45 protein-coding genes and 3 pseudogenes are annotated in these 57,671 nt (G+C 67.6%); 25 read left to right on the top strand and 23 right to left on the bottom strand.

Features of this window, described 5'->3' with window-relative positions:
* The coding region (locus tag ACWCPW_RS14140; RefSeq protein ID WP_449761788.1) for a B12-binding domain-containing radical SAM protein at positions 1–1,096 on the bottom strand (1,096 nt) is incomplete at its 3' end.
* A 1,668-nt stretch (positions 1,097–2,764) separates the two neighbouring features.
* On the opposite strand from ACWCPW_RS14140, the gene ACWCPW_RS14145 reads away from it, so the two are divergent.
* Together ACWCPW_RS14145 and ACWCPW_RS14150 are read left to right on the top strand one after the other, a co-directional pair.
* Positions 2,765–4,216 (top strand): DUF2079 domain-containing protein, encoded by a 1,452-nt coding sequence (locus tag ACWCPW_RS14145; protein ID WP_449761789.1) that lies wholly within the window; start codon positions 2,765–2,767, stop codon positions 4,214–4,216.
* Between the two features lie 106 nt (positions 4,217–4,322).
* A complete protein-coding gene (locus tag ACWCPW_RS14150; protein ID WP_449761790.1) occupies positions 4,323–5,105 on the top strand; it encodes a hypothetical protein in 783 nt (260 codons plus the stop codon).
* Here the strand turns inward: ACWCPW_RS14150 and ACWCPW_RS14155 are convergent.
* Positions 5,050–6,288 carry an IS110 family transposase gene (locus ACWCPW_RS14155; RefSeq protein WP_449761992.1) on the bottom strand — a complete coding sequence of 413 codons (1,239 nt, stop codon included), beginning with the start codon at positions 6,286–6,288 and terminating at the stop codon, positions 5,050–5,052. The genes ACWCPW_RS14150 and ACWCPW_RS14155 overlap by 56 nt on opposite strands.
* A 978-nt stretch (positions 6,289–7,266) precedes the next feature.
* Between ACWCPW_RS14155 and ACWCPW_RS14160 the strand changes: the two genes are divergently transcribed.
* The 3 genes from ACWCPW_RS14160 to ACWCPW_RS14170 all read left to right on the top strand — a co-directional run bounded on the left by ACWCPW_RS14160 (position 7,267) and on the right by ACWCPW_RS14170 (position 9,024).
* Positions 7,267–7,545: a transposase gene (locus tag ACWCPW_RS14160; protein WP_449761791.1), complete on the top strand. Its 279-nt coding sequence runs from the start codon at positions 7,267–7,269 to the stop codon at positions 7,543–7,545.
* On the top strand, positions 7,542–8,216 hold the full coding sequence (locus ACWCPW_RS14165; RefSeq protein WP_449761792.1) for an IS3 family transposase: 675 nt from the start codon (positions 7,542–7,544) through the stop codon (positions 8,214–8,216). The genes ACWCPW_RS14160 and ACWCPW_RS14165 overlap by 4 nt, the downstream gene beginning before the upstream one ends.
* A gap of 235 nt (positions 8,217–8,451) precedes the next feature.
* Positions 8,452–9,024: an IS110 family transposase gene (locus ACWCPW_RS14170; RefSeq protein ID WP_449761793.1), complete on the top strand. Its 573-nt coding sequence runs from the start codon at positions 8,452–8,454 to the stop codon at positions 9,022–9,024.
* A gap of 289 nt (positions 9,025–9,313) precedes the next feature.
* Here the strand turns inward: ACWCPW_RS14170 and ACWCPW_RS14175 are convergent, their stop codons facing one another.
* Positions 9,314–9,448, bottom strand: coding sequence for a hypothetical protein (locus ACWCPW_RS14175; protein ID WP_449761794.1), 135 nt, complete (start codon positions 9,446–9,448; stop codon positions 9,314–9,316).
* A gap of 640 nt (positions 9,449–10,088) precedes the next feature.
* Between ACWCPW_RS14175 and ACWCPW_RS14180 the strand changes: the two genes are divergently transcribed.
* On the top strand, positions 10,089–10,652 hold the full coding sequence (locus ACWCPW_RS14180; RefSeq protein WP_449761795.1) for a HEAT repeat domain-containing protein: 564 nt from the start codon (positions 10,089–10,091) through the stop codon (positions 10,650–10,652).
* A 216-nt stretch (positions 10,653–10,868) separates the two neighbouring features.
* A complete protein-coding gene (locus ACWCPW_RS14185) occupies positions 10,869–11,918 on the top strand; it encodes an IS4 family transposase (protein ID WP_449761796.1) in 1,050 nt (349 codons plus the stop codon).
* A gap of 475 nt (positions 11,919–12,393) precedes the next feature.
* Here the strand turns inward: ACWCPW_RS14185 and ACWCPW_RS14190 are convergent, their stop codons facing one another.
* Positions 12,394–12,801, bottom strand: a complete 408-nt coding sequence (locus tag ACWCPW_RS14190; RefSeq protein ID WP_449762001.1) for a hypothetical protein — start codon at positions 12,799–12,801, stop codon at positions 12,394–12,396.
* Here ACWCPW_RS14190 and ACWCPW_RS14195 point away from each other — a divergent pair.
* Positions 12,746–12,916 (top strand): IS3 family transposase, encoded by a 171-nt coding sequence (locus tag ACWCPW_RS14195; RefSeq protein WP_449761797.1) that lies wholly within the window; start codon positions 12,746–12,748, stop codon positions 12,914–12,916. The genes ACWCPW_RS14190 and ACWCPW_RS14195 overlap by 56 nt on opposite strands.
* A gap of 689 nt (positions 12,917–13,605) precedes the next feature.
* A complete protein-coding gene (locus ACWCPW_RS14200; RefSeq protein WP_449761798.1) occupies positions 13,606–14,118 on the top strand; it encodes a hypothetical protein in 513 nt (170 codons plus the stop codon).
* A 107-nt stretch (positions 14,119–14,225) separates the two neighbouring features.
* On the opposite strand, the gene ACWCPW_RS14205 is transcribed toward ACWCPW_RS14200, so the two are convergent.
* Positions 14,226–15,164 (bottom strand): LysR family transcriptional regulator, encoded by a 939-nt coding sequence (locus ACWCPW_RS14205; RefSeq protein ID WP_449761799.1) that lies wholly within the window; start codon positions 15,162–15,164, stop codon positions 14,226–14,228.
* Between the two features lie 1,197 nt (positions 15,165–16,361).
* Here ACWCPW_RS14205 and ACWCPW_RS14210 point away from each other — a divergent pair.
* From ACWCPW_RS14210 to ACWCPW_RS14235, 6 genes are all read left to right on the top strand, one after another.
* Complete coding sequence (locus ACWCPW_RS14210) at positions 16,362–16,850, top strand: alpha/beta fold hydrolase (protein ID WP_449761993.1); 489 nt, start codon at positions 16,362–16,364, stop codon at positions 16,848–16,850.
* A gap of 208 nt (positions 16,851–17,058) precedes the next feature.
* The gene (locus ACWCPW_RS14215) at positions 17,059–17,403 is read left to right on the top strand and encodes a hypothetical protein (RefSeq protein ID WP_449761800.1); all 345 of its coding nucleotides are present in this window, start codon (positions 17,059–17,061) and stop codon (positions 17,401–17,403) included.
* Between the two features lie 359 nt (positions 17,404–17,762).
* Positions 17,763–19,613: an FtsX-like permease family protein gene (locus ACWCPW_RS14220; RefSeq protein ID WP_449761801.1), complete on the top strand. Its 1,851-nt coding sequence runs from the start codon at positions 17,763–17,765 to the stop codon at positions 19,611–19,613.
* A gap of 912 nt (positions 19,614–20,525) precedes the next feature.
* Positions 20,526–20,729, top strand: coding sequence for a hypothetical protein (locus ACWCPW_RS14225; RefSeq protein ID WP_449761802.1), 204 nt, complete (start codon positions 20,526–20,528; stop codon positions 20,727–20,729).
* Between the two features lie 195 nt (positions 20,730–20,924).
* Positions 20,925–21,512: an ArsR/SmtB family transcription factor gene (locus ACWCPW_RS14230; protein ID WP_449761803.1), complete on the top strand. Its 588-nt coding sequence runs from the start codon at positions 20,925–20,927 to the stop codon at positions 21,510–21,512.
* 65 nt (positions 21,513–21,577) lie between these two features.
* Complete coding sequence (locus tag ACWCPW_RS14235) at positions 21,578–22,840, top strand: aspartyl protease family protein (protein WP_449761804.1); 1,263 nt, start codon at positions 21,578–21,580, stop codon at positions 22,838–22,840.
* 75 nt (positions 22,841–22,915) lie between these two features.
* Here ACWCPW_RS14235 and ACWCPW_RS14240 read toward each other — a convergent pair.
* Positions 22,916–23,149: pseudogene (locus ACWCPW_RS14240) on the bottom strand (IS701 family transposase); the annotation flags it as partial.
* 396 nt (positions 23,150–23,545) lie between these two features.
* On the bottom strand, positions 23,546–25,018 hold the full coding sequence (locus ACWCPW_RS14245) for a serine/threonine-protein kinase (protein WP_449761805.1): 1,473 nt from the start codon (positions 25,016–25,018) through the stop codon (positions 23,546–23,548).
* 763 nt (positions 25,019–25,781) lie between these two features.
* On the opposite strand from ACWCPW_RS14245, the pseudogene ACWCPW_RS14250 reads away from it, so the two are divergent.
* Positions 25,782–26,162, top strand: a pseudogene (locus tag ACWCPW_RS14250) (IS701 family transposase); the annotation flags it as partial.
* 187 nt (positions 26,163–26,349) lie between these two features.
* Here ACWCPW_RS14250 and ACWCPW_RS14255 read toward each other — a convergent pair.
* Together ACWCPW_RS14255 and ACWCPW_RS14260 are read right to left on the bottom strand one after the other, a co-directional pair.
* Positions 26,350–27,243: an FkbM family methyltransferase gene (locus ACWCPW_RS14255; RefSeq protein WP_449761806.1), complete on the bottom strand. Its 894-nt coding sequence runs from the start codon at positions 27,241–27,243 to the stop codon at positions 26,350–26,352.
* 585 nt (positions 27,244–27,828) lie between these two features.
* The gene (locus ACWCPW_RS14260) at positions 27,829–28,908 is read right to left on the bottom strand and encodes a DUF5937 family protein (RefSeq protein WP_449761807.1); all 1,080 of its coding nucleotides are present in this window, start codon (positions 28,906–28,908) and stop codon (positions 27,829–27,831) included.
* 98 nt (positions 28,909–29,006) lie between these two features.
* Between ACWCPW_RS14260 and ACWCPW_RS14265 the strand changes: the two genes are divergently transcribed.
* Complete coding sequence (locus tag ACWCPW_RS14265; protein ID WP_449761808.1) at positions 29,007–30,305, top strand: MFS transporter; 1,299 nt, start codon at positions 29,007–29,009, stop codon at positions 30,303–30,305.
* 67 nt (positions 30,306–30,372) lie between these two features.
* Here the strand turns inward: ACWCPW_RS14265 and ACWCPW_RS14270 are convergent, their stop codons facing one another.
* From ACWCPW_RS14270 to ACWCPW_RS14305, 8 genes are all read right to left on the bottom strand, one after another.
* Positions 30,373–30,942 (bottom strand): class I SAM-dependent methyltransferase, encoded by a 570-nt coding sequence (locus ACWCPW_RS14270; protein ID WP_449761809.1) that lies wholly within the window; start codon positions 30,940–30,942, stop codon positions 30,373–30,375.
* 116 nt (positions 30,943–31,058) lie between these two features.
* Entirely contained in the window at positions 31,059–32,213 is a 1,155-nt protein-coding gene (locus tag ACWCPW_RS14275) for a cytochrome P450 (RefSeq protein ID WP_449761810.1), read from the bottom strand.
* A gap of 365 nt (positions 32,214–32,578) precedes the next feature.
* Entirely contained in the window at positions 32,579–33,907 is a 1,329-nt protein-coding gene (locus tag ACWCPW_RS14280) for an aspartyl/asparaginyl beta-hydroxylase domain-containing protein (RefSeq protein ID WP_449761811.1), read from the bottom strand.
* Positions 33,908–34,300: 393 nt separating this feature from the next.
* The gene (locus tag ACWCPW_RS14285) at positions 34,301–34,855 is read right to left on the bottom strand and encodes a GTP-binding protein (protein WP_449761812.1); all 555 of its coding nucleotides are present in this window, start codon (positions 34,853–34,855) and stop codon (positions 34,301–34,303) included.
* Between the two features lie 28 nt (positions 34,856–34,883).
* Positions 34,884–35,258, bottom strand: a complete 375-nt coding sequence (locus ACWCPW_RS14290) for a DUF742 domain-containing protein (RefSeq protein WP_449761813.1) — start codon at positions 35,256–35,258, stop codon at positions 34,884–34,886.
* Positions 35,259–35,269: 11 nt separating this feature from the next.
* The gene (locus ACWCPW_RS14295) at positions 35,270–35,695 is read right to left on the bottom strand and encodes a roadblock/LC7 domain-containing protein (RefSeq protein WP_449761814.1); all 426 of its coding nucleotides are present in this window, start codon (positions 35,693–35,695) and stop codon (positions 35,270–35,272) included.
* Positions 35,692–38,208 (bottom strand): nitrate- and nitrite sensing domain-containing protein, encoded by a 2,517-nt coding sequence (locus ACWCPW_RS14300; protein ID WP_449761815.1) that lies wholly within the window; start codon positions 38,206–38,208, stop codon positions 35,692–35,694. Before ACWCPW_RS14300 ends, ACWCPW_RS14295 begins: the two co-directional genes overlap by 4 nt.
* Positions 38,209–38,386: 178 nt before the next feature.
* On the bottom strand, positions 38,387–39,496 hold the full coding sequence (locus ACWCPW_RS14305; RefSeq protein WP_449761816.1) for a helix-turn-helix domain-containing protein: 1,110 nt from the start codon (positions 39,494–39,496) through the stop codon (positions 38,387–38,389).
* 336 nt (positions 39,497–39,832) lie between these two features.
* Between ACWCPW_RS14305 and ACWCPW_RS14310 the strand changes: the two genes are divergently transcribed.
* The 3 genes from ACWCPW_RS14310 (at position 39,833) to ACWCPW_RS14320 (ending at position 42,823) form a co-directional block, all read left to right on the top strand.
* A complete protein-coding gene (locus tag ACWCPW_RS14310; RefSeq protein WP_449761817.1) occupies positions 39,833–41,239 on the top strand; it encodes an FAD-dependent oxidoreductase in 1,407 nt (468 codons plus the stop codon).
* A 976-nt stretch (positions 41,240–42,215) separates the two neighbouring features.
* On the top strand, positions 42,216–42,566 hold the full coding sequence (locus ACWCPW_RS14315) for a hypothetical protein (protein WP_449761818.1): 351 nt from the start codon (positions 42,216–42,218) through the stop codon (positions 42,564–42,566).
* The gene (locus tag ACWCPW_RS14320; protein ID WP_449761819.1) at positions 42,563–42,823 is read left to right on the top strand and encodes a hypothetical protein; all 261 of its coding nucleotides are present in this window, start codon (positions 42,563–42,565) and stop codon (positions 42,821–42,823) included. Before ACWCPW_RS14315 ends, ACWCPW_RS14320 begins: the two co-directional genes overlap by 4 nt.
* A gap of 8 nt (positions 42,824–42,831) precedes the next feature.
* Here ACWCPW_RS14320 and ACWCPW_RS14325 read toward each other — a convergent pair.
* Positions 42,832–43,161: pseudogene (locus ACWCPW_RS14325) on the bottom strand (transposase); the annotation flags it as partial.
* A gap of 330 nt (positions 43,162–43,491) precedes the next feature.
* Positions 43,492–43,746, bottom strand: a complete 255-nt coding sequence (locus ACWCPW_RS14330; protein ID WP_449761820.1) for a hypothetical protein — start codon at positions 43,744–43,746, stop codon at positions 43,492–43,494.
* 86 nt (positions 43,747–43,832) lie between these two features.
* Here ACWCPW_RS14330 and ACWCPW_RS14335 point away from each other — a divergent pair, with 86 nt between their 5' ends.
* Complete coding sequence (locus ACWCPW_RS14335; protein ID WP_449761821.1) at positions 43,833–44,231, top strand: hypothetical protein; 399 nt, start codon at positions 43,833–43,835, stop codon at positions 44,229–44,231.
* A gap of 95 nt (positions 44,232–44,326) precedes the next feature.
* Here ACWCPW_RS14335 and ACWCPW_RS14340 read toward each other — a convergent pair whose 3' ends face one another.
* From ACWCPW_RS14340 to ACWCPW_RS14355, 4 genes are all read right to left on the bottom strand, one after another.
* Entirely contained in the window at positions 44,327–45,634 is a 1,308-nt protein-coding gene (locus ACWCPW_RS14340; protein ID WP_449761822.1) for a JmjC domain-containing protein, read from the bottom strand.
* Position 45,635: 1 nt separating this feature from the next.
* Positions 45,636–46,538 (bottom strand): hypothetical protein, encoded by a 903-nt coding sequence (locus ACWCPW_RS14345; RefSeq protein WP_449761823.1) that lies wholly within the window; start codon positions 46,536–46,538, stop codon positions 45,636–45,638.
* Between the two features lie 254 nt (positions 46,539–46,792).
* Complete coding sequence (locus tag ACWCPW_RS14350; RefSeq protein WP_449761824.1) at positions 46,793–48,964, bottom strand: DUF4135 domain-containing protein; 2,172 nt, start codon at positions 48,962–48,964, stop codon at positions 46,793–46,795.
* 735 nt (positions 48,965–49,699) lie between these two features.
* The gene (locus ACWCPW_RS14355) at positions 49,700–50,341 is read right to left on the bottom strand and encodes a transposase (protein WP_449761825.1); all 642 of its coding nucleotides are present in this window, start codon (positions 50,339–50,341) and stop codon (positions 49,700–49,702) included.
* A 550-nt stretch (positions 50,342–50,891) separates the two neighbouring features.
* Here ACWCPW_RS14355 and ACWCPW_RS14360 point away from each other — a divergent pair.
* From ACWCPW_RS14360 to ACWCPW_RS14375, 4 genes are all read left to right on the top strand, one after another.
* Entirely contained in the window at positions 50,892–51,242 is a 351-nt protein-coding gene (locus ACWCPW_RS14360; protein WP_449761826.1) for a hypothetical protein, read from the top strand.
* A gap of 563 nt (positions 51,243–51,805) precedes the next feature.
* Entirely contained in the window at positions 51,806–52,861 is a 1,056-nt protein-coding gene (locus tag ACWCPW_RS14365) for a hypothetical protein (protein ID WP_449761827.1), read from the top strand.
* Between the two features lie 16 nt (positions 52,862–52,877).
* Positions 52,878–54,812, top strand: coding sequence for a glycosyltransferase (locus ACWCPW_RS14370; protein ID WP_449761828.1), 1,935 nt, complete (start codon positions 52,878–52,880; stop codon positions 54,810–54,812).
* A gap of 1,085 nt (positions 54,813–55,897) precedes the next feature.
* Positions 55,898–57,160 (top strand): hypothetical protein, encoded by a 1,263-nt coding sequence (locus ACWCPW_RS14375; protein WP_449761829.1) that lies wholly within the window; start codon positions 55,898–55,900, stop codon positions 57,158–57,160.
* Positions 57,161–57,671 lie beyond the last annotated feature (511 nt).

A 57,671-nucleotide genomic window follows, 5' to 3' on the forward strand; every position in this document is an offset into this window, starting at 1 on the left:
GTGGTGGATTTGCCGACGCCGCCGGGTCCGTCCACGGTGAGGAGGAATCCGCGCGCGGCCATCGGGTGGCCGCCGAGGCGAGGGTGCGGGCGTGTTGGCGGCGGGTGAGATCGGCGAGGGTGCGGCGGATGTCGGGGAGTGGGGTTTGGGAGAATTGGATGCCGACGGAGAAGTTGAACTCGTCGCGTTGCCGCATTCCCTCGTGGGCGCTGTCGGCGGTCAGGTCCACGTCGTCGTACGTCTGCATGCGCCTGGGGTCGTGGCCGGCTCGGACGAGTCGTTCCCACACGGGTGAGCCGGGGTGGGGGCGGAATTCGAACACCGAGGCGCGGAAGGAGCCGGGCAGGCGGTCGGACAGCTGCCACAGGCGTTCGATGTGGGTGACGGTGGCGGTGAGGTCGGCGGTGTCCTCCCCCGGGTATCCCAGGATGAAGTAGCCCTTGACGTGGATGCCGCGTTCCATCAGGCGGCGTGCCACCGTGAGGGTCATGGCGGTGGTGATGCGTTTGTCCATCATCGTCAGGATCCGGTCGGAGCCGGATTCGATGCCGAGGGCGACTTCGCGCAGGCCGTTGTCGGCGAGGGTGTCGAGCATCGTGTCGTCGAGGCGGTGCAGGACGTTGATGCGGCCGGTGGCGTCCCAGACGTAGCGTTCGCCGGTCCGGTGCGCGGTGAAGGCGTCCATGGATGTCCGGATGATCCGCTCGGCTCCCAGGAAGAGGTCGTCGACGAACCGGTACGCGGTGGTGCCGTGGCGCGCGTAAAGGTGGTCGAGTTCGGTGAGGATGTTGGCCGGGGTACGGGCGCGGATCCTGAGTTCGGGGTCCATGGAGACCGCGGCGCCGCAGAAGCCGCAGTCATAGGGGCAGCCGCGCGAGCCGACGATGTTCGCCTCCATCCGTCCGTCGGCGGCGACGTACGGGTCCTGGGGAAGGAACGCGCGTTCGACCATGGGTAGTTCGTCGATGTCAGGGGAGATCCAGGGGCTCGGGTCGCCCTGGTGGATCCCGATCGCGGTGGTGCCCAGGAGCTTGTCGCGCCACATCACCTGCGGGAGCGCCGCGCGGCGGGTGTGGTCGTCCAGGAGTCCGGCCACGCGGGTTTCTCCCTCGCCCGGGATCAGCGCGGTCAGCCGCTCGACCGGTCGGCGGGCGCGAGGGTGCCGCGGGTGTGCGGTTCGTGGAACCACAAGGCACAGCAAACCGTTTCGATGCCGCCGGCGCCCACGAGTTCACCCACACGATCCGCCACCGCCACCGACCGGGCAACCGCAGCGAAAGCCGGCGACACCTGATGGACGTCGACCAGGCGCAGCGCCGGCCCCGGCTCACCAGGCCGCTGGGGGGCGTTGCGGAGTCGCGAATCCGACCCGGCCCGCGAGGAGATCCAGGCCCCGGTCGACGCCATACGCGCCGGGGAATTGGACCACTTGATCTGACAACCGACATACGGCCCTTGCCCGGTGGGGCAGCCTGGACGACAATCGCGGCTGCCTCGCGCGGGTATGGCACTGGGCGGCAATCGGCCGCCACCAAGCGCGTCACGCGAGAGTGCCGGTCGGCAAGTCCCGCACTCGCTGCCGTTGGAGTCAACAACGCAACCACCACATCGCAGGTCGGTTTGCTTGAAGGACTGCCTGCATAATTCCGCCGATCAGGACCAGTGATGCGAAGCACCCGCTGTCGGCCATGAGCGCCCCGTGATGCGCCACGGCGCATGGAAAGCGATCGCCCACACGGCTGGCGCACCCCTCGAACAGGCCGTCCACGCGACGGGCGGCATGGTCACGCACTCGTCCGAAGCAGCGTTCGTCCCCTGCGCCCGTATGCGATGAACTCGACGCCTGCCAGGACCGATCACCGCTCTACGGACGTCCTTCTCAAACTCGAACAGACCTTGGTGGTCACCGGACCATCTCCGTGCCGCCATTTTCGCTCGACCGGTACGAACTGAGGAGCTACGAAGGTTCCGGACACTGCTCGTTGCCAAGGCGTCCGAGATGTCCGACGGCACCTACGGACACCGCCGCCTCCACGCCCAGTTGTTGCGCTGGAGCGCCCCGGCCGGCCCGGAGCTGGTGCGGCAGATCATGCGTGAGCTGGGCTCATGGCAGGGACTGGCTTTCGAGGGTCGCCCGTCGGCTCAAACGGCGAGCACCAGCGCGGATTCTACGAGTGGAGTACCGGGAATCCAGAACGGGTTGACAACGCCTCCACTTCTTCGAATTCTTCACGCCGCAGCCCCGCTCGGGGAGGGGTTTCACACAGCCCTTTCCTGCGGCCTTCGGAACCGACAGTCCTCCACTCCACAACGGGCCACCCACCCCGGGCTCACCACGACGGGTTTTTCCTGGCGCTGGAAATCCTCGCGAACGATGATGGACGAGTGGTCCGGACGTGGCAGGGCGTCAGCGTGGGGTCGGCGCTGCGTTGTCGAGGTGTCGCAACCCGTTCAGGTCGCCACGGTCGGGAGAGGTCCATGGTGCTGTCGGAATCATGCGGTGGAAGTTTCGCCGCTGAGGTGATCCCACAGCGCGATGGGACCGACCACCTTGAGACTTCCGCCGCGAGCCCGCGAGTTCAACGCACGACTCGATAGTAGGTGGTCAACCCGAGATAGGAAGTTCGTCTTGCCCCAGGAAGGCCCGGCCCATCCGGCGTTGTCCCATGAGCCGTCGAGCGGACCGACTTGGACGCCTGACCGCGCCTCTGCCCCCGTCCCGGGCATGTCGCCTGGGAGAGTGACCTCGGGTTCGGCCCCGCTCGTGGATGCGAAGCCCGAACCGTTCGACTCGTCCGATTCCACGGATGCCGTCAGCCGGTCACGGCCCATCGCCACCCAGCCCTACATTCTGGCCGCCCTGGCGTTCGTGATCTACGCGACCCACTCGCTGTTACGGCAACGACGCATGGCGACCCACGGCTACGATCTCGGAATCTTCGAGCAAGTCGTGCGCTCCTACGCGCACTTCGACCCGCCCGTCTCCGAGATCCGGGGGCTGGGGTTCAACACACTCGGCGAACACTTCCACCCGATTCTCGTCCTACTCGCCCCCGTCTACCGCGTTTTCCCCTCGGCGAACACCCTCCTATTGGCCCAAGCCGCGCTCCTCGCGGTCTCCGTCGTGCCGATCACCCGCGCGGCAAGCCGGGTCCTAGGCTCCCTCGGCGGCGGGGCGGTGGGTGGCGCCTACGCCATTTCCTGGGGTATCCAGTCCGCCGTCGACTTCGATTTTCACGAGGTCTGCTTCGCCGTGCCGCTGCTGGCCTTCGGGCTGGAGCGATTCCTCCTGGGCAGATACCGAGCAACCTTGCTGTGGTGGCTGCCGCTGCTGTTGGTCAAGGAAGACCTCGGGCTGACGATCGCCGCCGCAACGATCCCCCTCGCCGCCGCGCGGCAACGCAAGATGGCGGCGGTCCACCTCTGCCTCGGGCTCGCGGGCTTCATCGCCACGATCTTCGCGATCCTGCCATCCCTCAACCCCCACGGGACGTTCGCCTTCTGGGGCTCCTACGACGGGAGCACCGAGAACAACACGAGCAACAACGGCACCCCATTGGGCGACGTGCCGATCCGGCAACTGATCGTGGACCTGCCCAAGGAGATGATCCTGCCCAGGGAGAAATGGCTGACACTGTTCACCCTGCTGGTACCCACCGGATTCATCGCGCTGCGCTCCCCGCTGATCGCCATGCTGGTCCCCACCCTGCTGTGGCGTTTCACGTCCGACAACTCCCTGTACTGGGAAACCCGCTTCCACTACAGTGCCGTCCTGATGCCGATCGTCTTCGCCGCCTTCCTCGACGGCGTACGTCGGCTGCGCGACGCCCGGACCGACTGGCTGCGCCGCTACGCGGCCAAGGCCGCCATCGTGCCGCTGATCGCATGCCTCGCCCTGGCCCGGGACTTCCCCCTCGTCGACCTGTTCCGCGCCGACAGCTGGCACGTACCCGACCGTGTCCTGGCCGCCCGACGCATCCTCGACACCGTCCCCGACGGCGCGCAGGTCACCGTGACCGAGCACTTCGGCCCCCAACTCACCTCGCGAACCCGCGTGACCGAGTTCCCCAACGTCCTACCCGGCCCCGGATACGCGGTCATCGAGTTCTGGGACGGATACGCCGACTGGGGCAAACACGCCGTCGAAAGCCTGACGGCCGAAGGCTTCGAGCAGATCGTGGAAGCGGAAGGAACAGTCCTCCTCAAACGCTCGTGAGAACTGCCCTGTCGGGCGCGTAATCGGGAACCCAGGTGGAGGGAGGCCCGAAGCGGGCCCTCTGTCCGTTCGTGTGACGGCAGACGTGCGTCAGGCGAGGTAGCGGGTGCCGGCAGTCCCCCGCTGCTGCCCGAGCGACGCGTTCGAGAGAACGGACGACCTCCTCGAGCTTGCCGGGGCGGACGGCGGCGAGTTCGTCAATGGAGTCGACGATCAGCAGATCCAGGCTGCCGCAAGTCCGCATCCGGTGGCATCGCACGCGGATCGCGTCCACGTCCGGTCGGGACATGGTGGCGATGGTCAGCGGGGCCTTGGTGATTCGGGGCATGGCGTCGTGAGCGCCTGGCAGTCGGGGTCAGGTCCTCAACTCCTGCCGCCGGCCTCATGCGGCCAGATCCCGGGGCCCGGCCCGGCAGCAGATACGCGCCTGCTGGACCGAGATCCGCACCCCCGTGAGCGGGGCCTGACCATCACCGCGATCAGCGCGCAGACCGGGTTGGACCGCAAGACCGTCCGCCGCTTACTCAACAGCTCTGCCGAGAAGGAGCTTTCGCCCATGAAGCCACCTCCTCCGCCGCACGTTCGGAAGAAGGTGGTCCGGTGGATTGTCGGCCGACCCGAGCGGCAGAGCGAAGCCGCCCGCCGGCGACTGAAGGAACTGTGCGAGCGCTGCCCTCACTTCGCGGAGATCAACCGACTCGCTCGCAGCTTCGCGACGCTTCTGCGGAAACGGCACGGCCACCGGCTTCCCGAATGGCTCGCCCAGACGGACGGCTCCGAGATCAAGGAACTGCGCACGTTCGCCCAGGGTCTGCGCAAAGACCTCGACGCCGTCACAGCCGGCTTGACGCTCCCCTGGAACTCGGGGGCGGTGCCACGGCCTCGTTGAACGGGACGCGCTGAGACAGGCAGTGGTGGAGGCAGCCGATCATCCGGTTGAAGAGGTTCCTCTGGGCGGCCGTGTGTCGGTCTCCTGCCTCACGTCGGCGGTCGTAGTGGGCCCGCGCTCCGTCCGAGTGGGCCATTGCTGAGAAGGCCCACATGTAACCGACGCCGGCCAGTCTCTGGTTCTTGACCCTGCGGGCCGCAACGGACACGCTCTTGCCGGAGGCCCTGGTGACGGGGGCCGATCCCGCGTACGCCTTCAGACCTCTGGCGTCGGCGAATCGGGTCCGGTCGTCGCCGATCTCGGCCGGAACGCGAGCCCCGCTGAGAGGGCCCAGTCCGGGGAAACTGGTGATGATCTCGGCATCGGCATGGGTCTCGAACGCCTGCACTGTTGCTTCGGCGAGATCGTCGGCACTGGCGCACGCGGCCTCCAACTGCCGAAGCAGCGCGAGAGCCTGCCGTCCCATGGCCTCCTCGACCAGGGGGAGATGGCGCATCTGCGGAACGCGGAGCGCGCCGTGCAGGCGCTCGACCTCCCTGTCGATGGTGTTCTTGCGGCCGGCCTTCTTCAGCAGGGCCCGCAACTGGGTCCGGGTGAGCTTGGCCGCCTGGCGTGGGGTGGGCGCCGCAGCCAGGAGAGCCCGGGCTATGGGGTGATAGATGCCCTCGCGCCGGTGGCCGACGGTCGCCAGATAGCTGGGGAAGTACTCGCGCAGGTGGGAGGTGAGCTTGTTGCCGGCCTGTGTTCGATCCCAGACGGCATCCTGTTGGGCACGTGCAAGGACCGCGACGACCTGGGCCGGTTCGGAGTCGACGGGAAGCGTGCGGTGGGCCGCGGCATCGGTGCGGAGGATGTTCGCCGGCACCATGGCGTCCAAGTGGTCGGACTTCTTGCGAGAGACGGTGTGTCGGTCCCGGTACCGGGCGGCGGCCATCGGATTGATGGCGTAGACGGGGCGGCCCGTCGCCCGCAGGCAGGCAACCAGGAGACCGCGGGAGGTCTCGATGGCCACCGGGATGGGGTCCTGCGGGCTGTCGCCGTGCTCGGCGAGCATTCGAAGCAACTGGTCGAGCCCCTCCGCAGTGTCGTCGATGCGAGCCCGGGCCAGCAGCGATCCTGTGTCGTCGAGGACGGCTATGTCGTGATGGTCGCTGGGCCAGTCGATGCCGCAGAACGCTCTCACTCGCCTCACGCTTTCTCATCAAACTTGTGTTGTGGCTGGTCACAGCCGTGCAGGGCATGCGTCTCTCTAATGGAAGGGCTCGGTGGCCCGACATCCGATTAGCCGTTCATGACCCCAGCGACCTGCGGGGCCCTCGGTCTTGACCGGAGTTGGTGGCTCCCGAGCACGTAAGAGGTAGTCCCCGCAGGGGGCTTGGACCACGATCATCATCGGTGGTCAAGTGGTCGCTCTCGACGCCGGCTGCGAGCGTCAGCACACGTCAGTTTCCTTGAGGACTCAAAGGCCCGGATCAACGGAGGACATTGCGATGCCGGGCGAGCACGGCCATCACGTGTTCGAACACCACATCGGGCGTGACGCCCTCGGCATGGACCACAGGTCCCCCGGGCCGGGGACGCGCCGTGCGGGCCGTGGTACTCGACCATGCGACGCAACCGCTCGACATCGGCGGCCAACTCCGCAACCCCCGGGAGCGCGGGCCGTCTGCCTCGCAGCCGCCGGGCAAGGGTCTCGGCACTCGAGGTCAGGTGAACGGTGACACACGGCGTCCGCAACTCCTGCCGGTGATCGACCAGAAGCCGCTCGACACCGCACACCGACCGCCCGAACTCGTCGGCGTGAGCCGTGCACACGCTGCGGACGTAGCCGTCGACCACGAACACCGGAGCATTCACAGGCCGATCGCACATCTCCGACACCAGGCGAAGCCCACGCACCCGATCCTCAAAGCCGGACCGCCAATCACGAGAAACCGCGCCCTGGCCCCGGACCGGTGCGACGTCGCCGCCGGCCCCGCCACAACCCAACGCCTCACGCACCAAGGCCGCGATCGTCGTCTTGCCCACGCCACGCGGACCCTCGATCGCCACCATCCGCGCAACTGAGCTGCTCTGAGTTTGGTGGAGTCCTTCAAGCCGGGTTACGGTGCCCGGCGTAAAGGAGCGCCACAAGCTATGCCGGCACCACGCAAATACCCCGATGAGCTGCGCGAACGGGCAGTCCGGGAGGTCCGCACGTCCGGCCGTCCGCGTCGCACGGGACCTGGGCATCCACAAGGAGGCCCTGCGCAACCGGGTCCGCCGAGCCGAGGCCGACGCCGGCGAACGCGACGACCGGCCGACCACCGCCGAGGCGGAGGAATTGAGGCAACTCCGCGCGGAGAACGCGGAGTTGCGGCGGGCGAATGAGATCCTGCAAGCCGCGTCCGTGTTCTTTGCGCAGGAGATCGACCGTCCCCGGACGAGGCCGAGCAGGTGATCGACCACCTGCGTGACAAAGGTCTCGGGGTCGATCCGGTATGCCGGGTGCTCGACCTGTCGCCGTCCACGTACTTCGCGCGCAAGAAGCGCCCGAAGTCCGCGCGGCGGCTGCGCGACGAGCAGCTCATGGGATTGATCGAGGGTGAGCACGCCGACTCCGGCGGAACCTACGGAGCCCGCCGGATCACCCGCGCCCTGGCCCGCAAGGGTCACGTCGTGGCCCGCTGCACGGTCGAGCGTCTGATGGCCGAACTCGGTATCGAAGGCGTCATCCGCGGCCGGCACCGCCGCACCACGGTCCCCGAGCCGGCCGCGCCTCGTCCGCCGGACCTGGTCGACCGGCGGTTCACCGCGGACGGCCCGGACCGACTGTGGGTCGCCGACCTGACTTATGTGCGGACGTGGTCCGGTTGGGCGTATGCCGCGTTCGTCCTGGACGTGTACTCGCGGATGATCGTCGGTTGGCAGATCGCCGAGCATCTGCGTACCGAACTCCCGCTGGACGCCTTGGAGATGGCGCTGTGGCGCCGCCGCATCAAGAAGGACTCCGGGCTGGTCCACCACAGCGATCGTGGGTCGCAAATACGTATCGATTCGGTACACCGAACGGCTCACGGACGTCGGTGCGGCCGCGTCGGTCGGCTCGGTGGCGGACTCGTACGACTGTGAGGATGGGGTCACCGTCGCAGGGGCGGCCTGACTGTTCGTTACGACTGACCCTTCGGGTGTCCTTGCTGTTGATCTGTCGGTCGTCTCTGCGGCGGGCTCGATGCGGGTCGTCGGCCGCGCAGGCAGTGACCGAATAGGAGCCTGTTGCCCCCAGGCACTCGTCACAGTCCTGTCCTCCCGCCCGGCCGACGGTCTCGTGCCGACCCCCGCTCCCGGGAGAGAGGAACCGACAGTCGTGACCAGCATCCTGCAGGCCGATCCGATCGGGAAAGTCGTCGTCGGAGTCGACACCCACAAGTACGTGCACACCGCCGTCGCCGTGGACGTCGTCGGCGGGGTCCAGGGCACGACCAGCGTGTCCGCCGACCGCGGCGCCCATGAACAACTCGACGCCTGGGCACGCCAGTTCGGCCAGGCTCTGGCCTTCGGTGTGGAGGGCACCGGCTCCTACGGGGCCGGACTGGCCTCCCATCTGCGCAGGCAAGGCCACAAGCTGGTCGAGGTCAACCGGCCCGACCGGCGCATGCGCCGCCAGCGCGGCAAGTCCGACCCCATCGACGCAGAGAACGCCGCCCGCGCGGTACCGGCCGGCACCGCCACCGCGACTCCCAAGAGCGGCGAGGGAACGGTCGAGATGATCCGTCACCTCAAGATCGCCCGCGGCGGCGCGGTCAAGGCCCGCACCCAGGCCATGGTCACTCTCAAGGCCCTGATCGTCACGGTCCCTGACGAACTGCGCCAGCAACTACAGGGGTTGCCGAAGATGGCCCTCATCGACCGATGCGCCGGCCTGCGGCCGGGCCCGTGACCAGCCCTGCAGCCTCCGCGAAGCACTCCATACGCGCCATGGCCCGCCGCTGGAAAGGCCTCCACGACGAGGTCCAGGAACACGACGCTCTGCTGGGCGAGCTCACCAAGGCCCATGCGCCCGACCTGGTCGATGCCTTCGGTATCGGCGCGGACCGCATGACCGCGACTGGTGGGCCTCCACCCGGCTGTGTGTCCGGGAGCGCGAGTTCGGCCAGGGCGCGGTCGTAGCGATCTCGGTCGCGTCGGGCGTGCGCGGGTCGGGGGATCTCCATGACACGGCCCGCGCGTTACTCCTGGTGCACGGCGCGGTAGAGCGTCGCCGGCGACGACAGGGTGTCCGTGGCCGACGAAGGCGGGACCTGGTCCGGGTGTTCCCGCATCCAGCCGTGCAGGGCCTTCACGTTCGGGCCCAGGTCCGACACGCGCCCACAACGCGTCCATGAGTGTGAAGGAGTGCCGCCGCGTGGCCGATTCCACCCGTCCGGACTACCGCGCCAAACAAGTGCCGACGTCTGCGCTCGCTTGGAGGGTTCGGGGATGGAGCCGGGGTTGAGTCCGTGCGGCGGGCCGTGGGTTGGAGAGTAGAGCCACCGTTGCTCGCGCAGGCGTGGATGCCGCTCCTGACGCAATCTTCCTATCCGTGATCGGCGATGTGGCTTCACAGTTCCATGGTGCCTTCCGAACACACCAGTCATGCGATGTCGCCGGCATACGTGTTCGTCCGCGGCCGGTGGTGCCGCGTCGTGATCCTCGCAGACCCGCGGAAGCACCTGGGTCTCCGAAATCGGGAGATCAGCGCCCACCGGCCCATGACATGCCTGTCGAGAAGCGTTCTCGGAACGTCATGAGCCAGGATCCTCCCGGGCAACGAGCCGTGTCACCACCAATGCCGTCCGGGAGTCGGCTGCCGAGGCCGCCCGTCGGAGACTGCCGTCGTTCCCGGATGAGCCACACCGCTACCTCATCCTGCGGCCCGCAGCATACTCATTACGCCACCATCCCGAGCCGCGGTACGGGCAACTGGTTGCTACGAGAGGATGCGCGATGGGTACCCCACCGACCATGATCCGATTGGTACTTGCCCGGAAGGTCAACCGTCGCAAAGTCTTGGCAACGGCCGAGGTTCTCGAGTTCACGCTCGTGGAGGAATTCCCTGCCAACCACCCGCAGCCTTATGAACTCGTCTTCACGACGCCGTGGTCCGGTGTCTCGGTGCACTATCAGGAAGACACGCTGCTTGGCGTGCCGTATTTGACGGTTCTCGGCGCGGAACCGACCAAAACGGGGGACCTCATCGCCAAGTTCCTGCCACTCGACACTATCGAGCGGCTCGTCCTGCGTGCCTATGGTGCGGTTACCAGTGAAGAGAAGACGGATGTAGTTTCACGGATCGCCGCAGCGGGCGGGCCCGAACCTCACAGTGGCGCCTACCTGGTCTTCCAGGCGTGCTTCGCCGATCCCGACCCTTGGGTGCGCGACGCCGCAGCCTTCGCTACGGCCTACCTCGGATGGCCGGTTTTCCGTGAATCGCTCGAACGGCTGGCCGCGCAGGATCCCGCGCCGGAAGTACAGGAGAGCGCGGTTCGCGCCCTGAAGGCTCTGGAGCGTCACTACTGGCGAGAATGAAGATCTCTAGAAGGAATCAATTAATCGAGGCGTGTGGGCTCGGCTCGTCGCCGGCTTGGACGACTCGGTGCCGTTCTTTCCGTCGGCGAGGGCCCTGCGTCTGGCGCGAGGCCGTCTGGGGACGGAACCGATGGCAGAGTTGTTCCGCCGGATCTGCGGCACGGTCTCCGGGACCACCACACGCGGGGTGTGGTGGCACGGGTTGCGGGTGGTCGCATGGGACGGCACCGGTATCGACGTCGCGGCCGGCGCGGCCAACACCAGGTTCCACGGGCTTCCCACCGGTGGACGGGGCCGTCCGGCTACCCTCAGGTGCGGCTCGTGGCCATGGTGGAGTGCGGCACTCGCGCGCTCATGGACGCGGTGTGGGCTCCCAGGGCCACCGGCGAGACCGTCCTGGCCACGCGATTGGTCCGCAGCCTCAGGGCCGGGATGCTCCCCTTGGCCGACCGCGGCTTCGACGGCTACGAGTTGTGGGGCGAGGCCCTCGGCGGCGGTGCGGATCTGCTGTGGCGGGTGAACGGCAGACGTCTGCTCACGCCGTTGTGCGAGTTCCCGGACGGCTCGTACACGGCGCTGTTGCCCGAACGTGGCGACCAACGCCGCCGAAATACCTGCCGCAGCCGCGGCAAGACGCTCCCGGGAGAGCCGATCGGCCACCGGGTACGGGTCGTCGAGTACGACGTCACCGTGTCGACCGGCGACGGCGACATGCGCACCGAACACATCCGGCTCGTCACGACGCTCCGCGACGCGCGCCAGTACCCTGCCGACGAACTCGCCGAGTTGTACCACCGCAGGTGGGAGATCGGGACCGCCTATTTCAGCCTGAAGGTGTCCCTGCGGGGCGCACGCACCGTGCTGCGATCACACGTCCCGGAGGGCGTCGACCAGGAACTCTACGGATTCCTGATCGTCTATCAGATGCTGCGCGGCACCATGCATCTCACCGCCCCGGCGGCCGACATCGCCCCGGATCGGCTGTCCTTCACGGTCGCTCTTCGTGAGGCTCGGGACAGTCTGATCAAGGCCACGATCACACCGAAGGCACACACGGACGGGCGACTGCATCAATCCTTGCTCCGAGAAGTGCTCCCACGTCGTCGGGCCCGGGTCAGCCCACGCGCCGTCAAGCGTCCTGTGTCCGCCTTTGCCCAAAGACAACTGCCCGCGCTGCGGGCCAAAGGACGAGCCTCTCTGCAGGCCACCTACAAGATCGTGGGCCGAATCTCCGGCAACAACTTGACAAGCACCGAAGATCCTTAACTCCCCGGCATTGACCTGCAACACCCCAGCCCACACCAACACCCACACACCAACAACCACCCCCGGAATCACACGTGCGCGGAGCCGCGGAGTGCAGGCAGCGGTCGGCGAGGTCGAGGAGGGTGGCCGTGGCCGGCGGAGGGGTGGGCGCGACGTCGAAGGAGAAGGCCGCCCGGGTTGCTGTGGCCTCTGGCCCGCTCCTTGGAGGCCGTGAGCTGTTCCAGCGCGACGAGCAAGTCGCCCAGGACGGCTTCCAGCCGTCACAGCCGGGCGGCATGTTGGCCTCGGCGCGGTTCGGCCAGGGGGCGAGCACATCGACTGCGTCGTCTCAACTGGTATGTGCGCGCGTGGTGTTCCGACCCGGGTGACATGCGCCTTCATGATCACCGGGCCGGAATGGGCAGGGGCGATCCATGGGCGCGGGACCGGGTGGGTGAACGCGGCGGTGGCATGGACCCGGTCGAACTGCGGCGGTTCACATCCGGGGTCCTGGCGCGCGGAGCGCGAAGAGGTACAGTCCCCCGATGCCGGCAGCTGCGACGACGTCGTTCGTGGGGGACCAGGCGCACGAAGCCAACGGGCCGTCGACCCGGATCGAAGCCACGGGGTAGTCAGTGCCGGTTCGCCATACGGTGAGGACGCCGTCCGTGCCGGTTGCGCTGAACATCGAGCCGTCCCGTGAGAATGCGATCCCGGAGGTGAGCCTCGTCGTGGGGAGGGAGTAGTGGTTCCTCTGCTCCGGGTCCGTTTCGTTCAGGGCGAACACCTTGATCCGCTGCGCTCGGGTGGCGGCTGCCAAAAGGCTTCCCTCCCGCGAGATCGCGACGGTGTCCCAGCCTCGGGTCCTGTCCTTGAACCATTCCATCGCGATCTTCGAATACATCGAAGGGTTCTACAACCAGCGCCGACGACACTCAGCCCTGGACTACATGACCCCGGTACAGTTCGAAACCGACACCCACCCGCCGAAGCTGATCTCCTCACCCCCGAGTCCGTGAAACCGGGGCAACATCACTGTGCCCGTTAAACCGGGGCAACATCACGGTGTCCGTCAAAGCGGAGCAAGCTCAGGCCGCCGGGTCGACGGCGAGCGGGGTCTTCCACCACAGGGGGTGCTCCGGCCGAGTGTGGGCGAGGGCGCGCGAGGGACCTCGACACCCGTGCGGCGTTGGTGTCGTCACAGGCTTGGACCACGGTCGTTCCATCGGTCCAGATCTCCACGCGCAGTCCTCTGGGTTGTTTCACTCCGACGTGCGCCAGGCTAGCGACCCGGGCGGACAGCCTCACCGCCGAAGATGCAACCGGCGGATCTCCAGGCCCGACTCCCGATCGAGGCCCCCCGGGTGGCCTGCTCGCAACTCGCCTTCCGGCCCCGTCGATGACCGCACAGGATCTGTGTCACTTCCTCGATGGGACCAATGACGGGGGGAAGTGCGCCGCCGACTCGGTCCGTCGTCGAACCAGACCACGAGTCGGACGTTGTCATCTCGACGTTGTGAGGCGAGCGCTTCCATGACCGCCCAGACCGGCATCCATAACAAAAGCGGAGGCAGGAAATGATCGACAGATCGGTTGAACTTGCCTGGAGATCAGAATTATTCACACACCTATGAAATAACGGTCGTCGCTGCGGAAAGTGGACAATAAATTTGCGGTCCCGCAAAACTACGCACTAGCCTCCTCGGCCATGAGCACCCACCTTCACAATCCGGATGTCCGACAGGACCCGCGCTCCTCGGGCGGACGTCGCCCACACGGTAAGGTTTCGTATTTTGGTATCGGCGCCTCGGTGCTCGTACTGCTCGGCTCGTTCCTGCCGTGGGTGGAGGCGTCACTGGAGGGTTCCACCGAGACCATCAAGGGAACCGACGGAGACGGCAAATGGACGATGATCGCCGCCGCCGTCGCGATTCTGTTTTTCATCGTCGGCGTCGCGGCCCGAAAGCCGATCATCAGTGGCATTGCGGCAATTCCGTCGCTGATCGCGGTAGTTCTCGGAGCATGGAACATCGCCGACCCCGAGCGGCTCGCGAGGGTGTCCGTCGAGAATGAGAGCGGCGGAATCTCGTCCGCCGAACTGGACGAACTCCTCAAGAATTTCGATTTTTCCGCGATGGGGGGCCTGTGGGTCGTCGTTGTCGGCGCTATTCTCGGTGTCCTCTTCGGGGTCCTGGCCGCGGCCAAGGCAAGGCAGCGATAACCGATTTCGTCGGTCGGCCGCAGGAAACGGCGCCGCCCACCGATCGGTGGGCGGCGCCTCGGGCGTCGCGAGCGGACCGGTTGCCGTGGATGCGTCGGCGGGTGACGCTACCGGGCCAGCGCGGCCCACAACATCGAAAGCGGATGGCTGCTGTCCCGCGCGGCGTCGTCGCGCCGCCGAAACGCTCCGGCCAGGATCTGCATCCGCACGGGCGTGTCGTTGACGACGGGAAGCACGCGCAGACCGCCGCCCGTCGCCATTCGACCGTCTCGGACCATCTCGCCGATCCCGTGCGTGACCAGCATGCAGCCACGCACGGGCAGTTCGGAGCAAAGGAGTTCCAGTCCGTAGGTGACCGCGTCTATGTGGGCTGCGATGTTCAGATGCCGGCGGTAGTCCCCGCCGAACCACCCGCGCAGACAGTCCGCGATCAGACCGTGATCCGGCACCACGAGTGGCAGTTCGCGCAAAGCGCTGCTCTTCACGTCCGGCCCGGGCAGCAGTCGTGTCGAGAGATTGGTGAGAACGGACGGACTTGTCCGCGAGAACTCCCTCACCTCACAATCGGCGGGTGCCCCATCGCCTTCGAGCAGGGCGATACTGCCGCAGACGAGATCCAGCTCCTTGCTCCGGAGCTTCGGCAGGACGTCCCTGCTGCGGACATGCTCGACCCTGAGTTCCACATCCCGCCGTCGGAACTCGTCAGCGACGACTGCGCCGACCGAGGTCAGCGCCCCGAGTGTGAAGCGAGTAGTTCCCACCACCACCAATCCGCCGACCCGATCGCGGCACATCCGGATCCGATCGAGCCAATTCTCCAGGGTGTCGCGGGCGGCCTCGACCAGCGCCTCCCCCGTACCGGTGAAAACCACGTCCTTGCCGCGCCCCTGTTTGAGCACCAGCGGCTCGCCGCACAAAGCACCGAGATTGCGATTCAGAGTGTCGATCTGTTTCTGCACACTCGACTGGTCACGCTCCAGAAGTCGTGCCGCACCAAGTGCACTTCCGGTATCGCGCACCGCGATCAGGGTTCTGAGTTGATCCATTGTCGTATCCATGAGTGGGGCAGGTCCCTGTACTGAATCGGATGCGAACATGCCTATCCTTGCGCAAGGTTCGGATCCGGCGGTGTTCGCGTCCGACAACCGCGCGCTTTTCGGACGATGCATGGATCACGAAGTAGCATGCCACACCGACCTTTCACTTTCCCGAGCCATGGTGTTCGACACCACACTCACCTCGGCAGCGCTCCGGGCCGCTCGTCGCCTCGCGGCAAGCCAATTGTCCCCGTGGCGATTGATGCCCTCAACTCCTTGCGTTGTCGGTGGGTTGGGTCTTCACGTGTTGTGTACCGTCCACGGCGCGACGCGGCCGGGTGTCCCGCGGCCGAGGCACCGATCGCGAAGGCCACCAAAGGCATATCCGCGGTTCTCGTGTCGTGGGACAACGAATCGAGTCGAGCCGGGTCGGGCGATGCGGGGGTTGTGCGCCGGGCGCGCAAGGGCGAAGTAGCAGGTGTGTTCGGCGACCCGGTCAGCCGACCCTACGGCTCCGACCACACTAGCGATCATCGCGCCCGCTCGGCTTGTCCGTGCCCGACCGTCTCCCGTGAGGGCGTCGGCGGCCCTCACATGTCAGCGTGCGAACGCCAGGGGCGATTGCGCGGGGCCTCGGCACGGAAGGCTGGGCACGGCGCAACGGCACGAACCCGTGGGGAGGCGATGAGCTGGGACGGTGCGAGTGCGGCTCGCCTCGCTCCTGCACGAGAGCGCCCACGCTCTCCACCTCGCGCGGTTCATCCGCGCCCGGGCAGCGGGTGAACGTGCCGGGCACGATTGCAGCGCGAGCGGGTGCACACAACATGGTCTTCCGCAGGACGGCGGAGGAACTGGGCCTGATCCCGGAGGAGGTGAACGCCGTCTTCAAGGAGAAGCACGGGTTCTCCGAAATGGTGCTGACGCCCGAGACCTCCACCGCGACGGTAGGGCGGGCGACTTCGAGCCCGAGACCTCCTGTGGATCGAGTTTCATCGCCCCGACGGCGGTCTACGCATCCGATACGCGTGGACCACCGATGCTCACCGCTCGGCGACCGCATCGACACCCTCGCCATGGCCGCCGGCCTGGACGCGGCGGACTGGCTGCACATCGCTTGCCGGCAGGAGCGGATCAGCAACCGAGGTCGCGATTCCCCAGGACACCTCCTCCTACCGCTGCGACCGCCTGGTCGACGATGTCGAGGCGCTGCGCGCGCGCCTCGGCCTTCCACGGATAGACCTGCTCGGCCACTCCGCCGGCACGAACATTGCGACGCAATACGCGGCCCGGCACCCAAAGAAGGTCAGCAAGCTCGCCCTCATCGGCCTCAGTCCCCGAGCTGCCGACATAGCGATCACGGGAGAGGCTCGGCGCGAGCTCGCGCAGCTCCGGAAGAACGAGCCGTGGTTCCCGACAGCGTTCGCCGCCCTGTCACGGATCCCGCGATGGTCGAGGTCGACTGGATCCCTCCGTCATGGCGCGGCCGAGGGCTCTCCCACTGATCCAGGCACTGGCGGAAGGCAATCGTCGGATGGGGTGGTTCGCCATCTGGCTACATGCCCGCCAAGACGCGCGATGTTCACGGCTCGGGATGCCGTGCGCCGCTGCGCCGCCTGCCCGGTGCGGCGCCGGTTCAGATCCGGGGCGGGCGGACCGTGCGGCGGGTGCTCTGGGTGCTACTGGCGGCGCGGCTGAAAGGGGTGGCCGGCGGAAGGCCCAGAGCGCGAGCCTGTTCGGGGGCGTGTAGGCGGGCGAGCGTGAACGAGCTTGTGGGCGTGGTGTTTTCGAGGCCTGCGTCGCCGGCGGCCGAGGAGGTTGTGGACGACGGCGAGGTCATCCGCGTGCGGCCCGAACGCCTGGCGGCGCGGTCGATTGCCCGGTTGGCGGTGATCGGACCGGTCGGGTGCATGCCTTCCAGGACCGCACGGTGACGGACGTGCCCGTCGACGCCCGCAGGGTCGCGGTTCTGGCGCGCCGCCGCCTCGGCTGCCCCGCATCCACCTATCCCCACGTCACCTTTCGTAAACAGGTCCATGGTGTGCTGGACCGCTACCAGCGAAGGACGGCACGGCTGCTCGTCGACGACGACTGGTTCGATCAAGCCTTCGCCTACACGACCGTTCGCGTCCTTGGCGTGGTCGCCCCGCTCACCCGCCGGCGCGATCGCAAACGCTCTCACTCGGCCGTTGGTTACCGTCCTCCACGCGAAGTACACGCCGAGTTTGAAGAGTTGCGACTGGCCGCATGAACTGACAGCCGGCCCCTGTCCGAAGAACGCGAGGCCCCTCACCCTTCACGCCCCGAGCCTCGTTCCCAGGACAAGACGGCGCACTTCCTCCGATCGTGGCCGGACGTGTCACTCCGCGCCCGTCGACCACCGTCCGGATCCGCCGCTGCGACTACCCGGCAAATGAAGCAAACGGCGGCGCAACCCGGCAAAAGGGGACGGCCACCGGGCCGGCAGCGGATCGACCCCGTCGTGCCGCACCCAGGCGTTGTCGCCATCGGTGCCGAAGACCTCGCCGACCACATGAGGGGGTTGTCCCCACCTCGTTCCGGGCGGCCGCACCATGCCGGAGGAACACCCCTCGGCGGTTGACTCGTCACATGCCAAACCGCAGATACGCCGACCACGTCGGCAGCTTCGTGACTCTTGTGCTCGGCGTCGCGATCATCACGATGATGCTGCTGACCCTCGCCTCGTCGGCGACCGCCCACGGCGTCGGAGACGACAACGACGCGCTCGTCACCACGACGGCGCTGGCCGGCACCGCGGTCGCCACGGCCACCTTTGCCGCCGTGTTCGTCGTCGCGTCGACGTTCGCCTTCGCGGTCGCCCGGCAACGCCGTGAACTCGCGCTCCTGCGCAGTGTCGGCGCGACGCCCCGCCAGGTACGCGGCATGGTGCTGCGCGAAGCGCTCGTCGTGTCCGTCCCGGCCGGGCTGCTCGGCTGCCTGCTGGGCCGGCTGACCGCGCCGCCGATGATCGGGTGGCTGGGCGACCACGGGCTCGCCCCGGCCTGGCTGACGATGCGTCATACCTTGTGGCCGCTGTACACCGCGTTCGGCGTCGGCGTCGTCGTGGCACTGGGCGGGGCGGCGGTCGCGGCACGACAGGCGGCGCGGGTACGTCCCGTCGAAGCGCTGCGACACGTCACGCTGGACAGTGCGGAGGCTTCGCGCACCCGACTCGTCGTGGGCGCGGTTCTCGTCGTCGCCGCCGTCGGATACCTGCTGGCGACCGCCGTTTGGACGCCCGACGAGGCAATCCACCGCAAGCACCGCACGCTCGCGCCGATGCTGGTCATCCCCGGCGTCGCGCTGCTGGCCCCGGCCCTGGTCGGCCCTCCGCTGCGGGCGTTCGGCCGGCTGACCCGTGGCCGCGAGCCGGTCGCCCTCGAAGTGGCGCGCTCCGGTGTCCTCGCGTCGCCTCGTCGTACCGCCGCGACCGTCGCGCCCGTGCTCATGACGGTCGCCCTGTCCGCGTCGCTGCTGGGCGGCACGGACACGGTCGAGGCCGCGAAGGTCCGCGACGCCGAGCAACGCCTGACCGCCGAATACGTCGTCGACGGCATCGGGGCCGCGGCCGAACTGCGCGCGGTGCCGGGCGTGGACGTGGCGACCCCCGTCGCCACTCGGATCAAGCTGTCCCCCGCCGCGTCGATCTGGATCGAACTCGACGCACTCGCCGTCGACTCGCGCGAGATACGCGAGGTCATGGACCTGCCGGTCATCGCCGGGTCGCTGAACGACCTCACCGACGACACGATCGTGGTGCCGGACGACTGGGAGCAGCAGACCATCGGGGCGCGCATTCCGGTGCGGATGCCGGATGGTACACAGCGCGAACTGCGCATCGCGGCGGTTGTCAAGCAGGGCACCGGTGGCACCCCGGCTCTGGTGACTGCCCCTCACGCTCCGCCCGGCGCGAAGGCGGACACCCTCGTCAACGTGCGCACGGGCGCTGACGGCGCGGCCGTGGAGCGCGCCGTTCGCGCCATCGCCGCGCGTCACGTTGCCGTGGTGCGGACCGACGCGGAGTGGGCAGAGGCGACCCAAGGCGGCGCGTCGGACGAGCGCAAACGCCTCGCCGTCTACTTCGTGCTCGGCATCGCCGTGCTGTATGCGGGCGTCGCGATCGCCAACACCATGGCGATGTCGACCGCCGACCAGGCCCCGGTGTGGCGCGCACTGCGATTGACCGGCGCAACGCGGGCCCAGGTGCTGCGTACCGCCGCCGTGGAGGCCGCGCTGATGGTTTGCCTGGGCGTACTGCTCGCCGCGCTGGCCACCGCCGCCACGCTGGTTCCGCTGTGGACCGCGGTCGCGCTGCTGATCGGGCCGGGGGCACTTGTGCTGCCGTGGGGCGCGGTCGGGCTGACCGTGGCCGCGTGCGCCGCGATCGCTCTGCCGGCCGCGCTGCTGTCGGTACGGCGGACCACCGGGCCGACCATGTGATCGACAGGACGGAACGATCGCGGACTCGACGACGCCTCCTGGGTCTGAGCCACATCGAAGACCTGACCTGACCTGGCCTGGCCTGGGCTGGCCTGGGCTGGCCTGGGCTGGCCTGGGCTGGCCTGGCCTGATCTGGCCCGGCTGGCACCCCTGTTCCCCCGCTGTCGAACTTCCCGCCGTGATCCTCGTTCGCAGCGACGACCAGCTCAGGATGCGGCGGGGCGACGCCTCCACCGCGGCTCTGCGGCCGAACTCACCCGACGTGGACCTGTCCGTCGCGAGCCTGGGGCTCCGTCCGGTCGGATCCGCCGGACGCGCCCAATGCGTCGATGACTGCCTCGGTCGCTCAGCGCGTGGGCGCCGGCCTCCGGCCAGAGGGCGACCGGAGGTGACCAAGCCCGCCGGGCGTGCGATGCGCCTCGCGAGGGGCTTGGCGTAACCATGTAGTGGTTTGCATTCGGGTGCGGGCGCGTTCCGCTTCGTTCGGCGAGCGCCCCGCATCCCGCCCGCGCAGGCGCGCCGCACGTCAGCCTGGCGCTCTCGACCCGCCGCCCACTCGACGAGTTCGCCGCGCGCATCGCGGAGCATCCGGACGCACACCGCCACCTCGGGGATGCCGCGCCACGACATCACGTGGTACGCGACGTCCACCGCGTTCCAGCCCTGGGACTCGCCGCGCTCCGCGGCCTCCGGTGTGGCGGCGTTCGGATCGGCACCGGTTCGGCACCGGTGGCGAGGAGATAGCGAGCACGTCGGGCACGCGCCGGCAGCGGACGGGCTCGACGAGGAAGTCCAGCGCCAACGGCACCGGGGTCGCGTCCGTGGAGAGCGCGATGCCGGGAGAGGCCGTTCGTCGACGCCGAGCTGTGGACGGGCGGCATCGCCCGCGCGATGCTCGCGCATCCACAGGGCATGAGCGCCGAGGCCTTGGCCGCCGAGACCGGGCCGGGGCCCGGCCAGATCGATCTCGCGGTGCTGTGGAACAACCTCTTACCGCGAGGCCACCATCTCTTGGCGCAACCCGACATCATCGGATCAAACGGTCAATTCCGTGACGAAAAATCTGGAGAAAACGACATCTCCCTACCCTCGCCGCAGGCCAGGCCACCTGGTTGATCAACGCCGGCCCGGACCTGCTCGCCGAGGACACGGCGATGAAGCGCAAGCAGCTACCGGCCCGCTGCCCGCGCCGAGCTGAAGCCGCACCTTGACTGGCGCCTGCAGGAAAACCCACGCGCCACTCTCCCAAGTCCCAGCGGTGAGCCGCGACGGGAAGGCAACATCGCTAGCAATAGTGCTAACGTTATCTACATGTCTAGTGAGACGAGACGAGTTCTCACCACCGAGGCCGAGATCGCGGCGTACTTGCACCGGACGCGCATGGCGATCCTCGACGTCCTGCGCGACGGTGCCGCCACGGCTACGCAGGTCGCCAGAAGGCTCGACGTTCACCCCGCCAACCTCACCCGACACATCCGGATACTGGAAAGTGCCGGCTTGGTGATCCTCGTCGAGAAGCGGGACACAGGTCGGAACCTGGAGAAGTACTACGCGGCGTCGGCCGAGCGTTTCACGGTCGCGCCCGCACCGACCGACCTGACCGCACCACACAAGATCGCGCTGACCTTCGCCCGCAGTGAGTTGTCGGCCGCGCTGGCGCGACTGCCCGACAAGTCGAGTGACCCCATCGTGGCCCTGGCACTCGGCGTTCGTATCACTCCCGGCGACGCGAGCGCGTTCGCCGACGAACTGGTCCGGCTCGGTGAACGCTTCTCGGCGGCCGACCAGGAGGACGGCCGGCCCTATCAACTCGTCCTCGCCGTCTACCCCGGGGAGGACGTCACAACCGACGGGCGGCAGGAGATTCGGCTGCCACCCGCGGAAGACGAGAAGGGGTGACACGCGTGCCACGAGGAACCGACGCACTGGCGCGGGCCGGACGGGCGGTGACACGCCGAGTCGGCATGCGTTCCCGGCCCACCCGCGTCGCGCAGCCGGCCTGGGACGCCTGGCGGGCCGGGAATTTACCGGTCGCCCGCGAACTCGCGGCGAACCTGCTCGCTGCGGGGCATGCCGTGGACGAAGCACGGCACGTGCTCGTTCTCGCCGACTCCGTGCTCGGCAACTACGACGACGCCATCGACACACATCGGATGATCGCCCCTCGCTACGAACGTCTCGATGAACTGAATGAACCGATCCTGTGTGCGCACATCCACCGAGGAGACATCGCGGGCGCCGCGACGTTGGCGGAACAACGGGGTCTTGCACGACGCGGCGCGATCGGAGCACGTTTGCGCCTGGCCGTTGAACGGCCCCTCGGAATCGATATCGACGGCGTCGTCGACGTCCCCTTCACCGACGACCCGCTCACGCCGTTCATGCCCGGTTTCGCCGGGCACCTCAATGACCGACCGACCGTGCTCCGCCTCGACACCGGCGGGTCGTTCGTGCACCTTTCGCGGGAGCTTGCGGCCGCTCACAGGATCGACACGATCGCCTCGGCACGGGAGTTCGCGGCGCTCGGCCGGCACCGGGTCGGCTACGGACTGGCCGATCTGGAGATCGGGACGATCCGTCTGCGCAATGTGCCCGTGGCCGTGCACGAGAAGGGACTTCCGCCGGCCGCGGCCTTCGACGTCCCGCTCGGGCCGATCATCGGCACCAACATCCTGGAGCGCTTCCTGACGACGATCGACGCGCCGAATCGGCGTCTCGTCCTGTCCCGCCGCGGCGACAGCATCGCCCGTGCCCGGCATCTCGCCCGTCTCGGTGCGCCACAGCACGTGGCACCGTTCGGCCTGTGGAGCGATCATCTGATGATCGCCCGTGGTCGCGTCGATGAGATCGGTGATGTCAACCTGTTCGTCGACTCGGGCCTGGTGGCGCTGAACCCCGATCAGGGACAGGTGGCGATGCTCGTACCACGGCGCACTCTCGCCCGGTGGGGAGTCGCCAGGCCGCGGACCGGCCGGTTCGCCGAACTCCCCGGCACGCTTGCCATCGGCACGGCATCGAGGGAGGGAATGACCGCCTACCCCGTAACGGATCGCGTCTGGCGTGACTTCGGCGACTGGGGCGGGATCCGCGTGGATGCGCTGATCTCATGGGGGTACCTCCGCCATTTCACCTGGACGATCGACTTCGAACGCAGGGAGTACCTGTTCGCAGAAGACCAGCCCCGACCGCGATTTCCCGGAACCACAGCCGGATCGCCGCCGGAATGACCGCACCGTGAAGATATCCGCCCCCTTCTCGTACTCCAGCCGTGGAACGCGATCTTCATGTCCGCATGCGGCTTGTCACCGGCAAGGACTGGCTCGTGATCGCGCCTGGTGGCGGCGTCGCCAACAGGACCAACGGAGTTGGTGGGCGGGGCCGTGATCGGGTCGAACAGCGAAGGAGATGAACAGGCGCTTGATCCCGTTGCAGGTGAGCAGGATCAGGTCGTTCGGTGCCGGTCGGTGTGCGTGTTCGTCGGTGCGGAGGACGGCAAGGACGGCAAGGAAGGCATGAGCCTGCATCGCGAGGGTGACCCCCTGGATCTCGCCCGCGCAGTGCACCCGTTCGAGGATCCCGCCGAACCGAAGGTGCGCCTCGACCAGCAACGCGAGCACGCCGGCGAACGATCCGCCCACGACCACCGCGAACAGGTACGCCCGCCGCCACGCCGGGACCGCGAGCGTGGCGACGATCGGCGGCAGCACCAGCCAGAAGGCGTCGCCGGGCCGAACCGCGCGGTGAGGCCGTGGAGCAGAGTGCTGGGGCGTCCCTCCCGACGAAGCACGCGTGCGTCACCGGATCGGCGCGCTTCTCGCCGCACGGTGCAGCGCCGCTGACCCGCCTCGCGGACCGCTCGCGCTGCCGGCGCTTCATCGGCCCGGCGCAACCGGGGATGCGCCCATGTCGGGCCCGGGTGGCAGCGGTCCGGGTCAAGAGCGGCGCCAGGACCCCTCGACCGAGCCTTCCGGCATTCGACTCGCCCGATCGAGCCGCCCATCTGCTGCGGCGGACAGCCAGCGCGCCCACCGCTCGATGAATTCGTACGGGTTGGCGATATCCAGAGGTGTGAACGGCCAGGCCACCTGAACGACGTCCGTCGCCGGTCCAACGGCGCGCGCGGCATCCGGCCCGGGCCCGAGAGGGTAGGGCAGGACAACCGGCTCGCGCGTGGCCAGCAACGGCGCCGGCATGAATGCCGTCTCGAACCAACGGTATTCCCCGGCGGTCTTGGCATCGCAGTACCACAGCGCGTGGCCGCGACCTTGGTGGCCGCGATGGTTGGGGGCGAGCATCTGCACCTGCACGGATGCGTACGCCACGACGTCGATCGGCATTGACGCGCCCCATCCCCACGCCCCGCCGGCCACCTCATACACCGGGGACACGTGCAGCCGCGCACTGCCGAGTTCGAGGATCCGGCCTCCCTCACTCCTGACTGCGGCGGTGGGAGCCACGTTCGTGAGGTCGGCCAGGAACTGCTCGAAGATCCGGGCATGGATGGCCGCTGCCGCGGTGAACAGTTCCTTGCGGCGCTCCGCCTCGGTCTCGCCGGCGGCCGTGACGCGCTGCGCCTCGGCCCGGCGTGCCACCTCGTTGCGGTTCGCCTCCGCGAGGGCAGCGAGCCCTCCGGAAGCCGGCGCCACTCGCGTGAGTCTGTCCAGAACCACGGCGGGTGTGGGGCGTGCCTGAGGAGGCTTGTAGAGGCATTCTTCGACCGCGGCGGCAAGCAGGGGAGAGACCGAGGTGAGTCGCAGCGGGCTCTCCTGCAGGTGCTGACGTCGGTAATCGTGGTGGTGGGGGCCCTGGAAGGGCTTTTGCCCGGTCAGGAGTTCATACCCGATAACACCCAGCGCGTACACGTCCGCGGCGATCGTCGCCCGCTCCGACTTCCAGATCTCGGGCGCCATGTACGGCACGGTGCCGTAGCCCTTCCGGGTGTTCGTTCCGGTGGCGGCCTCGGCGTAGCGAGCCAGTCCGAAGTCCGCCACGCACCAGCGGCCTTGCCAGAGCAGCACGTTCTCGGGTTTCAGGTCGCGGTGCACGACGTCGCCGTGCAGGTCGGTCAGGGCCACGGCGATGTCGCGCAGGATCACTGCGGCCTCGTCCTCGGGCACCGGTCCGCCGACGATGTCCAGGTGGTCGCGCAGCGACTTCTCCGCCCGGGGCATGACGATCACCCAATTGCCGTCGTGCTCACCGCGGTCGAGAATCGGGATGACGTTGCGCACGTTCTCGCCGGAGAACAGCAGTTCGCGATCGGCGCCGGGGTCCTTCGGGAACAGCTTCGCGACCGCCCGGTCGCCCATCGCCGACGTGACCTCGAAGACCTTGCCGAATCCACCGGACCCGAGCGCGGGCCCCGGGCGCCATTCCCTGCCGTCCAGTTTCAGCGTGTTCACCATGCACCCTTCGTCGGCACCCGACCCAGCACGTCCGTCCTCCCGGCATCGTGCCGGCCCGAACACCATGCCAACCACCGCATCCCGGCGATCCTCGGCTCGAAGGCCGGGCAGCGGCACACATCGAGTGGCCCGCTTTCGGATCCAGCCGGGTGGTCCCGGCCTGATACGGCATACTCCGAGGTCGCACACGGAGCAGTCGTCCCGCTGCCGACCGTCAAGGGCATCCGTGTCCGAACCGACGCCGGAACAGGTCGAGTTGTTGTTCTCGGTCGCGAAAGGTGTCGGAGATCCGGTCTCGATCGAGGATCCGATCGAGCGGACGCGCGCATACGCGAGGCGGTCGGGTCTGTCAGGCGACGAGACCGCGGCCGTCCTGACACGGGTCGCCGACGGGGTGTTCCCCACGCTTCCGCAAACGCTACGAGGCGGATACAACGACAACACGGTGGTGTCGACTGCGGGAAACGACGTCGTGGTGCGCAAGTCGTTGCAGCAACCGGAGGCGGGCGAGGTCACGGGTTGGGAGCCCGCGTGGATGACCACCTGGCCCGAGGCCGAGACAGCGGCCGTGCTGGGACCGCAGTTACGTGAGATCGACGAGCGGGCGACGGCGCGCGCCGTCGAGCGGGGTCTGTCGCCGTCGCATGTGGTGGTCCCGGAGTTGTTGCAGGCCTCGCCGCGCGGGCAGATCCACCGCTGGTTCGCCGGGAGGCGCCGCGACATGCGCGATCCCGGGCAGCGGCTCGACTTCACGCACCGGAGCGACCAGGACGGCTTCCGCAGCGAACTCGCCTACTCCTAAATGCCGTTCGTGATGGCGTTGCAGCCGCGCCACGGGATTCGGGCCGGGGGCGACCAGGCCAATGCCCCGGCCGACGCCGCCCGCGTCCTGGCCTGGCGCGGCCCGCGGAGTCCCGGCGACCGGCACGCGGTGCCCTGAACCTTCCGCGACGGCCACACCGAGACGGGGTGAGCCACCGACGCGACCCTGGGGCGGTGGGGACCGGACGGGACGACCCGACTGTTGGTGGCCACAGCCGACCCGGAGACGCTGCAGGCCAAGGCCACCTGGTACCTCGCCACCAACCTGTCCCGCCCGGGAGGGCCACGCGAGGACGAGAGCCGGCACCCGGCGGCCGACCTCGCCCGGCACGGCGCCCCGGAACGACCCGACCTCTACCAGGGGCCAAGCCCCAGGTCCCACCGCGCACAGGCCACCCGGCCTGGGCGGCGATCTCGGCACAGAGGTGGACGGCTGACCGTGGCACTGGGGCTGAGACCCTCCCACTCCCCGGAATCAGCCGGGTGATCAGAAGCAACGGTGGAACTGGTCAGGCCAGACGATCCGCCACGACTCGCGAGAACACCAGGTCGCAGTGTGTGGCGACGGTCCCATGATGGCGAACCGGGAGCGTGGGGCGGCGCAATGCCCCGGGGTAGTCGTCGGCGCGGTAGCTGTTCGGCATGACGTACGTGACGAACCCTTCCCGCGTCATGGTCTCCAGCAGTTCCGTGATCGTGTCACCCAGTATCAGCATGCGGTCGGGGGTGACCTCGACCGCGATCTCGACGTCCTGTCGCAGTCTCGGGAGCAGCGGGGCCATGCCCCGGACCCCGGCCCCCTCGGCGCCCTCGACGTCGATCTTGATGACGCGGGCGCGGGCGACCTCGTCGGTGCCGAGGATGTCGGGAAGCGCCAAAGCCCGCACGCTGTGCGCGGCTTCGACGGGTCCGTCGTACGGCACGATGCTGTTCGCCCCCACGTTCGTCGAGCTGGCGAGCGTGAGCACGACGTCGTGGCTGTGGTCGGATACGGCGCAGTTCACCGTTCGGACGTTCTCGATGCGGTTCTCGGCCACGTGGCGCCGGCACAGGCGGTACGTGTCGGGAGAGGCTTCCACTGCCACGACCCCGCCCCGCGGGCCGACGAGCGGGGCGGCGAGGAGAGTGAAGTAGCCGATATTGGCTCCGATGTCGACGAACACGTCGCCGGGTCGCAGTCGCCCTCTCAACCAGGAGGTCATATGCGGTTCCCAGGTTCCGAACATGTGCACGTACCGCTGGATGAGATCCTGGGTGTCCGCGTGCACCCGGGCACCGAAACGCGTTGTGGTGACGACACTTTTCGGGCGATCCCGCAGCACGCGGTTGACTTGCCGGGCCAGAGCCCGCTTCGCGACGACGTCGGGGGCGTACCGGAGGACGGCGCGTCGCAGCGTACTCATCTCACCTCGGTCGTATGGGTCGCACCAACTGCCGGCGCCTGGCGGAGCCATGGATGCCTCGGCAGGACGAGGCGCGGACAGCTCATGGTCACCTTCCCGCGCCAGGGGCGCTCGTAAAAACACGTCGCCTCGGCGAGAAGGCGTCTGTGGTGGCATGTTCGTCCATGCAGTCGCCTGTGGTGGTCGGTAGCTCTGCCTCTGCACTGTCGAGGGCAGGATCTGCGACGTTCCCCTGTGTTCGTGCCCTCTGTCGGCCGCGACGGAACGCACGGGGGCGACTGTTCGCATTCCATGGCGACAGCGCTGGTTGACAACTCCTGACGAGTATCGAGTTCGGTGTGACTACGGAAACCAAGGCGTGCGGAAGAAGAAGGGCTCTCGGTCCGCCGACGCGTGGTGGGCTCGGTCGGCCACCAGGGCTGCGGCGGCACGGGGCCGTCGGGGGCGAGCCACCCGGCCGCTGCGGTCGTGCCCCCACGGCAGCGGTGCGGGGCAGCAGGAGCCTGGATCCGGACTCCAGGGTGGTGGCCGGCAGGCTCAGCGCCCGCAGGTAGGTGCGGGCGGCGGCTTTGTTCGCGTTCGGGATCAGCAGCTTCGTCGGCGGTCGGATTCCGGTGAGCGCGGAGTTGCCTTGGGTCCGTCATCCGTTGTCTTCCGAAGACGGCGGTCTCGTGGTCGGGTTCCGGCCAGTGCCGTGCCCAAGGCGGTGGGCGCGTAGTAGACCGTGCGGCCCACCCGGTAGCGAGTAACCAGATCCGCGTCACGGAGCGCGGTGAGGTGCCCGGAGACGGTGCCGGGGCTCAAGCCGAGGTTTCGGGCCAGGGTGCCGGTCGAAACGGGCTTGTACAGACTGGTCAGCACCCTGGCGCGGGTACGTCCGATGAGACGCTGGAGACTCGGCGAGGCCGCGGGGTGGGGTGAGGAATGCCAGAGGTCCCCCACTCCACGCGCGGGGTAGATCAGGGTGGGTTGCCACGGTGCTTCGACCACCACGGTGAGCGCCGGCCATACGAAGGCGCTCGGTAGTAGCAGGAGCCCTTGCCCGTTGAGGGGGTGCCGGGACTGGTGGGGAGCCGCGATGTGGAGTGCGCCGAGTTCGTGCCAGGTGATGGTGGGGTGCAACTCGGTGAGCATGCGATGGAGTCCGCTCTCGGCCGAGTGACGGGACCTGACGGCGATGTCGGCATCGAGCAAATCCCGAAGCCGGGGCCATTGCGGGGCGATGAGCCAGTTCCAGCAGGCACGGATCAGGGTGACGAGCCGAGCGAGGGTGCGGGCGGGGTCGGCCAGGAGACGGTCGGCGACCTCGGGGAGTGGAGGCGTCCTCCTTTCGGACCCGTGGAGGCATCGGTGGAGTTCCTCCCTCACATGGGTGGGCGGGGTGTCTGCGACCCGGGCCAGTTCGTCCTCGATCCTGGAGAGCGGGCCGGTCGGGGGCGGGGTCAGGAAGTCCGGTGTGTACCCGGTGCGCGGGAGGAGGGCCAGGAGCGGGGAGAGTTGCCTCTCGTCGAGTTCGGGGCGGAGATTCCTCAGCCAGGGCAGGTGGTAGGCCTGGCGATTGGGATCGGCGAGAGTCCGTACGGCGGCCACGGTCTCCCAGAGCGGGGAGAGTGCGAAGCGGCATTTCAGCAGGTCCGCTGTCTCCACGAGCAACTGCAGCGCCATGACCGCACCTTGTCTCTCACGGCCGGCAACAGGCCCATGGATTCGGATATTTCCAAATACCTTGAACCGCGGTCGGGATGGTCTGGATGCTGCGTTCCATGTCTCGACACAGCTCAAGCGTCCCTCGGCAAAGCGACTCCGCCGCCCCTTCCGCTTCCACCGCGCCTGCGACGTACCGTACGGTCCTGGCCGTACGCGAGTTCCGCATGATCTTCCTCGCACAGATCATCGCGACTCTGGGCAATGTCGTCGCACAGATCACGCTCTCGATCATGGTGTACCAGCGGACGCAGTCGCCGCTGCTGTCCTCGCTGACATTCGCGCTGGGCTTCGCTCCCTATGTCTTCGGAGCAACGTTGCTGTCTGCCGTGGCCGACCGGCATCCCGCTCGTGACGTCATGGTGGCCTGCCAGGCGGTCGGTTGCGTAACGGTCGGGATCATGGCCTTACCCGGTATCCCCATTCCCGTCCTGCTCGCTCTGCTACTGGTGCTCGGCACCGTCGCCCCGGTGTTCCAAGGGGCCCGTGCGGCGAGCCTGCCGGACCTGCTTTCGGACTCGGGGTACGCGCTCGGCCGGTCCCTGCTGCGTCTCGTCTCCCAGAGCACCCAGATCATCGGGTTCGCGGTCGGTGGGCTGCTGCTCCTCGTGATGACCTCCTCGCAGGCCCTGTTCGCGGCGGCGGCGGGATTCGGCCTGGCGGTCCTGCTCCTCCGGTTCGGGACCCGCCATCGGCCGGCCCGCCGGCAGGCAGGCGGTACTCAAGCTTCGGTGGCCCGTGCGTCCCTGTCGGGCGTACGGCAGCTGCCGACTGTCCCCGGCCTCCGTCCGCTGCTGTTGCTGACCTGGCTGCCGCCGGCCTTCGCCGTCGCCCCCGAGGCTCTGGCCTCTCCGTACGCGGACGAACTCGGCGGCGGCCCGGCTGCCGTGGGGCTGCTGTTGTGCGCCGCACCGGCGGGCTCGGTGGTCGGCGAGTTGCTGGCCGGCATCCTGCTCACCGCGCGGACCCGGGTCCGGATGGTGCTGCCGACCGCCGTGCTGATGTTCCTCCCGCTGCTCGGGTTCGCGTTCCGCCCCGGCCTGTGGACATCGGTGGCTCTGCTGACGGTGTGCGGCCTCGGCTTCACCTACGCCATGGGGCTGGATCAGCGGGTCCTCGACGTGACCCCCGAGGAACTGCGAGGACGGGCGCTGACCATCACGCTGGCGGGTCTGATGGTCACCCAGGGGCTGGGGTTCGCCGCGGCCGGCGCGGTGGCGGAACTCCTGCCGCCCCACATCGTCATCGTGATCGTGGGCTCCCTCGGCCTGCTGACCCTGGCGGGGTGCGGGGCGTCGATGCGTCCTGGCAAGGACGGGCCGGTATCCCGGCCGCCTGCGGAGGATCGGGCCGCGTAGGCGGAGGCGGGGCTCGCTGGGAAGGCGTGTCGGGCGGAACTCCTCCACCGTTCCGGCGTCGGCGCTGTCAGCGGGGCAGCGGCTTGAGCGCGGCCCATTCCCGGTCTTGGTCGAGCCATCGGGTGAGGGCGAAGCCGGCCGTCCCGACCGCTTCCTCGAACTCTCGATCGGAGTAGACGACGTCCGTCCACGCATGAGTCCATGTGGTGTCTCCGTGGCGGCATTCCTGCGCCGCGTACAGCACACCGGATTCGAGACGGGCCTCGGTGATGGTCACGACCATCCGGTCGGACCGCACGGTGTGCCCCGCTTTCAGGCCGCCGGCCCAGGCGGGCGAGGTGCGCTGGACGAGGACAAGTCCGTCGTCCGTCACGTGACGGTGGCACGTCTCGAGGAAGGCATCCCGCTGGCCGGGGATGATCGTGTTCACCAGATAGCCGGCGAGCACCACGGCGGGAAAGCGCTCGGGCAGGGCCAGCACCTCGATATCCGCGTGGACTCGCTTTCCGGTGCGAACGTGACGCAGCATTTCGGCGCTCTGATCAACCGCGACCACGTGATGGCCGAGCGCGGTCAGCTCGTGGGTGATCCTGCCCGCACCGCATCCGAGTTCGAGAATGGGCGCGGCGGGAGGCACCGCCCCGTGGATGATCTCCGGTTCGCGGCCCGCCGGGAAGGACATGTAGAGGCCGACGGGGCTTCCGTCCGGAGCAATGGGGCCGCCGTCGGATGCGGTGCCTCGTCCCAGGGGACTCATGCGGGCATTCCGCTCACCGGGAGTTCCTGGAGCCCGCGTAAGGTGGCGTGTCGCCAATGGACGGGTTCGCCGGCCAGTCGCAGGTCGGGAGCGTGCCGAAGCAGTGCGGTCAGCGCCACGGCACAGGTGAGCCGGGCCAGCGACGCACCGGTACACGCATGCGCACCCCACCCGAATCCCAGGTTGTGGTTCGGTGTTCGCTCGAAGTCCAGCACATCGGGGTTCGGGAACTGTCGCGGATCCCGATTTGCCGCGGCGATCAACACGATGACGTCGCTCCCACGACGGAGCAGCCGGCCGCCGAGTTCGTAGTCGGAGGCACATACACGGGCAACTGCCTGCACAGGGCCGGAATGGCGCAGCAGTTCCTTGATCGCTGCATCGCTCACCCCGGCGGTGAGGAGTTCCCGCCACTTGTCCGGAGTCCGCAGCAGGGAGAGCACGGAGGCTGCGACAAACCTGCTCGTGGGGGCGTATCCGGCGTGAAGCGTGGCACGCAGCGTGTTCAGGACCATGTCTCGGGAGATCGCCGAGGCGGATTCCGCACGCAGGAGATTGCCCAGCAGTCCATTCCGCGGCTTCTGATCGAGCCAGCCGCGGATCACGGTGCTGAGGCTGTCACGGGCCAGAGTGCCCGGAGCAGCGGCCTCCGGGGTGAGACCCGAGTCCATGGCCGCGACGATGGCCTCCGACCAGGCGACTATGTTCTTCTCGTCGGGGTCCGGAACGCCGAAGAGGTCGGCCACGGCCGCGAAAGCCAGCGGCGCGGTGAAGTCCGTGACCAGTTCGAATCCGCTCTGGTCCGACAGCGCGCGCAGTAGCTGATCGGCCCGGTCCTCCAGCCTGGCTCGGATCGCAGAGAAGTCCTGGCGACGGTAGGCGTCCACGAGGACGCGGTGAACGCTGCCGTGTTCGGGCGGGTCCAGGGTCTGGATGCTGAGCAGGTTGTCCGGGACGTCGATACCGGCAGCTCGCAGATCGGAGGAGAATATCTCGGTATGGCGCAGTGCGAGCAGACAGTCCTCGTATCCGCTGACGACCCAGGCGTTGAGCGGCTTGTACCAGTGGATCGGCTCAACGGAGCGCAGGTGATGGTACATGGGATGCGGATCACGGATGGTGGCGTCGTCCAGTGGCCGAAAAAGTTCCATCACTCGCCTTTCTGGCGTGCATGACGGGCAGCTTGCCTGGGAGCGGGTCGCGGTGAACCTTCGTATGAGGGTGCGCGGGCAGCGGGTGCCCCGGAATTGTGATGAAGCACCCGCTGCCTGCTGGGAGATCAGTGGAGGTAGCGCATGATGCCTCCCCTTGTCTCATGGTTCCCGTATGTCCGACGAGCCGATCAGTGCAGGTAGCGCATGGTGAACCTCCTTGTTGTGAGGCCGCCCGGGAGCGACGGTGGGAGGGCGGGCGTGGGTCACCCGGCGAGGAAGGGCACGGGTCTCCCACGCGATCGGAGGGGCGCGCCGGCGGATCATGCGGGCGCACCCGGGAGACGAACTGGGCGACAGTCGCGTCAGGGCAGCGCAAGCACGGCGGTGCGCGTGATGTGTTGACGTCGGCGTCCGCGGCGTGTGTAGAAGACGGCACGGGGGGAGTCGCCGAAGAGGTCCAGGTGAAGCCCGCGCTCCTCGATCCACCCCTGGAAGCGGAAGTCTCCGCCCCCTACGTGGACCAGGGCGATGCTGGGGCCGCCGGCGACCTCGAGTAGGAGAGTCCCCTCGTGCTCGACGACTTGCGCGGGCAGGTCCGGTTCCGTGGATTCGCCGGCCTGATCGTCGAGTCGCAACACGCACGGAGGAACCGGCACCGCACAGCGGAAATCAGCGAGTTCGAACGCTTGCAGAGGAATCTCGGGACGGTGGTACGCCACCTCGCTCATCGGGACACGGCTGTGGAACCGTTCCGGGAAGAGGGAGAGCAGTTCGGGACTGATCGAGCAGTCGATGACGAGGTGGATTCGCACCTGGTCCCCGGTGTTGACGACGCTGTGCGGGCGGCTGAAGTCCCCGTACCACAACGTGCCCGGCTGCCAGCGGTGTTCCACCTTGTCGATCGACAGGACCGCACCCGGGTTCGTGCGGACCGGCACGTGCAGGCGTATGAATCCGTACGGGAGCCCGGTCGGGGTGTCGCGGTGTTCCGGTACCCGGACGCCGGGCGCCAGCGACATCAGGCGAACGCCGCGCAGTTCGGCGGGCAACGATGTGAGGATCTCGGCCAGGTACGGTGCGTGCCCGAGCCATGGGGTGTCCGAGAAGCCTTCGATGCCGGGACCACCTGGATCGGTTCGATCGGGGTCCCCGCCGGGACTGCGCAGTGCGAGGCAACGCCAGTCGATCTCCGTGGAGGAGGTCAACTCGCCCCCGGCCAACACGGATCGCTGGGCGCCCCAGGTATGTGCACTGAGATGGTCTACGTCGCGCTGTAGCTTGTCGGGATCGAAGCTCAACCGCAGTTTCGCGGCTTCGGGTAAGTCTGCGATCGAGTCGAGTGACGCTCTCACGTGTTTCCCTCCCGGTTGCAGCCGGACCCGGTAAGCATTCACCGGCGAACACTCCATACGCAAGTGGGTTCGTACCCTTGAACTTCGACTGGCGTCCTGATAGTTGGGCAGCCCGGCGCAGACCCTGACCGATGTCGCCCAACCTCCGGCCGGCAGCAACTTGTCGGGCACGAACAGGCCCTGCACCAAAGTGACTTCGCGGACGACGATGGTTGTCGTGTTTCTCCTAGGACCGAGGATCGCGTCAGACGAGGATGCCGGTAAGCACGTCGTACCGCGCCTGGCAGGAACTTTCGCATCCTCCATCTCAAGGACGCTCGCATGATCGTGTTCGCCCACCCGAGTGACACTCACATCCACGGCGGTTCGCGCGTCACCGAGCGTCCCCGGGCCGTGATCGGCCATCTCGAGGCGCTGCTCGTCGAGCCGGAGACCCCGGTACCGGGTTCCATCGAGACCATGGCGAGGCCGGCGAGGGCGAGCCGAACCGCCGGGCGCTCCGCGGAACGTCGGGCCGGCGGGTCCGATGGTCGGCGGACCGGTCGGCACTCCGGATCCGGGTCTCGTCGCGGGGATCGGCATGCCGCGGAGTCGCCGCCCGGCTCTCGGCAAGATGGCGATCCCGGATGAGCCGGGGGTTGGCACGGCCCGCACCTGACTTGTGAGATTCCCGTTGTTCGGTGGGGAACAGTTCGGAATACTCCGAAATATAGGGGTCGCCGTGCCCCGGAATCAGCGCCCGACCGAAGCCTGCACCCTGCTTGCCATGATGTGTTCCACGAGAGTGACGATGGCGAGCTTGCCGGACTCGCGGGTGCGCGCGTCACACATCACCACCGGTACATGCGGGTCCAAGTCGAGCGCCTCGCTCACCTGGGCGGTGTCGAAGTCGCAGGTACCGCCGAAGCGGTTGACCGCGACGATGAACGGTGTGCCGCGGTTCTCGAAGTAGTCGACGGCGGGAAAACAGTCTTCGAGCCTTCGAGTATCGGCGAGCACGATCGCACCGAGAGCACCGAGCGCCAACTCGTCCCACATGAACCAGAAGCGGTCCTGCCCGGGTGTCCCGAAGAGGTACAGCACCAACTGCCGGCCGAGCGTGATCCGACCGAAGTCCATGGCAACGGTCGTCGTGGTCTTTCCCTCCACCCCGCTGAGGTCGTCCACGCCCTGACTCTCCTGCGTGATCACCTCCTCGGTGCGGAGCGGGGAGATCTCGCTGACGGCGCCGACCATCGTGGTCTTCCCGGCGCCGAATCCGCCGGCGATCAGGATCTTGACCGCCATCGGGAGATCGCCGGAATCGAGGTACGGGTCAGAGCCTGCGAATTCCATCGAGCACCGCCTGAAGGACGTGGATGTCGGGAGCCTCCGCCAGCGCGATCGGTGCGCGCGTGTGGATGGCTCCCATGTCGAGTAGGTCGCCGAGCAGGACCTTGGCCACCATCACGGGCAGGTCCAAGCGAGCGGCGACCTCGGCAACGGACAGGGGTGTGCCCGTGCACATGCGCAGGACCACAATGTGCTCCGGCTCCAGGCCGGGGCGGGTCGTGTCGGGGTTCGCGGCGATGATCAGGGTGATCAGGTTGAACTCGTCCCGATTCGGACGGGTCCGGCCGCCGGTTCTGGCGAACGAGCGTACGATGGGGCCGGCGTCGCCGTCCCACCACACGTCTTCCGGTTCGGACATGTGCCCTCACCTCAGCGGAACGGCGGCGAAACCACTGCCGCCCGGCGGGGCGCGGAGGCCAGGAACTCACCGACGCGCTTGACGATCAGGTTCATCTCGTAGGCGACGAGGCCTACATCGATGTCCGCCTCCCCGAGGAGAGCGAGGCAGGCTCCCTGCCCCGCCCCGGTCACGAACAGGAATGCCTTCTCCAACTCGACGATCGTCTGCCGGACGGCTCCCGCGGCGAAGTGTCGGCCCGCGCCCCGGGCCAGGCTCTGGACACCCGACGCGACGGCCGACATGTGTTCGGCGTCGTCTCGGCCGAGTTCGCGCGAACGGGCGATCAGCAGTCCGTCGGACGACAGCACGATCACATGCCTGGTCCTCGGGATCCGGCGGACCAGGTCGTCCAACATCCAGTCGAGTTCCGTGCCCTGTTTCGGCGTCTCTGTCATCGCGGGTCCCACTGTCCTTCTCCGGCCGTCGAGTTCCCGGCCACGTCGTCTGGTCCGCTGTCTGGTCCGCCGTCGGGTCCCCGGTCCGCGTCCGCGCGGCCCTGGTCCGACCGGCGCTGGTACATCGTCATCATGCGGCGTGCCTCGTCGGCCGAACGCTCCGCGGGCTCCGCTGCGGGACGCGGCGGCTCCGACTCCGTCGGATGGAGCAACTGCGGTCGAAGGTTGGCCTGGCGTACCCGGCGAGGCAGCCCGCTCGTCGGCGACTCCGGCCGCTGCCCGGCCGCGGTTCGGAGCGGCGTCGTAGAGGCCGACGCGTGTTCGACCGGGCGCGGACGCGGGTCGGTGGCGGGCGTATCGGTCGCGGGTGGGTCGATCGCCGGCGCCGACGAGGTGTCCGTCCGCCATGGCGCCGCATCGGCCGTCGCCTCGACCTCGTCGGGGTTCGGAATGTTCTTCCCGGTCTTCTCGAGAAGGTGCGTCGGCAACAGGACGATCGCCGAAGTTCCCCCGTAGGGGGAGGAACGCAGGGTCACCGTGAGGTGGTGACGGGCCGCCAACCTCGCGACGACGAACAGCCCGATCCGGGAGTCGCGCGTGAAGCCCATGACGTTGAACGCGGGTGCCGCGGCCAGCAGTCGGTTGGCCTCCTCTCGGGCCTCTTGGGACATGCCGAGGCCGCGGTCCTCGATTTCGATCGCCAACCCCTTGGACACCACTTCGGCATTGACCTGCACGCGCGTGTGCGGTGGGGCGAACGTCGTCGCGTTCTCCACCAGTTCGGACAGCAGGTGCATCACATCGCCCGCCACCGGGCCGGCGAGCGTGACATCGGGAATGACCGTCAGTTGGACCCTGGCGTACTCCTCGGTCTGCGAGGCGGCCCCGCGCAGGATCTCGGTCAACCCCACAGGGCGACGCCAGCGCCGGGCGGGCATCGAGCCGCCCAGGATGGACAGGTTCTCGGAGTTGCGCCGCATTCGCGTGGCCAGGTGATCCACCCGGAACAGTTCGGCCAGCAGATCGGGATCCTCGCTGTCGCGTTCCATCGCGTCCAGCAGGGCGAGTTGCCGGTGCACCAGTCCCTGACTGCGGTGCGCGAGGTTCAGGAACACCCGGCTGATGCCCTCACGCGTCTCGGTCTGCTCGATCGCCGCCCGCACCGCGATGCGCTGCGCCGTGGCGAACGCGCTGGCGACCTGCCCGACCTCGTCCGAGCCGTGGTCGACGTCGGGGACCGTGTCGGCGAGATCGACCTCCTCGCCCCGCTGCAACCGGGCCATGACATCGGGCAGTTGTCGATCGGCCAGGTGCAGCGTCGCGCTGCGAAGGTTCCGAAGCCGGCGGATGAGTGCGCGGGAGATCAAAACGGAGATCAGCACGGCCAACGCGATGGCCGCCAGGGTGAGCACGCTGGTCACGATCACCGAGGTGATCAGGGTGTCGACCCGGTCCTCGGCGAACCCGATGGCGAAGTCCACCTGGGCCAAGGTGAGTTGTTGCAGGCTTGCGGCAACCTTGAGCATCGTGTCCTGCCAGGTCCCGACGGGGGTCGGAATCCGGCCGGAGTCCATGGCCGACTGCTCCGCGGTCACCAGTGCGGACCATTCCGGGCCGGCGATGATCGTCCGGTAGCGCTCGGCCTGCGCGTCCCGCAGTGAGGGCGCGACCACGGCCCACTGCTCGCGCTGGGCGCCGACGAGTCGATTGAACTGCCTTTGCCCGTCCGCGGTCAGGCCCGAAGGGGAGGACAGCCCCGCGGACAGCAGCGCGTTCTGTCGGGCGAAGCCCTCCAGAGCACGGAACAACGCCACAGCGGTCGCGGCCTCGTTGATCGACTTGGCGTCCGCGGTCAGGCGCGCCTCGGCCTCGAAGTACGTCATGCCGGTGCTCAGGGCGGCGGTGTAGAACTGGTAGGCGGCGCCGTGGTCCACCTGGCGGGCGTCGATCTGTTGCCGAAATCCCGGCAATGCCCCGAGACCCTCGACGATCTGCGCGAAGATCCGCTTCAGATCGGGTGGATTCTTCGCGACCACCGGTCCCGCGGCCCGCCGCATCGTCTCGAGCGCCCGGTTGGTGTTCTCGCGCTGCCGGTCGAGCGGCGCGCGATCGGACCGTGGCTGGGCGAGGTACACCATCGACAGCCGGCGCTCCTCCTGAAGCGCCACCATCGCGGTCTCGCTCTTGATCCCGACTCTTTCCACGTCATGGACGGTCTGGCGCAGGTCCAGGGCCTCGTTGAACCGGCTGAACGTATAGGTGCCCCACAGCGCCGCCAGGGCCAGGCTCGGGACCAGTACCAGGACGAGGATCCGGGTCCGAATCGACCAGTTGCCCTGAAGGCCGAGCTGCGGCCGGCGGCCGGTCCGTGAGCCGCCCGCCCGCCGCGAGCCCCCTCCGCGTCTGCCTCTGCGGACTGTCGACCGGGCCCCGCTGCCCGGCGGGACCGGTTCGGGGGGTGGGGCCGCGAATCGGGCAGCGGCTTCGGCATCCTGTGGTGAATCGGACAGCAAGTCGAATCTTCCCCTGCATGGTGGAATCCGAGCACGCGTGTCGCACACCTGCCCGGCGTAGGCGCCCAAGGTGCCGGCTGTCGGATCGTCGGCCTCCACGATTTGCGCACGCGACACCGTCAATCCCCGCACGACGGTCGTCGGATCACACACACGTATCGAACGCGAGCACGGTGGGTCACCTCGGTGGAGTGCACTCGCCTTCCAGGCGGTGTCGACCGCGGTGCCCCACGTCCTGGGATCGCCGGTAGTCGCTGGGCGTGACGCCGTGGAAGTGGCGGAAGGCTCGGGCGAAGACGGTCGCGTTCTCGATCCCAACGGATCGGGCGATGGCCACGATCGGACGGTGTCGTAGGCGCGGGTTCGCCAGGATCCGACGCGCTTCCTCCAGCCGAGCCTCCCGAATGAACCTGGCGGGCGACGTTCCGCTTTCACGGAAGACGATCTCGACGTAGCGCACGGAGACCCCGAACGCCGCCGCGACGGCCTTCGCGGACAGTTCCGGCTCGGCGAGACGACGCTTCACGAAGTCCCGCATACGCAGGAGTTGGGCGTGGTGTCCGAGCAGCCGATTCACCCCGGATCGCTCGCCGGCCTCGTCGTAGCGCAGCACGGAGAACAACAACTCGCTCACGGTGTGGCCGAGTTCGGGCAACGAGTCCGGATCCAGCCGCCCGGCGCCCGCGCAGATCTCCTCGACCGCGGCCAGCAGGACACGCAGCATCGGATTCTCGGCGGCGATGCGGCGTCCGAGGCGCTCCGCGTCGACCGATACCACCCGCAGCACCTCCGCCCGAGGCAGCATCAACACGATGTGATGGGCAAAGCCTTCGGCACTGAGCTGAAAGGGAGCCGTGCTGTCGAGCAGGACCGCGTCGCCGCGTCGCAGGGGTGACCAGACGTTCCCCTTCAGCGACGAGCTCATCTCCCGCGCGATCGACAGCATGTAGAAGTCGTCCTGGTCGCCCGCGAGCATCCTGGGGGCACGAACGACTCGGACCGGGTCCGAACCGACGTTGGTCAAAGTCAGGAAACCCAAGTCGAGTTGGAGAGCCCAGCCCGTGTAGTGGCCATGGTCTCCCGGGCGGCCGATCGGAATGGCGTCGAGTTCGACGAGGCAGTCACGCAACATCCGCCGCCAGGCGTCGACATCCGGCGACAGACCACCGACTCCGCAGGACGGGTTCGGCGTGGCGAGGACACCGGGCGCAGTTCGGCGGAGTGTGCTCGGGGCAGCGATCTCCCTTCCTTCGTGAAACGACCGCGCGGGCCTGGGGGGCAGGCTCATGGCATCGTCCTTTCTTGTCCGACCTCTTGCGGAACACCTCGCCGATCGGCCGGTCCGGGGGTCGGCTCCGCACGCCGACACGACCTCTTTCGCCGGACGAACGTCCGTCCGGAGGAGGGATGCGATCCGGCCCCGCGGCACACGGGACGGTAACCGCGCTGTACACGGCTCGGTGCAACGACAAGCCGAAAATGTACAGACCGGGTGCGCGAATGGTCGGTTCCGGGGGTTGTCGTGACCGCAGGATGTTCTCCGCCGTCCCCATCCCCCGGGCGGTCGTGACGAACTCCGCGTTTTGGGGCGGTCGTTCCGGGGGGTCGACGTTGCGATGGGCGAATGAAGTCCCGACGACGGGTCGGCGGGGAGCACGAACAGGAGGCGGACATGCGCACGGCCCTGGTCCTCGGAGGCAGCATCGCGGGACTTCTGGCTGCTCGGGTGCTCAGTGATCATGCCGACGAGGTAGTGATCCTCGAACGCGACGACGTCGCGCTCCCGGGCGACTTCGCGGGCAATCACGAGCCTCGACCGGGAGTCCCGCAGGGGGCGCAGATGCACGCTCTCCTGGACGCCGGCCGCAGGCGGCTGGAACAGTGGTTTCCCGGCATCTCCGCCGAGCTCGTCGCCGGCGGGGCCACCCTCGCGGACTCGGGTGGCGACGTACATTCCTACCTCGACGGCAGGCTCAAGATACGGGTCGGCGGTATGGAGATGATCAGTGCCACGCGCCCCTACCTGGAGGCACACATCCGTCGCCGGGTGTCGGCACTCGACAATGTGCGCCTGGCCCAAGGCGCGGTGCGCGGGCTGGCCTTCACCGGCGACCGGGTGAGCGGGGTACGGTACGTCGACGCCGGCGCGGGCGGGACCGACGCGGATGTCCTGGCCGCCGACCTGGTGGTGGACGCGACCGGTCGCGGCAGCCGAATCGCGGCCTGGCTGAAGGAGGGTGGCTGGCCGGAGCCGGGTATGCGGCGCATGCACGTGGACCTCGGCTACGCCACCGCACTGTTCCGTCGCCCCGAAGGAGCACCGACCCCGACCGTGGCACAGTCCATGGTCAACCTGCCGAACGGCCGAATGCGGATGGCCACGCTGGGCCGGGTCGAGAGCGACAGGTGGATCGTCCTGATGGCCGGCTACACGGACGACCGGCCGACTCGGGGCGTGGAGGAGTTCGTGTCGCGCTGCAAGGAGGACCCGGCGGCACCCTTTCGTCGGCTGGCCGAGGACGGCGAGCCGATCGGCGAGCCGGCCATCTATCGGCATCCGGACAGTCGGCGGCGCGACTTTCATCTTCTCGACCGCTTCCCGGCCGGACTCGTCCCGATCGGCGACACCCTGGCCTCGTTCAACCCGGTCTACGGCCAGGGCATGTCCTCGGCGGCGATGCACGCCTCGTGCCTGGCTACCTGGCTCGAATCCGGAAAGTCTCCGCTGGGACCGGCATGGTCGTACCTCAAGCAGGTCCGGGACACCGTCGACGACGCTTGGCGGACGTCGACGCTCAACGATCTGAGGCTGGCACACGTCACCGCTCCCCGACCGCGGGGCTTCAAGGTCGTCTCCGGTATCGGCGACCTCGTCGTCCGAGCCTCGGTGACCGATCCGGTGACACACCTACGCTTCCTGAAGGTGATGCACATGCTCGCCCCGGCGAAGTCACTCATGCGCCCGGGGGTAGTCCTGCGCGCCGCCCGGGAGGTGCGCAAACAGACCCCGAAGACCGCGCCCGCCCCGTGACAACCAGTCGTCGGTGAACGCGCCGGCGGGTCGCAACGCGCGTCTGCTGCGGTGACCCGCGCCAGGTTCGGCAGTTGCTCAGGCCGGGTCGGTGCCGCGTCCTGGCGTCGGGTTGAGTTCTCGCCCGACGCCGAGGCCGCGATCGTCAGCAGCCACCTCGCCGAGAGGTTTCGACGGTATGGCGGATCGCGGACGCGAGATCGAGTTCGCCAGGGCGGCGTCGTGACGGAGATCGATCGGGAACACCTCGCGGTGGAGTCCCACATGAGGCAGTCCCGGGCTTCCGGTGGCCGCCTTCTCGAATCGGGGCCCTCCGCGAGACTCATTTTCATTTCCGCGTGTTCTACGCCAATCGCGCGGAAGCAATGTGGCGTTCGCTGATGCACGCGGATCATGGGACGTGCGGGTGCCGCCGGAGAGCATCGATCACGACACCGACACCGGGACGTCGTACCCGATCGGGCAACGGGTCGAAGACCGGCACCGAGCCCGTACAGCCGGATCGATCACCCCGCAGCGCGTCGAGCTGCTCCAACGACCGGCCATGGTCCGGAGTAGCAACGACAGAGACTTCGAGAGCGGACTCGCCATGGATGGCGCCTACGCGGCAAAGGCACTTGGGGACCGCGCCCGCCGACCGCGAGGGGCACCCGGACCCGGCGCGCACACGTCAAAACGGCGCAGGGTGCCGCGGTCGACAGTGGTGGGCCGGTGCGGGTCGTCCTGAGGAGGGTGTAGGCCGTGGGTCGACCATCGTGCTCGGCACGAGGGTGATGGACGGCGGAGGTGTTTCGGTGGTCGACCGGGGAGGTCTTGGGGGGCGCACGGACCGGGTGCGGTGCTCCTGCCGTCGCGGGCGACGTTCCATCGGTGGGTGAACGCGATGACCGATCCTGCGGCCGGTCCGTTCGGTGCCCTGCCGGCGGGACGTCGGCGACTAGAGTGGGGTCGGTCGGATCGTCGTGAGGGGTGTGGGGTGACTGCCGAGCCCGAGTATTCGACTCCGGTAATGGCGCGGCCGGAGCGCACGATCGAGGGTGTGCGCCAGGCGATCGCGTTGTTGGCGCCGCACTGGCTTCCCGAGATGGACCGGTCCCAGCGCGAGGCGACCGCGAAGGCGTTGGAGATCAACCGGCTCGACCCGTTGCGGGGCTGGTTGCGGCATTGGGCGGCGATCGCGGAGATCGAGCGTCACCCGGATCTGGCGTTCCGTTACCACCACGCCGAGCAGGTCGACACCGTCAGTGACGACCCCCGGGTGCGTGCCCGCGGTGTGCGGGTCGCCACCGAGTTGTTGCGGGCCGCCTATGCCGCGGTGGGCGTGTGAGCTGGGGCTGGGAGTACGAGCCCGACCAGGCGAGCGTGGTGGGCGGAGCCCCGGAGGCGTTCGTCGCCCTGGTCGAGACCGCGGCCGCGGAGATCGTCCGCGCGGCCGAGGCGCTGTACCTCGACGGGACCCTGTACGAGGGGCCCAATCCCCGCGCGGCAACGGCCTACATCGACGACGGCATGTTCGTGTACCTGATCGTGGTACGCAGCGAAGGCGTCTACGTCCTGCAGACGACGTACCTCCCCACCTCCTAATATCGTTGTCAAGCGGCAGCAATGACGGGAAGTCCACGCTGAAAGGACTTTCCGTCACGAATATGGGCCCACAGGACGTTGACGCGTCGTCGGGCCAGGGCGAGGACAGCCTGGGTGTGCCGCTTGCCTTCTGCGGGCTTGCGTTCGTAGAAGCGGCGTGACTCCTCGCAGTTGCGGATGCTGATGAGCGCGGAGGTGTAGAAGACGCGCTGGAGGCCGCGGTGGTGGCGCCGGGGGCGGTGCAGGTTGCCGCTGATGTTGCCGGAGTCGCGGGGCACCGGGGCGGCACCGGCGAAGCTGGACAGGCGGTCGCCGCCGGCGGAGCGGCTCCTGTCGCCGGGGCGCCGAGGGCCTCGACGGTCGACAAAGGCCCACTCGCGCGTCCGCACGGACGGTCGAAACACGGCCGGTCGCTCCCGGACACATCCGGTTCGCATCCCACACGCCCAGCCGCCATGCATGCCGGCTGCGAAGGGCATCACTAGGGCGCTCCATAGGGTCGGTCAACATCCTGACCTTCCACCGGCAGTTCGGTGCGCAGGTGCTCGGTGGCCTGCCGGCCGACGATCACGCGGGAGTGGACGTGCGAAGCATGCTTTTGGGCCAGGGCACCTGCGTAAATTGAGTCATTGAGCGGATCCTGAACCACGGGGGTGCGACGGTGAACCTCAGACGTTCTCGGCGATGCCGAACCTGACCGGCTTGGCGATCTGCCCGAGGCGTGGCACCGGTCGAACGCATTGGGCCTCGACGCAAGCACCGTATTGTCCGTCGACGGAATGCACGCCTTCCAGGTACACGCGCGGGACTGCTTCGACGAGGACCGCGCGGTCGCCATCCTGTCCTTCGCGCGGGAGCACGGCGCCGACCTGATCGGCTGCCACGCAGCGCCCACTGGTGCCGGCCGAGGGGTTCTCGCCCACGACTTCCTGCGCGCGTCACGGTCCAGAAGATCCAAGGCATCTCGATGGGAAGCCTCCGGCATCGATACGCTCCGTAGAGTGGCCTGATGTTCGATCGGTTGCAGATCAGGGTGCTGTCGCAGGGCCCCGGGCTCCCCGCCGAGCTGCGGTTCTGGGTCAACGGCGAGGACGTGGTGGAACGAGCCGTCGGTGAGGGGGGTCAAGGGCTGTTCGCGACTGATGCACTGCCTGCGCAGAGCCCCAGCCCGCTGCGGGCGACCGGTGAGGCACGACGTGTGGAGCTTGGGGAACCCGAGTGCAGCGGCGGCTGCTGCGGCTTCCTGTCCGTGGTCGTGCAGAAGATCGGGGACGTCGTGCATTGGCGCGACTGGGTCGTTCCGTACGGCCGTGAAGACCTGCCGCTGGAGCTTCACTTCGCTGCGACCCGGTACGACGCCGAGCTGTCCCGCGTCGAGGCAGACCGATGGTGGCAGGACGATACGTAGAGGACCGCCATGGACGGACCTCCACGCCGTTGTCCGATGACCCCGCCGTTGCGATCTTGCCGGAATGGACAGATATCGTCGAATGTTCCGACAGACTATTCGCGAACCCTCGCTATCGCCCGGAAAGACTCCAGCCGCTCGAGGAGTTCGCGGACTTCGGTAGCAGCACAGGCTCTTTTTTCCATCCGATCGGATATTCCTTCCGATATCGAGTGGACAAGATTGCCGACCTGAAACTCTTTGCCGGAATTCAAGTCTTCGATGATACTCTTCATTCGGGTTGCAGGTACGGACGAGACGATCGAGTGGCCATTGGCACCGAATGCACAGGATTCATCGTCCAGGCTGACGAAGCGAATAGGTGACCGCTTCTCCCCGCGAATGATCACACCGTCTGCGAGCCTGCGCCCAGCCCTGGGCGAAGGTGGCGGCTCGAATCCCACTGCCGTCCAGCGGCGCAGGGACAGAGTCTGAAGACGTGCCTCGAGATTCCTTGTGTGACCGAACTCCCGAAAGATCTCGAGCGCTTCACCGAGGGGCGGAGGAAGCGATGATGAAAGATATCCGTACGCGTCGGGACCCGAGGCTGTTGTCGAGCGTACTGCGGGCAGCAGGTCGGAAATAGAGAATCCGTTCTCTGCCATTCTGTCCGCATCGAGGTCGATCAGCAGTGCATCCACGTCGTGGGCAAATTGGTGTTCTCCTCGCGGAACTCCGACGTTGACGCTGGTAGCAGATTCCCGACCCACTGTCTCACCTACATGATAGTAGCTCGCAGGCCAGTACAGAAGATCACCGGGCCCGACCTCCACAGCGAACGATTCCCCAATGTAGCGCCGATAGTCGGTCTTCGTCGTGATCTCCTCGCTCCATGGACGATGCGACCAGAAGCGCATTCTCTTGCGGCCTCGAAGCCCGAACATGAATGTGGCGAAATTATCCTTGTGCACTCCCACCGGACTGGAGTCGTAGTTTCCATGGAACAGAGTGGTGATAGCGCCGCTCACGGGCATTCCCACGCGACGCCACAGGCTTTCGAAGAAGTCACGCTCCCTCATCCAGACAGAAAAATCAAAGGCATGGAATATATTGAACATCAACGCGTAGCAGCGACCCGCCAACACGTGGCCCAATCGCCTCTCGTAGCCTTCGAAGGATCCGTCGGCTACGACTGGCAAGAACCCACCGGCCTCTCGTTGCCACTCTCGTTCGATCGTGAGGGAAGTATGAAGCGGAACGAGATTCGTGTTGGTCGCGGCCTGTGATTTCACCGCAGCGGTGAATACCTCTCCCTCGACGAAAGGAGGTGTTCCCGTATTCCGAAAGAGTACAGGTCTGCGATCCCAGTACTGGTCGGCGAAAACGCGCCAGTCGAGTTCGCATTCCACGGCCGGTTCGGACATTTCAGTCTCCTTGAGCCGAGATCACGTCCACGGCACGGAGGGCATGAAGCCTGCGGAGCAGATGCCTGCCGTCGCGAGCGTTCGCGCCGGAAAGGCGAACGAGTCCGCCGATCGTGAGGTACTCGGACGTATGCAGTTCTTTCAGCATCTGATCAGCAAATGCGCCACGAATCGAGAATGCATGGCCGTTGGCCGCCCAGATGCTGCTTCCTCGGCTGCTCGGCAATCGGATCACGTCCGTGGCGAGAGCAAGCTTTTGATCGTCCTGGAGCTCAACGTCCGATGCAGCCGCAGGCACCGGCTGCAATCCGCCGGCGCTCACGCACTTGGCGAACATGACGAGCAGCGTCCACTCGGCGTGGATGTCGTTACTCGATGCCTGCAGGTTCAGGGCCGCAGTCCGCAGTGAGGGCATCGTTGGCAAGGAACCGTCTGCCTCGTATACCGGGGGGTACGGAAGGTATGGGGCGGCCATCAGACCGGCTCGCTTCTGTGTCATCCGGCCCAACAGATCCCGCACTTCGCCGGTCGGCAGGTGTCCTCCTGTGGGAATCAACAGTCGCAGGGTCAGACAACCGCCTTGGTAGGTGACCGTGGGTCGGTGGGATGCGGGCCAGTACAGCAGGTCCCCCGCAACCCCCGACATCGTTTCATCTTCGGCAAAGTGAACCTCGACGGCACCGCGCAAGACCCACGTCAACACCGCGTAGCCCACAGGGGTGTCCGCCCTCGCCCCGAGACCACTGGCCAGCACGAGTTCCGAGGGCACCGATACCGTGGGGTAGCCGGTCTCACTCCAGAGCGACGCCAGCATGCTGCGCACCCGTAGCCACAGAGCCGGGTTCAGATGGAGCGCCTGACGAACGACCAGCAAATGGCCATCGATGGCATGACTCGCGGTCAAGCGTTGCGTATAGAGTTCGACGCTCGCATCCGCTCTGCCCGGCAAGAGGCGGCCTGGGGCACCGATTCTTCCATTCTTCGTCAGGAAGGTTACGTCCGGCAGCGTCCCGTATCGGGTTCCGGAACGAAACGGAGCACAGGCCAACGTCGCAAGTTCGAAGGCATCCTGCGCTAGCACAATCACTCCGGCTCCGGGTATGTGCGCGGGGCCCGTATTCCAGTATCGGACGGAGAAATCGGTCCAATCGATAGGGTTCACAAAAAGTGCCCCTGATCACGGAATCGAAGTCGGATGCGGTTCTCGTAGCGTTTGAGTGATTCCATATTCAGGCTTCTTCTGCGTTCGTCCACGCTACCGAAGTCCTCGATAGGAAAGGGCTCGAGTCTGCCGTTTCGCATCCGGAATTTCGTCCCGTACAGCTGAGGTCTGTCCTCTGCGATACGCAACGTGTCTGTCAGGTAGGCCACCTGCCGCCAGGGAACATCACCCGTCCGCGCCGATGCCCGGACAAGTTCAAGGTATTCCTTGAGACGGTCCGACTGGTCGACAGCATGCTGGACCAGACGACAGGCCGCGTCCGAAGCGCGTCGGCCCACCAGCGCCCGACCCGGCCACCCGTTCTCGTCGACCACCGTACGGAGCCACCGCATCGCGGCATCCGTCAACATTCTGAGCCGGCGCTCGAGAATGGTGTCGGCAAACCCACCCGCGGCCCATTCTCCACGGAGCCTCGCATCGACGCGATCCAGCCGCAGCAGTTGCCGCCTGATGGTCGCGTTGATTGGTTCTGGCGTGGGAATCTCCTCGACGCGAAGTCGGATCGTGGACTCGTCCCAGCTATATATGATGCGCTTTCCAATCTCCGCCCAATCGAATCGCGCTTCGCCATTGTTGCGATCTACCAGGTGAAGAGTGACCCCTCGTTCTATGTCGACGATATCGTGTACTTCCAACTGCTCGAAGACGTACTCGATCGCGTCCCGTATCCCTACTCCGATACCGGAGAGTGTGAGTCGCGCGCCTAGATCCTTGATATCGAATGGGAGCACCAGATCGCCCGGCATCTGGGCCGGGTCAACCTCTCGGGGTGTCGATGTAAGCGGGTCCAGAAAAAGTAGTGGCCCACCGGTGGAAGCTCTGAAGAAGTAGGGCACATCGAGTCTCTCGAGCTGCTCGATCTCAGGTTGTGAAAACGCGATGGAGCCGGGTTCAATAATCTCCAGGGCTCGCGCTTCGAGTGAACTCATATAGTCCGACGTATTTCTCAGGAGAACCCGGACATTGGATTCCAAGGATATCGCCTCAATGAATTCCACGATACGGCCAGAGTTTCGACACATGAGCACCCAGGCGTCGAACATCCCGCGTAGGAAGGTCGTCAGATAGGGCCCGTAGCCTGCCCGTCCTCGCGTATCGACCACCACGGATCTCGTCTCGCCCCGTGTCCACGGATCGGAGCGACGACGCAACTGCCAAATGCCGTTCGAAGTCTTGGTGAGAAAAACCGAAGGTCCTCCCGAGGTACACCACCGGGGAGTTTTCTCCACCCCTGGATGATGATTCTCGGGCACCTCGGGATCTGCTATCAAGTTGGTATCATACAGTCGCCGAACAGGAGCAAAATGGACTTCCAGATCCACGGGATAAAGCCGTGGTTCGTGACTTTCGGAAGCCGTGCCGACGACCACGTTATCCTCGCCGAGATCTCTTATTCCGAATCCGAAGCAAGCGGCAGCCAGCGAACCTCCATCGCGCCAGAAGCGTCGGGATTCGGCTGCGGTCAGTCGAGTGCCGATCAGCCGGTGCCCTCCGGAACGTCGAATCGATGCCCGCTGAGCTGGGGATTCGACCCATTCCTGCCAAGAATGGGAACCCCGATGCGACTCGGACCCCGCGCGAACCTGAAGCACGGGCAGACGTACCATCCCGGGAGCCTGCGGCAACCTGTTGATGAGGTCGAACAGGGCACCATCCGCAAGGAAGAATTCCTCACTTCCGACAGGCCTTGGCTTGTAGGCCACCCGCCGCCCCCCACGCATATGCAGTCGAATCACACGCAGGCGCCCGTTGTGGGTCTCTGCGTCGTGTGTCCAAAGTCCTACCACGGGAAATGCAAATCCTGTTCCATCGAACCAGGAAGTCGTCGCGTCACGCCGCAACCGGATAAAGAAGGACTCCAGAAAAGCCTGGAATTCGATCCATTGTCGAGCAATGAACTGTTGAGCAAATTTCGGCGTGGCCGACGCACAGGTCGCAAAAGCCTCGCGGAGGAGAGGAGTAAAAAGCTCGCCATCGACCGGCGACAGTATCGAAGCATCGATCAGATCCCCATGGATAACGCTCGCCTTCGTACACCAAAGATCCACGTCCTCCAGAAGCCGTTTCAGCGGTGCAAATCTCGGAGCGGACAGGACCTCCGTGATCATGCACGCATCCGCCTCACCGCGAAGAGGTCGCTCGCGGTGCGTCCCGTCCGGTTGAACCGTTGCCGCGATCGGGAAGATCCCCGGAATTCCACCCGTTCGCACAGCCTGCACGATTCGACCGGATATCCCGGAATAGGATATCTTCGAGACATCTCGATCGGGTCTTATCTCCCAGAGCACGATTGCCATGTTCCCCCAGTCCGCATTTCTATACAACAAAGGGCCACTCGCCATAGATGGCGAGTGGCCCTCATGCAGTTACATGCAGTAGATCCACTTCGATGCACAAGTGTGGGCGGCAGCCTGGTCGGCACCGGCAGGCAAATCCACCTCGAGTTCACCGAGAATTGCATCCAGGTCCATCGGAGACTCTGAAATGACGGTGCTATCCAGATCCATGAAAATACCCTTTCACATGACGAGATCGCCCGAGAAGGCGTTCTCCTCGGTGCTTCTATTTTGATGTTCCGACAACAGTTCCGCCAGGCTTCGAGACCTGGAATCCGGATCCGCTCTCAAAATTCATCATTTCACTGAAAAGAATCGGAATCTAGTAAATATACGACGGCCACGATCGCGATCACCCGTTGCACGCGTCTCGGTCGAACCCCTTCCGAACATATCCGGCTGGTCTTGTACGCGGGAGAGTGCGTCACAGTCGGCTGTGTACAGGTGCCAACGGTCATCTTGATCTGGTTCTGTCACGAGTTCCGCGACAGTCCTTCGTGTTGATCTTCATCGGTAGAGGAGAACACGTTTACGAAGAAGGTTGGGCTTGGCCCAGCCGTACATCTGCCGTTTTTTCGGCATCTTGATCCGGTTGACGTGACCTTCGACGGGGCCGGAGTTCCGGTGCAGGGAGAGACCGGCCATGACGGCGTCCCATTCCTTGCGGAACCCGGTGGCGAATCCTCGCAGCTCGGAGAAGGTGCTCGTCTCGGCGTCCATGGTCCATCGTTCGAGCTTCTCCCGTCCGCTGAGGTGAACGGCGAGCTCCGCAGAGCGCGCGTCGAGACAACTGCGGAATCGAGATCGGGACGGCGGCTTCGGAGGTCCTTCAAGGTGGCGCGGTCGTCCTCGGTGCGGTGGTCGGGGTGGGCCGGGACCACGGTGGTGACCTCTCGGGCCTTGGGGACGGACGGACTGGCGACGGGCCGGTTGTTGTCGTCGGGTCGTGGACGAAGCGTCGGACGGTGCGTTCGCCGACGGCCGGGCCGCGCTCGCGAAGCTCCCGGTGGGGGCGGTCGGAGTTGGTGCAGCCTCGGAGAAGCGGGCGATTCTGCGGAGCGTTCGGGCAGGACGTCGACGGGACGCGGGCTCTCTCCATGTCCACCTGGACCATTCCGTAGACCTGGCCCTTCTTCGGAGCGAAGTCATCGACCCCGAGGGCCCGGACCGTGCAGACCTCCGGGTCGGGCAGGGCCTGGATCAGTCGCAGGAGGGCGTCCTTGCCCAGGCCGATGGCCTGTACCTCGGTGAGGCGGGCGCCGCCCGGCCGCCGAGCGCGAGGGCGATCGCTTCGCGGATCATGCGCAGGAGCACGGTGCAACGTCCGTAAGGGAAGGTCGGATCGGGTATCTGCCACCATGCTCCGGGAAACCTGGGGGTCGAGTCTTGAACGTTTCGGACGCCGTTCGGCGCTCTCGGACGGCCACGCTTGCCCGCGGCGGCACGAAACGGGTGCTCCGCACGGCGCCGGTTCTCCGTGGTCCAGGTGTTCGGAAATGTGCGGTACGAAGGACCTCGCGAAGGTTCTTCCTGCCGTAGACCGCCCGGTCACCTTGAGGTGCTCTGCCATCGGCGACGTCCAGGCCACACGATCGACCGACCGACAACCATACAGTTGCGGTATGTGCATCCGTGATGCACGGTGAGTGAAGCCGGGAGTGCGAATTCCGGACCGCTGATTGTGACGAAGGGTATGACGATGACGCAGGCACAAGGCGCGAAGAAGGCGATCCTCGAGGTCAGGAACGTCCAGGGGCACGTGGTCGCCAAGGCGCCCATCAGCGGCGAGTTCGAGGCGAACCTGCGGGACGCCACCACGGACGCCCCCCTGGCCGGCCGGGAGATCGTCTTCCGCTCCTCCACCACCCACCGCGAGATCGGCCGGGCCACCACCGACGCGCGCGGCATCGCGCGCTACGACAGCGGCTCACGCCTGGCCCAGCCGTTGCTGGTCGGCGACGTGACCGCCACCGGCGTGGTGGCCGCCTTCGAGGGCGACGCCGAATACGCCCCCGTCGAAGACCGGGCCGGAACCTCCATCGGAGCCTGACCTCCTCCCCCGGGTCCACGGCCGGCCCCGCCAGGCCGTGGACCCCCCGCCAGGACCGCGACCACACGCGGTCGATCCACCGAGGTGCGTGATGTCGCCGCACCACGTCCCCGGTGTGAGCGAACCAGGTGTGGGCAGCGAGGCGTCCTCGGAGATCGACGGCCACCGACCGCCTACGCAGGTCGAGGCACTCGGCTTGCCGGCTGCTTCCCCGGTGTCGCGGGGAAGCAGCCGAGACGTTCAAGCCCTGGACGGCACCCACACGACACATCGACCCGACCGACGACCAGCCGCCACCCGGGCACACGCTCACACCGAAGGTGACGCGTATTTCCTGTGCCTGGACGGGTGACACCGATGATCATGAATCGGCGGCGGCATTGCTCAGAGCCGACCACGAACAGAACCTTCCTTCGGCGGTGCCCCACGCGGATACGCATCGAGCATTCGGCCGGCGAAAATGGGTCTCTCCCATGTCCGCGGTGGTGGAGCCAGGCGACAGGGTAGCGATGCGTCACGTCCACTTCGGCGCCGGAGCGTTGGGCCTCGGTCTGATCGTGCCGATGACGGCCGCCCGTGGCGACCTCACCATCGTGCAGCGGCGCTCACCCCGGTCCGGCAAGCTGATGGACGCTCTCGTCGCGCACGGTGGCTATCGCCGCTGTGCCCGGACCGTCGGCGGCGCCTGGCGGTCGTCCGAAGTGAGGTTGAGCCGGGGTTCGGAGATCGTGGACGCCGGCGACGTCGACACCTGGGCTGCCCGCGTCCGTGATCCCGACACGGTCGTGCTGACCACCGCCCTCGGCGAGGCAAACCTGGACGGGTTCGTGCCCGCCCTGGGCGGCGCTCTGGCGGCCCGGGCCCGCCTGCGCCATGTGCCGCCGTTGGTCGTGGCGGCCTGCGAGAACCGGGTGGGCCCGGCGTTTACCGCGCTCGCGCGGCGATTCGCGGGTTCGACCGTGCACTTCACGCGAACCGTGGTCGACCGCATGTGCCTGCCGCCGGACGTGCGGCGCGGGCGGGTGTGGGCCCGCACCGAGTGGTACGGATCGTGGTCGACCGCCGGCGGATCGTCCGCGCGAATCCTGGCCGGGCTGATCGGCGGTGACCGCGACTGCGTGTTCCGTCCGGTCGGAGATTTGCACGCCTTCCGTCGAAGAAAGCGGTGGCTGGTCAACACCCCGCAGCTCGCCCTGGCCCTGCACGCCCACCGCGACGGGGTCGGACACCTCGACAGGTTCGCCCGGGGCGAAGGCGCCGGTGTGCTGGCCGACGTCCAGGAGGAGTGCCGGCACGCGCTCACCGCGTACACGAACGTCTTTCGCCCCGACGAGCTACGCGAGTTCGGCCGTCACGTGACCGCCCGGCTGACGTCCTGGCCGATGCCCACCGAGTTGGTCCTGCGCCGTCTGCGTCCGGAGAACATGCGGTCGTTGCCGGGCACCGTGCGGGAGTTGCTGATGGAGCCGTCGCAGATTCTCTCGCTCCGTGAAGGAAGGCCGCCTCCCACGCTGGTCCGTACCCTGCGGATGCTCGTGGAGGCGACCGACACGAATACGTGCTTGGGTTCCCACGGTCCGCGAGGGCCCGTCGCCGTGCGACGTTCGACGTTCGGTTGATCAAGGAGTTCGAGACATGGGGTTCGCCACCCTCGTGGAGACGGTGTTCGTGCTGACCGGCGTCGCACACGGCTGCGCCGTCGTGCTGCTCGCCGTCGACGTGCGGTCCGGTAGGGCGGCTCGCCGAGGGGCCGCGATCGGCGACCCGATCGGGTGCTTTGCCGTCGCGGCCGCATTGGCGGTACTCACCGGCCGCGACGTCACGACGGTAGCCGCGACGGCCGGTGCGGCGGCGGCGATCGGCATGCTGATCACGTGTCTGGCCCCCGACTTCCGCCCCGCCGGGGCGCTGGCCTGGGCGACCGTGGTGAGTGGGACGGTCGCGGGAAGCGTCGTCGGCTTCGTGCACCTGTCGGACTTCTCGACGGGCGCGATCGTTGCGGTGCCGATGTGGCTCGTCGCCGTCATGGGCGTGCTGCGGACGCCTTCGAGCCTGATGCAGCTCTTCGAGGGCTGGGAGGTGGCACTGCGGCACAGATGGCGACGGACGGCGATCGCACCGACGGACCGGTCGCCGATACCGAATCCGCCGATGGTGACCATCCAGGTTCCGATCCACTCGGAGCCACCGGGAATCGTCATCGACACCCTCGACGCGCTGGCCCGTCTGGACTACCCCCGCTTCGAAGTGCTGGTGATCGACAACAACACCCGCCAAGAGAACCTGTGGCGACCGGTGGAGGCACACTGCGCGCGACTGGGTCCGCGTTTTCGGTTCCTGCACGTCGAGGGCATCACCGGCGCGAAGGCCGGAGCGCTGAACTGGGCGCGGCCGAGCCTGGATCCACGTACCGAACTCGTCGCCCTGGTCGACGCCGACTATCAGGTCGAGCCTCGATGGTTGGCGGACACGGTGCCGCTGTTCGCGGATCCGAGGCTCGGCTTCGTGCAATGCCCGCACGCCTACCGGGACTTCCGCCACTCCACCTACGGCCGGATGGCGAACACCGGCTACCGGTGGGCGCAGGTCACCGAGATGGTGTCACGGGACGAGCATGGGGCCGGGATCACCGTCGGCACCATGTCGCTGATTCGCTTGGAAACCCTGGACAAAGCGGGCGGCTGGGCCGAGTGGTGCCAGACCGAGGACTCCGAGTTCGCCATCCGCGCGCATGCCGCCGGATACGGCTCCGTCCTGCTCGACCGGGCCTACGGCCGGGGGCTGATCCCCGAAACCCTCTCCGAGTTGAAGAAGCAGCGCTACCGCTGGACGTACGGGCCGGGTCAGGAGTTCAAGGCACATGTCCGGCTCTTCCTGCCCGGCAGGCTCGGAGCAGCGTCCGCGCTCACCCGGGGCCAGCGGATCCGACACGGACACTACGGACTGGTGGTGCTGACGGCCGGCTTCGGCGTGCTCTCGCTGCCGATGGGTGTGGTCCTGCTCTGCCTCGTCTTCGGCGGCCACGAGATGCCGGACCTCGGTCCGGAACTGCTGCTGCCCTTCGGCGCGCTCCTGATCGGCCGCCGGGTCATGCGCTGGATCCTGTTCACCACCGCGGTCGGGGCCGACTTCCGTGATTTCGTGGGCGGTTGCGTCGCACTGTTGGCGGTGAAACCCACGATGTCGAGCGCGTCGTTCGGGGTGCTGATCGGCAAGCCGACACAGTGGCGGCGCACCGACAAGTTCCACGCCGAACCGGCCGGATTCCGCTGTCTGCGCGACGCCCGCACCGAGATCGTGCTCGGGCTCGGCTGCCTTAGCATCGCGGTCGCGACGCCCATCGCCCTGCCGGTCGGTGTCCCCACCGTGCTGTTCACGCTCGGCTTCGGATGGCAGGCAATGGTGTACGCCTGCGCACCCCTGCTCGCGGTACTCGCCGAACGCGACCTCCGGACCCGGCCGGCGGCATCGGCCGCCGATCCGCGCCCGGCGGCCGGGGACCCGGCGCCGACCCCCGAGCGGGCGCTTTCCGCGTCCGACCCCGACCCGGCGGGACCGGGCGTACGGTGACGCCCGCCTTCGAGCGGATTCGAGAAGTGGTGGCCTCATCGACATGAGAACCCACCCCACACGAGAGTGCCGCCTTACGGTTGATCGGATCCGCACCACCATCCGGCACTCGGGCGCAACGCATGCCCGAGTCGGCGGTGCATCGCGCGGAGTTCCCCGTTGGAACGCGCGGCGGCGTCTGCGATGCCGACAGCCTTGCACGGATGGTCCTCGTCATTGATCCATTCGGGATGACCCGCATTCGGGGCCTCCAGGATCGGGATCGAGAACGGTATCCGTGGGCCCGAGGTGGGGAAAACGCCGGGCATCGACGGTGATCGAGTTGTGCCCGGCATCGCTCGACTGCGGGGCCGGCGCGTCCTGTCGGGTGAACGCGTCTCCCGGGTGCGGCGCGGCGCGTCGGGCGTGGATCAACCGGGAGGCGATGGTGAGTGGTGTCGCGGAGTGCTCGTGTGTGGGCCCGAACGCTCCTGCGGACACGCCGCGGCCGGTCGCCCCCGCCCCTCGGGCACCGGCCGCGCCGTGCTCGCGAAGGACCGCCGAAGTGTGGAACGGTGCGGCTGCCCGTCCGTTCCGAAGGCCGGACACAGTGTGGTTGTCCCGCTCACCGTCCGCGTGGCCGATACACACGAACCCTGGGACACCACCGACCGGCGGTCGGCCACGAGCGGCCGAGCGCCGCAGTGCTTGCGTTCGGCTGCGGATCGGCGCGAATCTCCCGAGGCGGCGCAGCGCGTCGTCGAGGTCGGCTTGGGCGTGGTCGAGCCGGGTTGTGCTGTCGGTGCCGGCCGTGGTGTGGTCGGGACGGCGGTGCAGGCGGGGTTGTTCGCCGGGGTCGGCGGCGCGCGTGGGTGATGGCGTGGCCGGCTCGCGCGGCGGCCGCGTCCAGGTACGCGCGGGTGGCGGATTCGGCGACCTTCGCGAGATTGGCCGGGTCCGTCAGGGCGCGGGCGCGCCTCAAGGGTCTGGCCCACGAGGCGTTCACGCGTGTTCGTATCGCTGATCGTTCCGGCTTCGACGGTGTGCGGCTCTCGCTCGACCGTGGCACTCGTCGAATATCGGTCGAATGGGAAGGATGATGGCACATGACGATCTTTGATGCACTGGACGGCCTGGACGCCGTCGACTGGGCGGGGCTGGAGCATGCGTACGGTTCCGCGGGGGATGTGCCGGCCCAGATCCGCGCGCTGACGTCGGATGATTCCGCAGCCCGCGAGAGGGCGTTGGGCGCCTTGTACGGGAACATCTTCCACCAGGGGTCCCGCTACGAAGCCTCCACGTTCGCGGTGCCTTTCCTTGTCGGTCTGGCGGCGGATACGGCCACGCAGGGGCGGGCCGAGATTCTCGCGTTGATCGGCTCGCTCACGGTCGGCTACGACGAAAGCCACCTCCCCCGGGGCCTGGACATCGCGGGCCGGCGGACCGAGGTCGAGGAACTACGCTCCGGGGACCGTGACGCGATGCGGCGCCGCGTCGAGGAGTGGGTGGACGAGGCGGTCGACGCGCGAGACCGCCGGGTGCGCGAGATGCGCCTGCGCATGTTCGATCCCGAAGGCTCCTACGAATGGGCGCGCCACGAACTGGCCGTCTACGACGCGGTCAGGGCACAGGTGCCGCGACTGGCGGGGCTGCTCGACGATCCGGACCCCGGGGTCCGCGCCGGAGCGGTGTATGTGCTGGCCTGGTTCCCCGAGGAGTCCGAGCACATCCTGCCGCGGCTGCTCGATCTGCTCGCCGTGGAACCGCTGCCGGGAGTGGAGGCCGGCATCCTGATCGCCACCGCGCTGATGGCCGCCGCAGACGACGCCGAGATGGCGGACGTGCTGCGTCGGCGGCTGAGCGCCGGCGGCGAACCGGTGGTGCGCTGGGCAGCCGCGACCGGGTTGGCACGTCTGAGGGTGCTGGACGAAGACGTGGTCGAGGTCTTGGCGGCGGCCGTCGTCGATCCTCCCGAACAAGGCATGCCCGGCATACCGTTCCACGACGGGGACCTGCGCGGCTACGCCTCACTCGCCCTGGTCGCGGCCGACCGGGCGGTCGGGGTCGGTGCTCTGGACGCCTTGCTCGCGGGCTTGGCACGGACGTCGGGGCCGTCGGCCTTCGCCGTGACCGCGGCCGTGTTGCACGTGGCCTTCGGTGCGGGCAGGTCGCGCCCGCTCCCGCGCTACGAGGAACTCGACGCCGTTACACGCAAGGTCGTACACGCGCTGGCCGAGTTGGACGAACACACCTGGCGGTGGGCCGACTTCCTCCTCCTGCTCAGGCCCTACAACCTCCCGGGAGACCACGCCGCATGCAGGCGGTACGTCGGATCGGCGACGCAACCAGCCGAAGACGCTCCCTTCTGAGTGGGCTTACCGAGGGCCGACACGTCCCCCGAATGTGAGCACCTCGACCCGAATTCGTCCACATCCTCCTCGACAACGCGCCGGCCCGACCGAACCGGGCCACGGGCTGAGGCCATGCCGATGAGTTCCCGGACGGTGCCCGGCATTCCCGGGAGCGTATACCGAACCGATCGACCGGCACGGATCTGGCGCCGGGCTCCGCCACCTCGACCGCATGGACCCCGCAGGTCGCCTCCGACGCGAGCGGCGACACGTCCGTATCCTCGCCGGTCCGGGTCGTGGGTGTCGACGCCGAACCGTCCTGCCTCGGTGACCGGCGCCGCCGGCCCGGTGCGGGTGGCGACGGTGAACCGCCGGAACACGACGCAGCGGTCGAGCCAGTCGTCGCTGCCGGTCGTGCCGCCCCCGCCCACACGGTCGACGCGATGGCCGGTGACGTCCTCGAAGGCCAAGGGGTCCCGGTTCTGTGGGCGACCTGTCTCCGTCGCCAGGAGCGCAGCCCTCGGCCATA

This window comes from Embleya sp. NPDC001921 (assembly GCF_053594475.1).

Excerpts from the sequence above, each read along its gene's own strand:
- ACWCPW_RS14160 (WP_449761791.1), top strand. The coding sequence starts at position 7,267 with ATGAGCTGCGCGAACGGGCAGTCCGGGAGGTCCGCACGTCCGGCCGTC.
- ACWCPW_RS14180 (WP_449761795.1), top strand. The coding sequence starts at position 10,089 with ATGATCCGATTGGTACTTGCCCGGAAGGTCAACCGTCGCAAAGTCTTG.
- ACWCPW_RS14185 (WP_449761796.1), top strand. The coding sequence starts at position 10,869 with ATGGGACGGCACCGGTATCGACGTCGCGGCCGGCGCGGCCAACACCAG.
- ACWCPW_RS14190 (WP_449762001.1), bottom strand. The coding sequence starts at position 12,801 with ATGTATTCGAAGATCGCGATGGAATGGTTCAAGGACAGGACCCGAGGC.
- ACWCPW_RS14200 (WP_449761798.1), top strand. The coding sequence starts at position 13,606 with ATGAGCACCCACCTTCACAATCCGGATGTCCGACAGGACCCGCGCTCC.
- ACWCPW_RS14205 (WP_449761799.1), bottom strand. The coding sequence starts at position 15,164 with ATGGATCAACTCAGAACCCTGATCGCGGTGCGCGATACCGGAAGTGCA.
- ACWCPW_RS14220 (WP_449761801.1), top strand. The coding sequence starts at position 17,763 with ATGCCAAACCGCAGATACGCCGACCACGTCGGCAGCTTCGTGACTCTT.
- ACWCPW_RS14225 (WP_449761802.1), top strand. The coding sequence starts at position 20,526 with ATGAGCGCCGAGGCCTTGGCCGCCGAGACCGGGCCGGGGCCCGGCCAG.
- ACWCPW_RS14230 (WP_449761803.1), top strand. The coding sequence starts at position 20,925 with ATGTCTAGTGAGACGAGACGAGTTCTCACCACCGAGGCCGAGATCGCG.
- ACWCPW_RS14235 (WP_449761804.1), top strand. The coding sequence starts at position 21,578 with ATGCGTTCCCGGCCCACCCGCGTCGCGCAGCCGGCCTGGGACGCCTGG.
- ACWCPW_RS14245 (WP_449761805.1), bottom strand. The coding sequence starts at position 25,018 with ATGGTGAACACGCTGAAACTGGACGGCAGGGAATGGCGCCCGGGGCCC.
- ACWCPW_RS14255 (WP_449761806.1), bottom strand. The coding sequence starts at position 27,243 with ATGAGTACGCTGCGACGCGCCGTCCTCCGGTACGCCCCCGACGTCGTC.
- ACWCPW_RS14260 (WP_449761807.1), bottom strand. The coding sequence starts at position 28,908 with ATGGCGCTGCAGTTGCTCGTGGAGACAGCGGACCTGCTGAAATGCCGC.
- ACWCPW_RS14265 (WP_449761808.1), top strand. The coding sequence starts at position 29,007 with ATGTCTCGACACAGCTCAAGCGTCCCTCGGCAAAGCGACTCCGCCGCC.
- ACWCPW_RS14275 (WP_449761810.1), bottom strand. The coding sequence starts at position 32,213 with ATGGAACTTTTTCGGCCACTGGACGACGCCACCATCCGTGATCCGCAT.
- ACWCPW_RS14285 (WP_449761812.1), bottom strand. The coding sequence starts at position 34,855 with ATGGCGGTCAAGATCCTGATCGCCGGCGGATTCGGCGCCGGGAAGACC.
- ACWCPW_RS14290 (WP_449761813.1), bottom strand. The coding sequence starts at position 35,258 with ATGTCCGAACCGGAAGACGTGTGGTGGGACGGCGACGCCGGCCCCATC.
- ACWCPW_RS14295 (WP_449761814.1), bottom strand. The coding sequence starts at position 35,695 with ATGACAGAGACGCCGAAACAGGGCACGGAACTCGACTGGATGTTGGAC.
- ACWCPW_RS14305 (WP_449761816.1), bottom strand. The coding sequence starts at position 39,496 with ATGAGCCTGCCCCCCAGGCCCGCGCGGTCGTTTCACGAAGGAAGGGAG.
- ACWCPW_RS14310 (WP_449761817.1), top strand. The coding sequence starts at position 39,833 with ATGAAGTCCCGACGACGGGTCGGCGGGGAGCACGAACAGGAGGCGGAC.
- ACWCPW_RS14335 (WP_449761821.1), top strand. The coding sequence starts at position 43,833 with ATGTTCGATCGGTTGCAGATCAGGGTGCTGTCGCAGGGCCCCGGGCTC.
- ACWCPW_RS14340 (WP_449761822.1), bottom strand. The coding sequence starts at position 45,634 with ATGTCCGAACCGGCCGTGGAATGCGAACTCGACTGGCGCGTTTTCGCC.
- ACWCPW_RS14350 (WP_449761824.1), bottom strand. The coding sequence starts at position 48,964 with ATGATCACGGAGGTCCTGTCCGCTCCGAGATTTGCACCGCTGAAACGG.
- ACWCPW_RS14355 (WP_449761825.1), bottom strand. The coding sequence starts at position 50,341 with ATGACTTCGCTCCGAAGAAGGGCCAGGTCTACGGAATGGTCCAGGTGG.
- ACWCPW_RS14360 (WP_449761826.1), top strand. The coding sequence starts at position 50,892 with ATGACGCAGGCACAAGGCGCGAAGAAGGCGATCCTCGAGGTCAGGAAC.
- ACWCPW_RS14365 (WP_449761827.1), top strand. The coding sequence starts at position 51,806 with ATGACGGCCGCCCGTGGCGACCTCACCATCGTGCAGCGGCGCTCACCC.
- ACWCPW_RS14370 (WP_449761828.1), top strand. The coding sequence starts at position 52,878 with ATGGGGTTCGCCACCCTCGTGGAGACGGTGTTCGTGCTGACCGGCGTC.
- ACWCPW_RS14375 (WP_449761829.1), top strand. The coding sequence starts at position 55,898 with ATGACGATCTTTGATGCACTGGACGGCCTGGACGCCGTCGACTGGGCG.